This is a genomic window from Psychrobacter sp. SC65A.3 (assembly GCF_025642195.1).
GTDB classification, from domain to species: domain Bacteria; phylum Pseudomonadota; class Gammaproteobacteria; order Pseudomonadales; family Moraxellaceae; genus Psychrobacter; species Psychrobacter cryohalolentis.
The window spans coordinates 288,357-346,027 of the sequence record NZ_CP106752.1 but is presented as its reverse complement, the minus strand read 5'-3'; the positions used below and the strand labels follow the sequence as shown (position 1 = coordinate 346,027).

General features: G+C 41.8%; 52 protein-coding genes (2 of these 52 cut by a window edge). 27 read left to right on the top strand and 25 right to left on the bottom strand.

Going from position 1 to position 57,671, the window contains the following annotated elements:
• A protein-coding gene (locus OEG80_RS01500) for a YceI family protein (protein ID WP_263241410.1) crosses the window boundary here: on the top strand, window positions 1-384 show its 3' portion. It extends 240 nt beyond the left edge of the window; only the last 384 of its 624 coding nucleotides appear in the window; the start codon falls outside the window, past its left edge; it ends in the stop codon at window positions 382-384.
• Between the two features lie 121 nt (window positions 385-505).
• Here OEG80_RS01500 and OEG80_RS01495 read toward each other — a convergent pair whose 3' ends face one another.
• Window positions 506-940, bottom strand: a complete 435-nt coding sequence (locus OEG80_RS01495; protein WP_020444339.1) for a COG4315 family predicted lipoprotein — start codon at window positions 938-940, stop codon at window positions 506-508.
• A gap of 610 nt (window positions 941-1,550) precedes the next feature.
• On the opposite strand from OEG80_RS01495, the gene OEG80_RS01490 reads away from it, so the two are divergent.
• A complete protein-coding gene (locus OEG80_RS01490) occupies window positions 1,551-3,143 on the top strand; it encodes an FAD-dependent oxidoreductase (RefSeq protein WP_263241409.1) in 1,593 nt (530 codons plus the stop codon).
• Between the two features lie 94 nt (window positions 3,144-3,237).
• Here OEG80_RS01490 and OEG80_RS01485 read toward each other — a convergent pair whose 3' ends face one another.
• A complete protein-coding gene (locus OEG80_RS01485; RefSeq protein ID WP_133104836.1) occupies window positions 3,238-3,915 on the bottom strand; it encodes a TIGR00730 family Rossman fold protein in 678 nt (225 codons plus the stop codon).
• Window positions 3,916-4,259: 344 nt separating this feature from the next.
• Here OEG80_RS01485 and OEG80_RS01480 point away from each other — a divergent pair, with 344 nt between their 5' ends.
• Window positions 4,260-5,153 carry an alpha/beta hydrolase family protein gene (locus OEG80_RS01480; protein WP_263241407.1) on the top strand — a complete coding sequence of 298 codons (894 nt, stop codon included), beginning with the start codon at window positions 4,260-4,262 and terminating at the stop codon, window positions 5,151-5,153.
• A gap of 10 nt (window positions 5,154-5,163) precedes the next feature.
• Here the strand turns inward: OEG80_RS01480 and OEG80_RS01475 are convergent, their stop codons facing one another.
• Complete coding sequence (locus OEG80_RS01475; RefSeq protein ID WP_263241406.1) at window positions 5,164-5,892, bottom strand: putative quorum-sensing-regulated virulence factor; 729 nt, start codon at window positions 5,890-5,892, stop codon at window positions 5,164-5,166.
• A 341-nt stretch (window positions 5,893-6,233) separates the two neighbouring features.
• On the opposite strand from OEG80_RS01475, the gene OEG80_RS01470 reads away from it, so the two are divergent.
• The gene (locus OEG80_RS01470; RefSeq protein WP_263242448.1) at window positions 6,234-6,824 is read left to right on the top strand and encodes a M23 family metallopeptidase; all 591 of its coding nucleotides are present in this window, start codon (window positions 6,234-6,236) and stop codon (window positions 6,822-6,824) included.
• A 13-nt stretch (window positions 6,825-6,837) separates the two neighbouring features.
• Here OEG80_RS01470 and phoR read toward each other — a convergent pair whose 3' ends face one another.
• The 3 genes from phoR to dtd form a co-directional block, all read right to left on the bottom strand.
• Complete coding sequence (gene phoR / locus OEG80_RS01465) at window positions 6,838-7,908, bottom strand: phosphate regulon sensor histidine kinase PhoR (RefSeq protein ID WP_263241405.1); 1,071 nt, start codon at window positions 7,906-7,908, stop codon at window positions 6,838-6,840.
• Between the two features lie 105 nt (window positions 7,909-8,013).
• On the bottom strand, window positions 8,014-8,718 hold the full coding sequence (gene phoB, locus OEG80_RS01460) for a phosphate regulon transcriptional regulator PhoB (RefSeq protein WP_011514526.1): 705 nt from the start codon (window positions 8,716-8,718) through the stop codon (window positions 8,014-8,016).
• Between the two features lie 158 nt (window positions 8,719-8,876).
• Window positions 8,877-9,332 carry a D-aminoacyl-tRNA deacylase gene (dtd, locus tag OEG80_RS01455; RefSeq protein ID WP_263241402.1) on the bottom strand — a complete coding sequence of 152 codons (456 nt, stop codon included), beginning with the start codon at window positions 9,330-9,332 and terminating at the stop codon, window positions 8,877-8,879.
• Window positions 9,333-9,518: 186 nt separating this feature from the next.
• Between dtd and asd the strand changes: the two genes are divergently transcribed.
• From asd to phoU, 6 genes are all read left to right on the top strand, one after another.
• The gene (gene asd, locus OEG80_RS01450; protein WP_263241401.1) at window positions 9,519-10,352 is read left to right on the top strand and encodes an archaetidylserine decarboxylase; all 834 of its coding nucleotides are present in this window, start codon (window positions 9,519-9,521) and stop codon (window positions 10,350-10,352) included.
• A gap of 301 nt (window positions 10,353-10,653) precedes the next feature.
• Window positions 10,654-11,808, top strand: a complete 1,155-nt coding sequence (pstS, locus tag OEG80_RS01445; RefSeq protein ID WP_149409984.1) for a phosphate ABC transporter substrate-binding protein PstS — start codon at window positions 10,654-10,656, stop codon at window positions 11,806-11,808.
• 172 nt (window positions 11,809-11,980) lie between these two features.
• Complete coding sequence (gene pstC / locus OEG80_RS01440; protein WP_011514530.1) at window positions 11,981-12,931, top strand: phosphate ABC transporter permease subunit PstC; 951 nt, start codon at window positions 11,981-11,983, stop codon at window positions 12,929-12,931.
• A gap of 83 nt (window positions 12,932-13,014) precedes the next feature.
• Window positions 13,015-13,929 (top strand): phosphate ABC transporter permease PstA, encoded by a 915-nt coding sequence (pstA, locus tag OEG80_RS01435; RefSeq protein WP_011514531.1) that lies wholly within the window; start codon window positions 13,015-13,017, stop codon window positions 13,927-13,929.
• Between the two features lie 99 nt (window positions 13,930-14,028).
• Window positions 14,029-14,964: a phosphate ABC transporter ATP-binding protein PstB gene (gene pstB, locus OEG80_RS01430; protein ID WP_442792444.1), complete on the top strand. Its 936-nt coding sequence runs from the start codon at window positions 14,029-14,031 to the stop codon at window positions 14,962-14,964.
• Between the two features lie 215 nt (window positions 14,965-15,179).
• Window positions 15,180-15,911, top strand: a complete 732-nt coding sequence (gene phoU, locus OEG80_RS01425; protein ID WP_011514533.1) for a phosphate signaling complex protein PhoU — start codon at window positions 15,180-15,182, stop codon at window positions 15,909-15,911.
• 104 nt (window positions 15,912-16,015) lie between these two features.
• On the opposite strand, the gene OEG80_RS01420 is transcribed toward phoU, so the two are convergent.
• The 4 genes from OEG80_RS01420 to fadB form a co-directional block, all read right to left on the bottom strand.
• Window positions 16,016-16,645: an HD domain-containing protein gene (locus tag OEG80_RS01420; RefSeq protein WP_263241399.1), complete on the bottom strand. Its 630-nt coding sequence runs from the start codon at window positions 16,643-16,645 to the stop codon at window positions 16,016-16,018.
• A 185-nt stretch (window positions 16,646-16,830) separates the two neighbouring features.
• Window positions 16,831-17,406 (bottom strand): isochorismatase family protein, encoded by a 576-nt coding sequence (locus OEG80_RS01415; protein WP_011514535.1) that lies wholly within the window; start codon window positions 17,404-17,406, stop codon window positions 16,831-16,833.
• A gap of 264 nt (window positions 17,407-17,670) precedes the next feature.
• Window positions 17,671-18,843, bottom strand: a complete 1,173-nt coding sequence (gene fadA, locus OEG80_RS01410; RefSeq protein ID WP_149493219.1) for an acetyl-CoA C-acyltransferase FadA — start codon at window positions 18,841-18,843, stop codon at window positions 17,671-17,673.
• A 143-nt stretch (window positions 18,844-18,986) separates the two neighbouring features.
• Window positions 18,987-21,146: a fatty acid oxidation complex subunit alpha FadB gene (fadB, locus tag OEG80_RS01405; RefSeq protein WP_263241396.1), complete on the bottom strand. Its 2,160-nt coding sequence runs from the start codon at window positions 21,144-21,146 to the stop codon at window positions 18,987-18,989.
• A 755-nt stretch (window positions 21,147-21,901) separates the two neighbouring features.
• Between fadB and OEG80_RS01400 the strand changes: the two genes are divergently transcribed.
• The 3 genes from OEG80_RS01400 to OEG80_RS01390 all read left to right on the top strand — a co-directional run bounded on the left by OEG80_RS01400 (window position 21,902) and on the right by OEG80_RS01390 (window position 25,233).
• Window positions 21,902-22,909: a polyprenyl synthetase family protein gene (locus OEG80_RS01400; RefSeq protein ID WP_263241395.1), complete on the top strand. Its 1,008-nt coding sequence runs from the start codon at window positions 21,902-21,904 to the stop codon at window positions 22,907-22,909.
• Between the two features lie 72 nt (window positions 22,910-22,981).
• Window positions 22,982-23,800 carry a DUF72 domain-containing protein gene (locus OEG80_RS01395; RefSeq protein ID WP_263241393.1) on the top strand — a complete coding sequence of 273 codons (819 nt, stop codon included), beginning with the start codon at window positions 22,982-22,984 and terminating at the stop codon, window positions 23,798-23,800.
• Window positions 23,801-23,865: 65 nt separating this feature from the next.
• Window positions 23,866-25,233: a hypothetical protein gene (locus tag OEG80_RS01390; protein ID WP_263241391.1), complete on the top strand. Its 1,368-nt coding sequence runs from the start codon at window positions 23,866-23,868 to the stop codon at window positions 25,231-25,233.
• Window positions 25,234-25,343: 110 nt separating this feature from the next.
• Here the strand turns inward: OEG80_RS01390 and OEG80_RS01385 are convergent, their stop codons facing one another.
• Window positions 25,344-25,973, bottom strand: coding sequence for a superoxide dismutase (locus tag OEG80_RS01385; RefSeq protein WP_011514541.1), 630 nt, complete (start codon window positions 25,971-25,973; stop codon window positions 25,344-25,346).
• 459 nt (window positions 25,974-26,432) lie between these two features.
• Here OEG80_RS01385 and rdgB point away from each other — a divergent pair, with 459 nt between their 5' ends.
• The 5 genes from rdgB to OEG80_RS01360 all read left to right on the top strand — a co-directional run bounded on the left by rdgB (window position 26,433) and on the right by OEG80_RS01360 (window position 32,822).
• Window positions 26,433-27,086 (top strand): RdgB/HAM1 family non-canonical purine NTP pyrophosphatase, encoded by a 654-nt coding sequence (gene rdgB / locus OEG80_RS01380; RefSeq protein WP_263241390.1) that lies wholly within the window; start codon window positions 26,433-26,435, stop codon window positions 27,084-27,086.
• A 445-nt stretch (window positions 27,087-27,531) separates the two neighbouring features.
• A complete protein-coding gene (tig, locus tag OEG80_RS01375) occupies window positions 27,532-28,875 on the top strand; it encodes a trigger factor (RefSeq protein WP_194621088.1) in 1,344 nt (447 codons plus the stop codon).
• Window positions 28,876-29,330: 455 nt separating this feature from the next.
• Window positions 29,331-29,978 carry an ATP-dependent Clp endopeptidase proteolytic subunit ClpP gene (gene clpP, locus OEG80_RS01370; protein ID WP_188018952.1) on the top strand — a complete coding sequence of 216 codons (648 nt, stop codon included), beginning with the start codon at window positions 29,331-29,333 and terminating at the stop codon, window positions 29,976-29,978.
• A gap of 133 nt (window positions 29,979-30,111) precedes the next feature.
• A complete protein-coding gene (clpX, locus tag OEG80_RS01365) occupies window positions 30,112-31,386 on the top strand; it encodes an ATP-dependent protease ATP-binding subunit ClpX (protein ID WP_020444354.1) in 1,275 nt (424 codons plus the stop codon).
• Between the two features lie 452 nt (window positions 31,387-31,838).
• Complete coding sequence (locus tag OEG80_RS01360; RefSeq protein ID WP_263241388.1) at window positions 31,839-32,822, top strand: c-type cytochrome; 984 nt, start codon at window positions 31,839-31,841, stop codon at window positions 32,820-32,822.
• Window positions 32,823-32,950: 128 nt separating this feature from the next.
• On the opposite strand, the gene OEG80_RS01355 is transcribed toward OEG80_RS01360, so the two are convergent.
• The 3 genes from OEG80_RS01355 to argS form a co-directional block, all read right to left on the bottom strand.
• A complete protein-coding gene (locus OEG80_RS01355) occupies window positions 32,951-34,045 on the bottom strand; it encodes a PTS transporter subunit IIC (RefSeq protein ID WP_263241387.1) in 1,095 nt (364 codons plus the stop codon).
• A gap of 143 nt (window positions 34,046-34,188) precedes the next feature.
• Complete coding sequence (locus OEG80_RS01350) at window positions 34,189-34,980, bottom strand: SPOR domain-containing protein (RefSeq protein WP_263241386.1); 792 nt, start codon at window positions 34,978-34,980, stop codon at window positions 34,189-34,191.
• A 66-nt stretch (window positions 34,981-35,046) separates the two neighbouring features.
• The gene (gene argS, locus OEG80_RS01345) at window positions 35,047-36,876 is read right to left on the bottom strand and encodes an arginine--tRNA ligase (protein ID WP_263241385.1); all 1,830 of its coding nucleotides are present in this window, start codon (window positions 36,874-36,876) and stop codon (window positions 35,047-35,049) included.
• A 415-nt stretch (window positions 36,877-37,291) separates the two neighbouring features.
• Between argS and OEG80_RS01340 the strand changes: the two genes are divergently transcribed.
• Window positions 37,292-37,510, top strand: coding sequence for a DUF2788 domain-containing protein (locus tag OEG80_RS01340; protein ID WP_263241384.1), 219 nt, complete (start codon window positions 37,292-37,294; stop codon window positions 37,508-37,510).
• 44 nt (window positions 37,511-37,554) lie between these two features.
• On the opposite strand, the gene cmoB is transcribed toward OEG80_RS01340, so the two are convergent.
• The gene (cmoB, locus tag OEG80_RS01335; protein ID WP_263241383.1) at window positions 37,555-38,637 is read right to left on the bottom strand and encodes a tRNA 5-methoxyuridine(34)/uridine 5-oxyacetic acid(34) synthase CmoB; all 1,083 of its coding nucleotides are present in this window, start codon (window positions 38,635-38,637) and stop codon (window positions 37,555-37,557) included.
• Window positions 38,638-38,687: 50 nt separating this feature from the next.
• Window positions 38,688-39,476 carry a carboxy-S-adenosyl-L-methionine synthase CmoA gene (gene cmoA / locus OEG80_RS01330; RefSeq protein WP_263241381.1) on the bottom strand — a complete coding sequence of 263 codons (789 nt, stop codon included), beginning with the start codon at window positions 39,474-39,476 and terminating at the stop codon, window positions 38,688-38,690.
• Between the two features lie 232 nt (window positions 39,477-39,708).
• On the opposite strand from cmoA, the gene msrA reads away from it, so the two are divergent.
• The 4 genes from msrA to OEG80_RS01310 all read left to right on the top strand — a co-directional run bounded on the left by msrA (window position 39,709) and on the right by OEG80_RS01310 (window position 43,573).
• Complete coding sequence (gene msrA / locus OEG80_RS01325) at window positions 39,709-40,230, top strand: peptide-methionine (S)-S-oxide reductase MsrA (RefSeq protein WP_263241380.1); 522 nt, start codon at window positions 39,709-39,711, stop codon at window positions 40,228-40,230.
• 216 nt (window positions 40,231-40,446) lie between these two features.
• Window positions 40,447-41,106, top strand: a complete 660-nt coding sequence (tmpT, locus tag OEG80_RS01320; RefSeq protein ID WP_011514554.1) for a thiopurine S-methyltransferase — start codon at window positions 40,447-40,449, stop codon at window positions 41,104-41,106.
• A 12-nt stretch (window positions 41,107-41,118) separates the two neighbouring features.
• Window positions 41,119-41,832, top strand: a complete 714-nt coding sequence (locus OEG80_RS01315) for a DUF1499 domain-containing protein (protein WP_263241379.1) — start codon at window positions 41,119-41,121, stop codon at window positions 41,830-41,832.
• 268 nt (window positions 41,833-42,100) lie between these two features.
• A complete protein-coding gene (locus OEG80_RS01310) occupies window positions 42,101-43,573 on the top strand; it encodes a lytic murein transglycosylase (protein ID WP_263241377.1) in 1,473 nt (490 codons plus the stop codon).
• A 129-nt stretch (window positions 43,574-43,702) separates the two neighbouring features.
• Here the strand turns inward: OEG80_RS01310 and OEG80_RS01305 are convergent, their stop codons facing one another.
• The 4 genes from OEG80_RS01305 to OEG80_RS01290 form a co-directional block, all read right to left on the bottom strand.
• On the bottom strand, window positions 43,703-44,002 hold the full coding sequence (locus OEG80_RS01305) for a hypothetical protein (RefSeq protein WP_263241375.1): 300 nt from the start codon (window positions 44,000-44,002) through the stop codon (window positions 43,703-43,705).
• Window positions 44,003-44,207: 205 nt separating this feature from the next.
• The gene (locus tag OEG80_RS01300) at window positions 44,208-45,236 is read right to left on the bottom strand and encodes a DUF4062 domain-containing protein (protein ID WP_263241373.1); all 1,029 of its coding nucleotides are present in this window, start codon (window positions 45,234-45,236) and stop codon (window positions 44,208-44,210) included.
• 208 nt (window positions 45,237-45,444) lie between these two features.
• Window positions 45,445-46,446, bottom strand: coding sequence for a glutamate racemase (gene murI / locus OEG80_RS01295; protein ID WP_263241372.1), 1,002 nt, complete (start codon window positions 46,444-46,446; stop codon window positions 45,445-45,447).
• A gap of 171 nt (window positions 46,447-46,617) precedes the next feature.
• Window positions 46,618-47,373 carry a DUF1285 domain-containing protein gene (locus OEG80_RS01290; protein ID WP_263241371.1) on the bottom strand — a complete coding sequence of 252 codons (756 nt, stop codon included), beginning with the start codon at window positions 47,371-47,373 and terminating at the stop codon, window positions 46,618-46,620.
• 639 nt (window positions 47,374-48,012) lie between these two features.
• Between OEG80_RS01290 and OEG80_RS01285 the strand changes: the two genes are divergently transcribed.
• On the top strand, window positions 48,013-49,650 hold the full coding sequence (locus tag OEG80_RS01285) for an electron transfer flavoprotein-ubiquinone oxidoreductase (RefSeq protein WP_041772654.1): 1,638 nt from the start codon (window positions 48,013-48,015) through the stop codon (window positions 49,648-49,650).
• 120 nt (window positions 49,651-49,770) lie between these two features.
• Here the strand turns inward: OEG80_RS01285 and OEG80_RS01280 are convergent, their stop codons facing one another.
• Complete coding sequence (locus tag OEG80_RS01280; protein ID WP_263241369.1) at window positions 49,771-51,267, bottom strand: alanine/glycine:cation symporter family protein; 1,497 nt, start codon at window positions 51,265-51,267, stop codon at window positions 49,771-49,773.
• Window positions 51,268-52,339: 1,072 nt separating this feature from the next.
• On the opposite strand from OEG80_RS01280, the gene OEG80_RS01275 reads away from it, so the two are divergent.
• The 3 genes from OEG80_RS01275 (at window position 52,340) to OEG80_RS01265 (ending at window position 55,312) form a co-directional block, all read left to right on the top strand.
• Window positions 52,340-52,600: a DUF4212 domain-containing protein gene (locus OEG80_RS01275; protein WP_011514563.1), complete on the top strand. Its 261-nt coding sequence runs from the start codon at window positions 52,340-52,342 to the stop codon at window positions 52,598-52,600.
• A gap of 4 nt (window positions 52,601-52,604) precedes the next feature.
• Window positions 52,605-54,473, top strand: a complete 1,869-nt coding sequence (locus OEG80_RS01270; RefSeq protein ID WP_133104866.1) for a sodium:solute symporter family protein — start codon at window positions 52,605-52,607, stop codon at window positions 54,471-54,473.
• Window positions 54,474-54,766: 293 nt separating this feature from the next.
• Window positions 54,767-55,312: a hypothetical protein gene (locus OEG80_RS01265; protein ID WP_263241367.1), complete on the top strand. Its 546-nt coding sequence runs from the start codon at window positions 54,767-54,769 to the stop codon at window positions 55,310-55,312.
• 90 nt (window positions 55,313-55,402) lie between these two features.
• On the opposite strand, the gene OEG80_RS01260 is transcribed toward OEG80_RS01265, so the two are convergent.
• The 4 genes from OEG80_RS01260 to OEG80_RS01245 form a co-directional block, all read right to left on the bottom strand.
• Complete coding sequence (locus OEG80_RS01260) at window positions 55,403-56,008, bottom strand: rhomboid family intramembrane serine protease (protein ID WP_263241366.1); 606 nt, start codon at window positions 56,006-56,008, stop codon at window positions 55,403-55,405.
• A 36-nt stretch (window positions 56,009-56,044) separates the two neighbouring features.
• Entirely contained in the window at window positions 56,045-57,097 is a 1,053-nt protein-coding gene (locus OEG80_RS01255; RefSeq protein WP_133104869.1) for a 5'-nucleotidase, read from the bottom strand.
• Between the two features lie 166 nt (window positions 57,098-57,263).
• Window positions 57,264-57,482: a dodecin family protein gene (locus OEG80_RS01250; RefSeq protein WP_041753268.1), complete on the bottom strand. Its 219-nt coding sequence runs from the start codon at window positions 57,480-57,482 to the stop codon at window positions 57,264-57,266.
• Window positions 57,483-57,626: 144 nt separating this feature from the next.
• Window positions 57,627-57,671, bottom strand: partial view of a TRAP transporter large permease gene (locus OEG80_RS01245; RefSeq protein WP_133104870.1) — the final stretch only. The gene runs 1,245 nt beyond the window's last position; only the last 45 of its 1,290 coding nucleotides appear in the window; its start codon lies off the right edge, out of view — the gene reads right to left on this strand; it ends in the stop codon at window positions 57,627-57,629.

Genomic DNA, 57,671 nt, shown 5'->3' with positions numbered 1-57,671 from the left:
ATTGTTACTGACAGTATCGATACCAATTGGGATGCTCGCGATGCTCATTTAAAAAAAGATGAGTTTTTTAATGTGGCAAAATATCCAACCATGACTTTTAAATCGACTAACATCACCTTTAAAAATCCACAACAAGCCACAGTCACAGGTGACTTCACTCTACTGGGTCAAACCAAGCCACTGACCCTAGATGTGACTTTGAATAAAATAGCCAATAGCCCGATGACCAAAGAGCCAGTTATTGGTTTTCGTGCAACCGGTATTATTGACCGAGCTGCTTATGGCATGACCGCTTTTGCAAGTGGCATTACGACTGAAGTACCCATTCAAATAGACGGTGAGCTGATTGAGAAAAAAGCGGCGACGAAGAATAAAGCAAAATAGCTTTATACATATCAATGTTATGCTTTTATGAAGTAAGTTTGCAGTTAAAAATATCGTAATAAAAAGCAGCCACAATGATGGCTGCTTTTTTATGGTAAAACTTAGTCTTTATATTCAGACCTTACTTGGTTCTAACGATATGCCAAACACCAAGTTTATTGTCGCCATCTTTATCCCCAACATTGGTGTCATTGGCATAGAAATACAGCGGCTTGCCGTTCATGGCCCATTGATACTTGCCGTCTTCACGTTGGAAAGCAGCAAACTGCCCTGAGGCTTTGGCATTGCTAGGTGCCATAAATGCCGGCCAAACTAGCATACAAGCGCTACCACACTCTGATCTATTCATCGAATCTTTATCAAAAGTATACAAAGTCATATGGTTACGAGAATCAACCAACATGCCGTTTTTACTCATGACAGGCGCAGTATTTTTATTGGTTGCTTGCACGTCATGCATACCAGAGTCGTCATTACCGACCATATTGTTTAGCGTTGAACAACCGCTAAGAGCCAACACACCACTAAGAGCGGATAAAACTAAAATATGTTTCATAATAACTTCCTTGTCATTGTCATCATAGATTGTTAATTGTTATTAGATCGTTCTTATCACTCTAGGATTTAAGCCATAATAAATTGCAAGCAAATATCTTAAACCCATTATTGAGATTTTAAATATAGCATAGGATTTATAGCTGTTATTCTTGTCCTCATGTAAATTTACAAAAGCCCATAAACATTACAATTTCGCCAAACAAAAATACTTAATACCATCAGTAATTAGCGGTTTTAAGAGAAAGTAAATCTGCTCGTCCCTATGGTAATAATAGGATGATGATTTTAAATTGAATTAAAGATATTATCCTGATTGCGTAAGTTTATACCCAATAGAATTTTGGGTTAAACGTTGACAAAAATCATGTATGCACTTACCAATTTGCCGTTCTATTCCCCAACGTTTTTTGTAGAATAGCGCTATAGAAATTAAGCATGACTACACAATGGCGAATGTGACCATTGAGATTTATGATCACTGTTGAACTTGACTGCCTCTGCACACATATCAATATCTATAAGCCACCTCATGCCTATGCCAAGTACCCCTTTAAGTACTGATTTAAGTACCACTTGATGCAAATGCTATTAAGGATATAACCTCGACAATGACTCACTCTCTCATGAATAATCAAGTAATTGCTACTCAACGTGTCGGTATCCTCGGTGGTGGTACGGCGGGGGCAACCATTGCCATTCGATTGGCAGCGTTAGGGCTTGAAACTTACGTGTTCGAAAAAAACAAATCGCTGATTGATGGTCCGCCTATGTGCCATTTGCATGCCGGTGGCAATCTCTATCGCGAAATCCCTGACGAGGACTGCGTCGCCCTGCTTAAACAGTGCATCGATATTTTACGTCTTTATCCTTATACCATTGATGTACGTCCAACGGTATTTGCGGTGCCGACTCGTGATGACGGTTTGCCCGAAGACTTGCTACCGCGGCTTGAGATATTGACCGATGCGTATCGTGAGCTGATTGCTCAAGATGCCAATAACAAAGTACTGGGCGAACCGGAAGATTATTATCAGCTCTACAGCCATGAACAACTGATTGCATTGTCTGAGCGTGAGCAAGTGACTGTGCCAACTACCGTTGATGAATGGATGATACCGGTTGCTAAGTATTTAGATTTAAATAAAGTTAAATTTCCGCTGATTGTGGTACAAGAATATGGCTGGAATATCTTTCGCTTGGCAGCATCGGCGCAATTGGCATTAGATGGTTATGAGCATGCGCATGTCTTTACCGATACTCAAGTAAAGCAGGTCATGCCAGTTGATTGTGAAAACTGCTCAAACGCTGATCATCATGTGACCAAATGGCATATTGATTATCAGCAAGGTGCTGGTTTAGATCCTGAAGCGCAATCTAATAGCAAAATCGAGTCCATCGAAGTCGATTACCTCGTCAATGCCTGTGGTTTTCGTACAGGGGTTATTGATGATATGGTCGGTGTCAAAGTCACGCGTATGGTAGAGTTTAAATCCTCTTATATTACTCATTGGGAAGATACCGGTGGACAGATACCAGAGATTATTGTCTATGGTAATCGCGGTACACCTGAAGGGATGGCACAACTAACCCCTTATCCGGGTGGTTATTTTCAGATACATGGCATGAGTAATTTTATCACGCTGTTTAATGATGGCTTGGTGGCTTCAAGCAAAGACAGTGCCCAACCAAAATTGCCGCCGCAATATGTGCACTATATCGAAGATGGTTGGGACAAAGCACCACTACAAGCGCGTAGCCAACAAGCGATCGATTATGTGGCAGAATTTGTACCGACCTTCCATAGTGCCCGTACTGTCGGCAATGCTTTATACGGTGGGCAGCAAATTCCTGGTGAGGATGACACACTGCGGGTCGCTGATGTGAGCTTATACTCTAATATTCGCTATGCCCGTGCTGAAAACGTCAAAGCATCTTCAACTCTAATTGCAGCAGATCAAATCGTTGACGAATTGAGTGAGCTTGGTTTGATTGAACTTGATACGCCCGTGAACCGCAATCGCTATGCTCATGAGTGGGCGTATCTGGCGCACAACGACAGTCTGGCTATTGAGACAGTCGCCCGTGATTTGGCAAAAGAGCGTGGCTTTCCGCTGGCAATGGCAGGCGTCAATCGTGGTATTCGCGAGAAAGCGTTAAAGGATTTAAATATTAATAATAGTTCAGATAATTATAGAACTTAAGAAAGATATTTTTAGTTAACGGACAAAAAAAGGGAAAGAATTGCTTTTCTTAGCCATTCTCTCCCTTTTTTCATATTTGCTTATATATCTGCTTTTAGTTGCCAGCCATCTTTTCTGTATTGACAGCAGCATCTATTTTGACCATCGTCTGCAGTAAATCAATAGCATCACCAATCGTGTTACATACTACCAAGCGCTCAAGATCTTCTTGCTTCATAAAGCCTTGCTCAGTGGTATATTTTAAATGCTCAATCATACGATCATAAAAACCATTAATATTTAAAATAATCATTGGCTTTTCATGTTGATATAGCTGGCGCCATGTGGCGATTTCCATGATTTCCTCTAAAGTACCAAGCCCACCCGGTAAAGTAATAAAGGCATCAGCATATTCTGCCATCACTGTTTTACGCGTGTGCATAGTATCTGTGAGATGTAAACGGGTCAGCTGCTCATGAGCAATTTCGTGTTTGAGCATAAAGGTTGGAATCACACCGACTGCTTCTGCACCACCTCGAATCACTTCATCAGCGACTGCGCCCATCAGCCCGATACTCGCGCCGCCGTATACTAAACCCATGCCATTGTCTGCTAATGCCACACCAAGCTCTCGTGCGGCTTGCTCATATATGACATCATTACCCAAACGCGACCCACAATAGACCGCAACTAGCGGCATAGTTAACGCTGATTTATCCACGGCTTTTTCGATATTAGTAATATCTTGACTGGTAATCACTTCATACGTGTCATTGTTGATTTTCATTTGCATATAGCTTCCTTAACTTTTATATCAATTGTTTTTATTAAGAACTTGTTTGTTAAAGCGTTTTTTATCCGTGCATGCTGAATAGTCAAGATAGTTATTCAGTCCAGTCTTAATGGATCATATCATGCAAGATAAATTGAGATAGAACTTAGAAGTCATATTTGAGCGCCTTCCCTACTGAGATTTATTTTAACATAAGCAATGCTATCACGCGGTCGCAACCATTTATCACTACGCAATTACTACATTTTTAAGGCTACACATTGGCAGCTTATTGCAAATTAACACTCTATATTTACTAGCAAAGCTCATTCATAAAAACGATAACAATATAATAAGGTTCAACCATGGAAAACAGCCCTACTATTACTCAAACAGAGGCTTATTCATTAAGCATTATGACCGATCGCAATCAGGCATTGGCAGCGACTGTCTATCGTCCCAAAACGCCTGTAAAAAAAGCCGTCATGATAGCACCAGCAACAGGTATCAAACGTCAGTTTTATCATAACTTTGCCACTCACTTAGCCGAGCATGGCTTTGGCATACTGACATTCGATAATGAAGGTATCGGTGAGTCACTCTCAACTGACTTGGCAAAATGTGATGCATCTTTAATCAGCTGGGGTCGCCACGACATGCCAGCCGTCCTTGATGCCTTGCAAGATGAATTTACCGATGCCACTTATCATTTGATTGGTCATAGCGCTGGCGGTCAGCTCATTGGTTTGATGCCAAATTCCCAGTCTATTGCTTCAGTATTTAATGTCGCCTGCTCATCGGGTCGCATCAAAAACATGGACATGCCTTATAAGCTTAAGGCCATAGGTTTTATGGAGGCATTTATTCCTCTCACTAATTTGACGTTAGGCTATACGCCATCGGATAAAATCGGCATGGGCGAGCCGCTGCCGCGCGGCGTCGCTCGTCAATGGCGTGAGTGGTGTAATGGCGCAGGTTATATCAAGACTGCTTTTGGGAAAAGTATACACACGCATTTTTATGATGAGATCGATATGCCAGCATTATGGCTAGGGTTTAGTGATGATGAGATTGCCAATAGCAAAAATATGGATGATATGATTCGCGTTTTTACCAAAATGCCAGTAGAAAAACGCTTTTTAGATCCCAAAGATTTTGGTGTTAGTAGCATCGGTCATATGCGTTATTTTAGCAGCAGAACCAATGCTAAAGCGCCTAAGCTATGGCAAATGGCAGTTGATTGGTTACATAATCAATAGACTTCAGAGCCTATTTAATTACGGATTCGTCTATTGATTCTTTTGCGTTTGCTGCCGCTTCTGCCTTGATGCGTTTGGTCAATGCAGAATAAAGCGACGGCTGCATATTATGGATGTTACCAAGCATCCATTTAATATAGCTAATAGGGACGTCTTTAATAGGCATACCTTTATATTTACCAAAGGGCATTTTACTAACTGGATTGGCTTTATTGGCAATAGCATGCGCTGCTGCAAAATCAGTTGGTGCAATCGCTAAGCGCTCGCAGCAAGCCTGATACAGCAGATAACACATACGAGCATCACCGAGCGCATCATGAGCGGCAATCGTCATCCTACTAGCCTCACCCTTGCCCAATAACTGCTCGATACACTTGGACTGACCATAGGCGCTCCATTCAGGAAACGCGACGCGCGCCAGCCTAACGGTGCAAATTAGCTTAGCGGAAGGACTACCAATCACCCGCCAATCAAAGCGTACATTATGCCCAATAAGATACTCAGGTAACTCAAACTGCTCAAGCTCAAACCGCTCAAGCCCTGCTACATCGTCATCGGTAATGCCATGGACTCTAATCACAACTGGCGATATCGAGCGCCCACTATTAAAGTATTTCATCCACTCAAAGCCCGTAGCTACGTTAATCGTTGCCACTTGGATAGGACGTGGATCACGACCTTGATCGGTTTCGGTATCGATAATCAGCGCAGTATCGACCATATTAAAAGCAGCAGCCATAAAAATTTAACCATAGCAAGTTGGACATAAATGACAGACAATTTTGCTCGTTTAAAAGGAGCATTATAATTAATCTACTTTTAAAACAGCAAAACACTACTGGGGTTAATTATTCGCAGCCTCTGTCTGCGTAGGCACAGCAAGCAAGAAAAATTAACCCCAGTAGTGATTGATAACATTTGTACTTCTTTTATTCAGAACCAACTACATAATAGATGCAATTAGATTCAGTAGCTTTTCATTTATGGGGATAAAAGTCAGATATAACAATGCTATACGAAGAGCCAAAGGTAATATCTATATAATATTATTGAAAGCAATAATAAGACAAAGAGATGTCGATGCGACCAGATGGCAATCACGAACAACCAAATCCTATGTTTATCAGCCGCGCAATTAGCGTACTTATCAAGGCCGCAGTATTGCTGATGCTATTATTCGTATTTGACAGATTACTACCAAGTATCAGCCAACAAACTCAATCATTTTTCATATCAAAATGGCAGCAGCTTAGCCTATTGCAACATCCGCTACCAACAGAGAATAGCCTGCCAAATCCGCTACCCAGGCAGCATCTGACTGATACATGGGGCGCTGCTCGTAGTCAAGGTCGCTCACATGAAGGGATTGATATTTTTGCAGCGCGCGGCACGCCGATACAAGCGACGACCCAAGGTATCATCAGCAAGGTAGGCGAAAATGCGTTAGGCGGTCGCGTCGTTATGATAGTGGGACCAGGCGGCGCAGGACACTATTATGCGCATTTGGAAGACTATGCTGACATTTCTCCCAATGACTGGGTAAATGCCGGTGATACCATTGGTTACGTGGGTGATAGCGGCAATGCTAAAGGCACACCGCCGCATGTTCATTATGGAATTTATATTAATAGTAGTGCGGTAAACCCTTATCCACTTTTGCAAAAGGATTAAAGTGTATCAAGCATTAATTCATTGCGGCAGATCGTACATGGTTATTTGGAAACACGGCACTAAATGTCGAGCCAATGCCTTCTACTGACTCAATTTGCAAGCTCGCTTCGTGCTGATATAAGACATGTTTTACAATCGCCAGTCCAAGCCCCGTCCCACCTGTTGCTCGGCTGCGCCCGCTGTCAACGCGATAAAAACGCTCAGTTAAACGGGCAAGATGCTTTGGTGCGATACCGATACCATTATCTTCAACAGCAAATCGGCAGCCCTCAGCAGTCTTAGTCCAACTAATAGAGATATTGCCACCTTTTGGTGTGTATTTAATCGCGTTAATCACTAGATTGGACAGTGCGCTATTTAGGTACATCTCTGAGCCATATAGTCCGTCATAGGTATCAATATGCAAGTGAATCGTATGCTTATATTCTTGATTATACGCCTGTGCATCATCATAGACATGAGTGAGCAGCTTGGTCATATCGATTTCATTAAACGCATGGGTTTCTTCGATTTCGATACGAGACAGTAGCAATAAGTCATTGACCACCCTATTCATGCGTGCCGTTTGCTGAGTCATCAGCTCAAAACCGCGACGCCAATTCGCAGGCATATCTGGCTGATCAGAGAAATTCTCCAGATATCCCATCAAGACCGTCAATGGTGTACGTAGCTCATGCGAGACATTGGCCACAAAGTCGCGGCGCATCGCTTCTAAATGCTGCAAGCGGGTCACATCATAAATGATCAGTAGTTTTTCATCGCCAAATGGCGTCAGCTCACACTTTAGATAGCGGTTTGGGTCTTGCCAAGAGACGATATGCACACTCTCATCGGCATCGGCATCAGTATTAAGCGTCGTTGCCTCCTGATAATACTTAATAAATTCAGGCACTTGAATGAAGTCAAAAATACGCCTGCCTTTATCTGAGGATTGCAACAATAATAAATCCTGTGCCGCTTGGTTCCACCATTCAAGTCCATCATCGTCATTGAGCAAAATTACAGCATCACGTAATGCTCGTAAAGCACTTCTGATTTTTTTAAGTTGATTTGTGGCACCTTGCTCATTATCTTGGATAGGCATTTTTATTTATCCATTATTTTTTATAATTTTTCTACTATTGGCCGTTCTCGATAAAAGGCGACACTATTAAAAGGTGACACTATACAATATTCATATTGCTAGCGATTAACCTTTTTCGATACGGCTAGAAAATCTATAACCTGTACCGCGTACCGTTTGTATCAATGTATCACAATCATGTGGACGTAGTAATGTGCGCAAACGCTTTACGTGAACATCAATGGTTCTATCTTCGATGTAGACGTTACCGCCCCATACTTGATCGAGCAGCTGGGCACGAGTATAAGCGCGCTCAGGATGGCTCATAAAAAACGCCAATAAGCGATATTCTGTCGGACCCATATCGATAATATCATCACCCACCATAAAGCGTTGGCTTTTGGCATCTAAAGTTAGCCTGCCTATATTGATAGGTTTGTCGCCGCTTAGCGCGTTACTACGTCGCAATACCGCTTTGATTCTTGAGATAAGCTCACGGGTCGAGAAAGGCTTTGTCATATAATCATCAGCGCCTGCGTCAAGACCATGCACTTTACTGTCTTCTTCACTTTTGGCGGTCAACATAATAACCGGTATCTCGGCGAGCAGCGTATCGCTTTTTAGCATACGGCAAAAATCGATACCACTTTTATCACCGGGTAACATCCAGTCCAATAAAATCAGCGCTGGACGATGATCGACCACTTGTTGGTGCGCCTCTGACACATCCGCTGCCTGCAAACTATCAAAGCCCGCCATCTCTAGGGTCATGACGACCATTTCACGAATGGCATCTTCATCTTCAACAATCAAAATTTGCTCTTTAGACATAATGTATTCTTAATATATTCTTAATGTTAGAGGACAAAATAGCGTTTATAAAAGCAGTAACAAACGCAGATAAGCGTTTCTTCATTAAAGGGCTTAATTATGACAGCTTAATGACATTTACTCTTAAATTTATAATACTTAGTAGCCATGCTAATGACTTAATGCACTTCTAATAAAAAGTTTAATGGTCCATCATTGACACTCAACACTTGCATATCAGCGCCAAACTGACCCGTTGCAACCGTTAAATACTGCGTCTTTGCATAATCAACCAATTGTGCAAATAAAGCTTGAGCCATATCAGGTGCCATTGCGCTACCAAAGTCAGGGCGGCGACCTTTATCCGTCTTTGCCATCAGAGTAAATTGTGAGATCAATAATAGCCCACCACCGACTTGCTGGACATTTTTATCGAGTTTGCCGTATTTGGCTGGATCATCATCATTGTCAAAAATACGATAGGTGAGGATTTTATCAATCATCCGCTGCGCACTTTGTAGATTATCATCGTGTCCCAAGCCGATATAGGCCAGCACACCTTGCTCAATAGCACCAACCTCCTGCCCATCAACGCTGACGCTGGCATATTTGACTCGCTGAATAAGAGATCTCATTGCTTACTTCCTTTAACGATTATGGTCATACAGTCTGCTGCGGACCATGATAAAATACAATTATCTGTGTATGTACTTATGATTATGTTTATAAATAAATCTAGCTATAAAACTGCCTATCTATGATTTTTTATTACAACTTCTTATTTTAATAACTATTTTTAATCCCTAATTTGGTCATCTATTATGAATGTATTTACTACCTTACAGCAATTTGTCCCGCAGCAAAAAATCAGTAAAGTCGCTGGGCGCTTAGCTGCCAGCCGCCACCCTTGGGTTAAGCGTACGTTTATCCGCAGTTTTGCCAAAGCTTATAATGTTAGCTTAGATGAATATGAGCGTCAAAGCCTAAACGCTTATGAGAGCTTTAATGATTTCTTTACTCGTGAGCTCCAAGACAATGCCCGTATTATCGATGCCAGTATCAATGGTATTGTTAGTCCTGCGGATGGCATGATTTCGCAGCTTGGGCAGATTCATGACCATAAGCTACTGCAAGCAAAAGGTCGTGACTATGATATCGGTCAGCTCTTGGCTGATAGCGCAGATGGTGACTATTTTGCTGACGGCAGTTTTGCCACGGTTTATCTTGCCCCAAGCAACTATCACCGTGTGCATATGCCATTTGACGGTATATTAACCAAGACCCGCTATGTACCTGGTACACTATTTTCGGTCAATAACACCACGGCTGCTAATGTGCCGGATTTGTTTGCTCGTAACGAGCGCCTTGTCTGTCTGTTTGATACCGCCTATGGTAAAGCGGCAGTAGTGATGGTCGGTGCGATGATTGTCGCTGGGATTGAGACAGTAGCGACGGGTAAAATTAGCCGTACCGATGATATTCAAGAAGCAGACCATGATATGAGCTTTAAAAAAGGTGACGAGCTTGGTCGTTTTTATTTAGGTTCAACCGCAATTGTAGTACTGCCAAAAGCAGCAAAAACGGATTGGCAAGATACCATGCAGCATGGCTCAATCGTTCAAATGGGGCAACTGTTGGGTAGCGCTAAAACCTAATACCATTTATCTAAGTAAAAAACTTGTGTAATAAGTAATATTGAAAAAAAATGAGCATAGACAGTAATCAGAATACTGCCTATGCTTTTTTTGTGCCCACTCCTTTCTTATGTTTTTTTAACACTGTCTTTTTTCAGTCGTTTTTTGTGATAGTAAGGCTTTATGTCATCAAACTGTCATATTTATTTGGCACAATCTCCTTATTAACCGCAGAGCATCATTTCAGCAAACCCCAGAAAACCATTGTCATTGTTATTTATAAATGCTTGATACTCAAAATTGATTAATTTTAGGAGAAATAATGCGTTATTCATTCATGGCAGTAGCAATCGCTAGCACTTTGACATTAGCCGCTTGTAACCAAACGACTAGCAACAACGAGAGCGATAAAACCGACGAAGCAGCCACAACAGCACCATCAAACACTGCTGTGAGTAGCGACGCTAGTGCTAGCTCAGCTGAAAGTGCATCGATGAGTATTACCGGTGCTGGTGCTTCTTTTCCACAGCCTATCTATGCTAAGTGGTCAGATGCCTACAATAAAGCCACAGGTGGTCAAGTGAACTATCAGTCTATTGGCTCATCAGGTGGTATCAAACAAATCGTTGCTAAGACCGTAGATTTTGGGGCATCTGATGCGCCGATGACACCAGAAGAGTTAAACGAAGCCGGCTTGATACAGTTCCCAAGCGTCATCGGTGGCGTGGTACCTATTGTTAATATCGATGGTATTGAGCCCGGTCAGTTAAAGCTCGATGGCAAAATGCTTGCTGATATTTATCTGGGTAAAATCAGTAAATGGAACGACCCTGCAATCGCGGCTATGAATCCTGAACTTAAATTACCAGACGCTGCCATTACCACGGTGTTTCGCTCAGATGGCTCTGGTACAACCTTTAATTTCACTGATTATCTAGCCAAAGTGTCAAGCGATTGGAATGACAGTGTAGGCGTCGATAAGACCGTCAAATGGCCAACGTCGGCTACTGGTGCGGGTGGTAAAGGTAATGAAGGTGTGTCGAGCTATGTCACGCGTATGAAAAACTCTATCGGCTATGTTGAATATGCTTACGCTAAGCAAAACGGTATGGCACACGTTGCCCTGAAAAATGCTGCGGGCAATGTCGTACAACCTTCTGCCAAAACCTTTGCAGCAGCAGGTGACATCGATTGGTCACAGCAAGAAGGCTTTTATAAAGTCATTACCAACTCTGAAACAGCACAAGCTTGGCCAATCGCCGCGGCCACTTTTATCTTAGTACATAAGCAGCCACAAGATGCCAAACAAGTCGCTGGTGTATTGAAGTTCTTTGACTGGGCTTATGCGCAAGGTGATGACGACGCTATGGCGCTTGATTACGTACCGTTCTCTGATACTGCAGTCGCCTTATTCAAAGCAAAATGGAGTGAGGTCAAAGGCAGCGACGGTCAACCTGTCTATAAGCCTGCACAGTAACCTGTTTATCCTAGTGATTGCATAATCACTGTCGAGCCAACCTCTCAAACCACTATTCTCCGGTAGGGGTTTGAGAGGTTTTATCACAGAAAATTTAAAGATTTTTTTAAGTTTGTTGTGATAAAACCTCTTTTACTATTTTGACTTGATTCTATTCAACGCTGAGACACTTATGAATGATTTAAGGTCCCAACTGGCTAAACAAAAACGTTACGATGCTATCTTTGTCAATGCGACTAAAGCATTTGCAATCTTGGTGCTATTGTCACTTGGTGGCATCCTGCTCTCATTAATCGTGGGCGCTTGGCCCAGTATCACTGAATTTGGACTGGGATTTTATACCAGCAATAACTGGGATACAGTGAACGATCAATATGGGGCACTTGCACCTATTTACGGTACGATTGTCACCTCCCTTATTGCAATCGCTATTGCTGTGCCAGTGAGCTTTGGTATTGCTATCTTTTTGACCGAACTGTGCCCTAACTTCTTAAAAAAGCCATTGGGCATCGCCATTGAGCTGTTGGCAGGTATTCCTTCTATTATCTATGGCATGTGGGGTTTGTTTGTCTTTGCGCCGTATTTTAGCGAACACATTCAGCCATGGTTGATTGAAAACATCGGTCCTCTGCCTATTATCGGGCAAGTATTCACTGGTGCACCGATGGGGCTTGGTATGTTTACCGCCTCCTTGGTACTAGCAATTATGATTATTCCTTTTATTGCCGCCACCATGCGGGATGTTTTTTCTGTGGTACCTGATTTATTAAAAGAATCTGCGTATGGCATGGGTGCGACGACGTGGGAAGTGATGTTCAAAATCATCTTACCTTATACTAAAGCTGGCGTGGTCGGTGGTGTGATTTTAGGGCTTGGACGCGCATTGGGCGAGACGATGGCTGTGACTTTCTTAATCGGTAATGCCTTTAATATCAGCCCAAGTCTGTTTACCTCTGGGGTAACGATTACCTCTGCACTCGCCAATGAATTTGCCGAAGCATCAAGTGAATTGCATTTGGCATCCCTATTACATTTGGGTTTAATCCTATTTGTTATTACCTTTATTGTCTTGTCCATCTCTAAGCTAATGCTTATGCGTATCGACCAAAAAGCCGGTCACTAAGTAGCGCCAATATCTTGTTATAAAGCAAGCATGTTAATCAACCACTTAACCCAATCCTTCGACCAACAAAGGACAAACGCCTAATGACTTTAGCGACTGTCACGACTGATAACGACCAAACCAGCCAGCCGACTTCACGCTTTGAAGAACGCTACAACAAGCGTTTATATCATAAGCGTCGCCTGATCAATAGATTGGGGCTTGGTTTTGCCATCTCAGCCATCGCTTTTGGTTTGTTCTGGCTGACATGGATTTTGCTGACGCTTTTTGTTGAGGGTTTTCAAGGGTTAATCGAGATGCCGGTATTTATGGCAGATACACCACCGCCTATGGGCGACGGCGGTTTACGTAATGCTATTATTGGTTCATTGATGATCGCCTTGTTAGGTCTCGCTATTGGTACGCCGGTTGGAATGATGGCGGGCATCTATTTAGCGGAGTTCTCACAAGGCAGCTTGTTGGGTAAAGTTACTCGCTTTTTAAACGATATCTTGCTGTCAGCGCCCTCTATCGTGATTGGTCTTTTTGTTTATGCATTGATGGTGAAAGGTCAAAGCTTCTCCGGCTGGGCTGGTGCAGTTGCGCTTGCTTTGATTGTGATTCCAATTGTCGTGCGCACCACTGAGAATATGCTCAATCTGGTACCAAATACTTTACGTGAAGCGGCGTATGCACTCGGTACGCCAAAGTGGAAGCTGATCAGCACGGTCACGCTTAAAGCGGCTAAAGCAGGTCTGACTACAGGGGTGCTATTGGCATTTGCCCGTATCACTGGCGAGACCGCGCCGTTACTATTTACTGCGTTAAACAATCAGTATTTCAGCACCGATATGAGCCAACCGATGGCAAACTTACCGAACACTATTTATCAGTTTGCGATGAGCCCTTATGACAACTGGCATGCATTGGCATGGGCGGCAGCATTACTGATTACCATGACAGTACTGATAGTCAATATTCTCGCGCGCTTTATTGGCGGTAAAGATCATACAAGATAGCTGATTTAAGAATTGACTAAGCAGCCAATTTATAGCGCACGTTTAGCACTTATGTTCAGCACCTATATTGACAACATTCTAAAATAATTGGATATGATGATGACAGACTTACTAGAAAGAAAAGCGGTTAAGCAAGAGAATAAGCAAAACGTCAGCCAACGTGGTTTATTTGGTCAATCATTTTCCAATATAGATCAAGGAAGTCAGAAGCATCAAGGGCAGCAGCCTGACAGTGCCTTTTTGACTCAGCAAACAGTAGCAGATATCCCTCAGCATATGCCGCCTGCCAAGATAAGTATTCGAGATCTCAATTTCTATTATGGTGACTTTCAAGCGCTAAAAAATATTAATATTGATATTCCAGACAAAAAAGTGACTGCCTTTATCGGGCCTTCAGGTTGCGGTAAATCCACACTATTACGTACGTTTAATCGTATGTATGATCTATATCCCGGTATGCGTGCAGAAGGTAATATCAACCTCGATGGCAAAAATATCTTGGGCAAAGACATCGATGTGAACTTGCTACGCGCACAAGTCGGCATGGTCTTTCAAAAACCGACGCCATTTCCAATGTCCATCTATGACAACGTGGCATTTGGCGTACGCCTCTACGAGAAGCTAAGCAAAGCTGAGATGGATAATCGTGTCGAATGGGCACTCAAAAAGGCGGCTTTATGGCTTGAGGTAAAAGACAAACTTCGTGCATCAGGATTGTCGTTATCCGGTGGTCAACAACAACGTCTTTGTATCGCTCGCGGTGTGGCGACAAAACCTGAAGTATTGCTCCTAGATGAGCCAACCTCAGCGCTCGACCCTATCTCGACAGGCGCGATTGAAGAGCTCATTACCGATTTAAAAAACGACTATACGATTGCTATCGTTACCCACAATATGCAGCAAGCGGCACGCGTCTCTGACTATACCGCTTATATGTATCTGGGCGATATGGTAGAGATGGGTGAGACGGATCAGATATTTACCAACCCCGCTCAAAAGGCGACTGAAGACTATATTACTGGTCGCTATGGTTAAAACAGTTTGTATAAATATAGTCAGTCTTAAATACAATAAGTACAAATATTATAACGCGCTACTAGGATAAATTTTTCTTGCTTGCTGTGCCTACGCAGACAGAGGCGGCGCAAAACTTATCCCAGTAGCACTGTGTTTGATTTGTAGTGGATTGACTATAGATGTATTTTTTATGCTTATATCCTATTTAAATCTACAAGAATAAGGAAGCCGCCATGCTTATAACGCAAAAACATTTATCAAAGGGTTTTGATAATGACTTACATGATGTGATTGAGCTGTTTATGCAAATGGGTTACATGGCAGCAGAGCAAGTCATGGTTGCAACCCGCGCTTTGATAGCTGCAGATGAAGCGACCGCGAAAAAAGTGATTGCAGACGACCAGCTGATTAATCAGCTAGATATTAAAATCGATGAGCAAATCATTTTGTTAGTCACCAAGCGCCAACCCGCAGCAAATGACTTGCGTTTAGTGATGGCGGTTAGCAAAGGTATTGTTGACTTTGAACGTGTGGGTGATGAAGCCGAAAAAATCGCTCGTATGGCCTGCAAATTAATTAAAGACGGCGCTTCTCCAAGAGGATATTCAGAGGTTCAGCATTTATCCAATAAGGTGCACGTGATGCTACTTGATGCGATTGACGCCTTCTCGCATATGAATCCTCAGCAGGCATTTTCGGTATTGCAAAGTGATGTGGCGGTCAATGAAGAGTATCAATCTGCCACTCGAGCCTTGCTGACCTATATTATGGAAGACAGCCGCCACGTGTCCAGAGTGATGAATATACTTTGGGTATTGCGCGCCCTAGAACGTGTGGGCGATCATGCTAAAAACATTGCTGAGCTGGTTATTTTTTGCACCAGCGGCAAAGATGTGCGGCATACAAATTTTATGCAAGTAGAAAAAATCGTCCAGCAAACCACAGATGCTGGTAGTAATAAATAACATTTTAAATAGCATTTTCTTTATCGCACACGATGGTCCGTTTAAAACATAGTCCGTTCAAAATAAAAAAGACACGCTTTTAGTAATGCGATACTGCTATAAATTTAACCATCAATCAACCAGCCCTGCACGGTGGCAAATTCAATCTGCCGTGCCTGCCACTCATAAATACTCGGAAAGCTGTCTTTAATAAAGGCATGCGCGCCAGCTACTTGCGAGCGCGTAACATTACCCTCAAGCCACGTTTTTCCGTTGGTATTTAAATTAAGCAAAAATGGCAACAAGCGATCAACCACTTTCAGCAGCTGGGTTTCTTTGCTGCTGCCAGTTTCCTGCTCTTCCCAAATCTCATTTAAGTCTTTAATGCCATTACCACGTTCAGCTTGTAAGCGCGCAATGCCAGCGCGTTCTTCAAGATGCGCATCAGTGCGTGTATCGGCATATAAAAAAGTATCACCGGCATCAATCTCGCCTAAGTCATGTACTAGCGCCAGCTTTAGTAACTTTTCATGATTGACATCAAGTTCAAACAATTCAGCGATTGACCAACATGCCATAGCGAGATGCCAAGAATGTTCGGCAGAGTTTTCTAGACGAGTCGTACCCGTCACGTAACTGCGGCGATTTACCCGTTTAAGCGCATCAAGCTCTAACAGATAATGAGTGACATGATCTATATCAATGTTTGAGGCAAGCGTTGGGTTAGTGAATGACATGGAATTAGCTGATGACATAATTTTTCTCTTAATTTTTCTACTAAGGTATAGCGCTTCATTCTACCTTTACGTATAAGCAATTATTATACATTTTATAAACGCTATAAAAGAAGACGCTAACCTATCGTTAATTAGCGTTACCATAAAAATAAAATAGCGCTTATGTTAGTAAGCGCTATTTTATTTTAAATCGAGTAAAAAGACTATTTAATCAAGTTACTAATGGTTTTAAACGCAGGGTCTTTGCTACTACGGCAAAGCTCAAACAGAATGGTTTCAACCGTGGTAATCACCCCACCAGCACGGCGAATACGGCGAATTGCTTGCTTTTTATCATACGGAAAACGCGAACCGACGGCATCACCAATAATAACCGGCTGCATACCATTATCTAGCAAATCAAGTGCGGTTTGTAGCACGCAGACATGTGCTTCTACACCGAATAATAAAATGATGCTTCGATTCTGCTGTGCAAGATGATTCCATGAATCGTCATTGTCGCAGGCACTAAAGGTGACTTTTTCAAAACCTTTAGCATTATCGCCTTCTAATAACTCACAAATTTCAGGCAATGTCTCGCCTAAGCCCTTTTTATATTGCTCATTAAGCATAATGGGAACGTCAAGCGCTTGCAGACCTTTAATCAAAGTCGTTATTTTTTTGAGAATATTTTCATGATCATAGATATGCGGAGTCAGACGTTCTTGGACGTCGATTATCATCGCTTGGGTATTTTCACGGTCAATACGGTAGGTACGATCAGTAATCATGGTGGACATAGTACACTCCTTGTACGGCTAAAGCTGATGGCTCTAAACTGATTTAGAATGAATATCAGACTTAAAATTATAATAATTAATTACTCTCTTATTTAGTCACAGTTTAGCGAATGCGTCAATGGAGATAAGCGATAGTAACAACTTATGACCTTTTTATTCTAAGTAAACCACTATGATTCATAAATACAAAAACCCCCAGTTATGATAACTAGGGGTTCAGATTAGAGCGCTTAACTATTTTAAAATTATTGCAATACTATAGGCTTAAACACGCTCAATAATAGTGGCGATACCTTGACCAAGACCGATGCACATCGTTGCTAGACCGATTTCAGTATCTGATTGCTCCATAGCATTTAGCAAAGTAACCGTGATACGAGCACCAGAACAGCCTAGTGGATGTCCTAGCGCAATTGCGCCACCATTGATGTTGACGATGTCTTGCTTATCAGTCAGGTTCAATGCTTTTAATACTGATAAGCCTTGCGCTGCGAACGCTTCGTTTAGCTCGATGGTTTGCATATCATCAATGCTCATGCCAGCACGTTTAAGTGCTTTTTGCGTCGCAGGTACTGGACCATAACCCATGATAGCGGCATCACAACCAGCAATTGCCATGCTACGAATGCGAGCACGTGGCTTTAGACCTAGTTCTTTGGCTTTTTGCGCGCTCATAATTAGCATTGCTGACGCACCATCAGATAATGCAGATGAGGTAGCAGCAGTTACCGTACCGCCTACTGGATCAAAGGCTGGACGTAGCTTTTGCATTTGCTCCATCGTCGCATCAGGACGAATCACTTCATCGACAGTACATAGTTGCAAGCGACCTACTTCGTCATGACCTTCGATACCGATGATTTCATTGTCAAAACGACCTTCAGTGGTAGCAGCCCATGCACGGCGATGTGACTCAAGACCAAAGGCATCTTGCTCTTCACGGGTGATGTTATTCATACGACCAAGCATTTCAGCAGTCAAGCCCATCATGTTTGAGGCTTTAGCATAATGCTTTGACGCTTCAGGGTTAAGATCAACGCCATGCATCATACCGACGTGACCCATGTGCTCTACACCACCGATGATGAATACATCACCTTGGTTGGTCATGATCTGAGCCGCAGCAGTATGTAGCGCCTGCATAGATGAACCGCATAGACGGTTAACGGTTTGACCGCCAGCAGTCTTTGGAATACCAGCCAGCAGACCGATGTTACGACCGATGTTTAAACCTTGCTCTAGTGTCTGATTAACACAGCCCCAGATGATGTCTTCGACGTCACGTGGGTCAAAATCATTACGCTCAACCAATGCACGTACCAATTCAGCAGACATGCTATCAGCGCGGACATGACGGAACATACCGTTTTTGGTTTTACCCATTGCTGAGCGTACGCCATCTACGATGACCACGTCTTTTGGACTTAAAATTGTCATACTATCTTCCTTTTCAATTTTTATTGTCAGTGGCAGTACCGTAATGCTCGCCTATCTAATTTAGAAGGTTATTGATAATAAATAAATTACCAATCATCTTATCGAGCATGTGTACCGCACTTCATCCTAGTAATGACTACCTATTACGCGGTAGCGTAAAAGGTCTCGCCTGCTACTGCCATATCGCGAATCTTTTGCGGGGCTTCATAGGCTTTGCCAAGGTATGCGTATTTTTCACACAGTGCCAAGTAGTTATCTAGACCCATTTGGTCAATATAACGGCAAGGACCACCGCGGAATGGCGGGAAACCAACGCCCATAATCATCGCCATATCTGCTTCTGACGGCGTGCTGACGATATTGTCTTCTAGGCAACGTACAGTTTCATTACAGAAAGCCAGCATGGTGCGGTCGATAATCGCTTGATCTTCAAACGTTTGTTTGTCGCTATCAGTCGTGGTTTTTAATAACTCATAAGTCGCTTCATCAGCAACTTTTTTAGGCTTGCCGCGTTTGTCCATTTCATACTTATAGAAACCAACGCCGTTTTTCTGACCTAGGCGTTTGTTTTCATATAAATGCTCGATAGCGCCTTTATAATCAGGCTTCATGCGGTCAGGGAAACCTTCTGCCATCACTTCTGCGCCGTGTACGCCAGTATCCAAACCAACGACGTCGATTAGATAGGCAGGACCCATCGGCCAGCCGAATTTTTCCATGACTTTATCGACATGAGCAAAATCAGCACCTTGCTTAAGTAGCAAATCAAAGGCACCAAAGTATGGGAACAATACACGGTTTACCAAGAAACCTGGGCAGTCATTCACGACGACAGGCACTTTGCCCATTTTTGTGGCCAAAGCAACGGTCGTTGAAATAGCTTCTTCAGATGACTTCTCACCGCGAATAACTTCTACTAGCGGCATACGGTTTACTGGGTTGAAAAAATGCATACCAACGAAGTTTTCTGGACGCTCAAGCGCTTCAGCTAAGAAAGTAATAGAAATCGTTGAAGTGTTTGACGCTAGGATACAATCGTCTTTTACTAGACCTTCTACTTCTTTAAGAACCGCACGCTTCACGTTTGGATTTTCTACGACTGCTTCGATGACGATATCAGTTTCAGCAAAATCGCCATAGTTTAGCGTTGGACGGATACGACTTAACGTTTCGCCCATTTTTGCTGGGGTCATTTTGCCGCGATCGACCATTTTGCCAAGTAATTTGCTGGCTTCACCCATACCAAGGTCTAATTGCTCAGACTTGATATCTTTCATAATGATTGGCAAGCCTTTGCTGGCTGCTTGATAAGCAATACCGCCGCCCATGATACCAGCGCCCAATACAGCGGCTTCATTGATTTCATGTGCTTTTTTGCTGTGCTGTTTGGCTAACTTTTTAACCAATTGGTCGCTTAAGAATAAACCAACCAAGCTTTCTGCTTGTGGGGTTTTCGCCGCTTTTGCAAAACCTGCCGCTTCTACTTCAATCGCTTTATCACGTGGTAAGTTAACGTGTTTTTCGATAGCAGCGATAGCTAATGCTGGCGCAGGATATTGCTTAGGATTGGCTTTGGCAAAGATCATACCTTTTGCACTGTTAAATGCCATCGCTTGTTCAAGCTGATTTAGCTTAACAGGAACGAGCTTTTCTTCTCGTTTCGCTTGCCAATCAAGCTCACCTGAGATACATTTTTTGACCAAATCAATGGCAGCATCTTGCAAGTCATCAGCAGCAACAGTCGCATCAACCAAGCCTAGTTTTAGTGCATCGAGTGCTTTCTTTGGTGTACCAGTTGCAATCAGCTCAAGCGCATTATCAATACCAATCACACGCGTACTACGAACCGTACCACCAAAGCCTGGGAAGATACCCAATTGAGTTTCTGGTAAACCGATGATGGCTTTGTCGCTCATGACGCGGTATTCACAAACTAAGGTCATCTCACAACCACCGCCAAGCGCTGCGCCATTGATAGCAGCTACTTTCGGGAAAGGCAAATCTTCAAAGCGATTGAAGGCGTCATTGATATTAATAACCCAATCTTTGATTTCTTCTTCTGATTGCTTAAAAGAAGCCACAAACTCTGTGATATCCGCACCAGCAATAAAGACGCCTTTGCTTGACGTGACGATTAAGCCTTTAACGTCATCCGCTTTTTCTAACGCATTAACAACTTCAGCAAACTGCTTATTGGTCTCAGTGTCAAACTTGTTCACGCTCTCATTTTCGGCGTTGTATTGCATGTTGGCGATGCCATCCTCTAGCATTGTCACCGTAATGCGATTTCCTTGGTATACCATTTGGAACTCCTTGCTATATAACGAAAGCTACGTTTTAAAATTAAAAGTTTTAAAATTGAAGTACATAGCCAGTTATTGTTAGAAAAATGGGTAATAGCACCGTTAACCTGCCCTTTTATCATAATCAACAATGATGACGTCATCGTGATAATGGGGATAAAAGTTAGTCAGATTAAACAGTGCCGATGTCTTTATTATTCAGCGCTTATGCCTGTACCTTTATAGCTATGTACTGGTGTTCTATGTACTTATATTATATTACTACTATTGTAACTATTGACTGAGATTTGGTTTTATAGTCGTTTTTCGATTGATAAATGGTGTAAAACCTCAGTTATCAATCGCTAGACCAATTTCACGCCAATTAGTGTAGGGGATTATGCCCCCGACTGTCACAAGCTAATACCATACTCGCAAGTCACTCTTAAATCCACAGCAGCCCTTTACCTGACTAGCAATCTGCCTTAAGTGATTGTTTGTATACTGGAATTAGACCGTGGTGATTAACCTTTAAATGCAGCCTCTTATCAAAACATATTTAACCACTAAGTTAAATCGCCAATGCGTAACGAGGGCTTGTTGCATTATTTCATGCCGCTTTTCATATTAAGCTTTCTGTTTTTGATATCAAACCTTCTATTTTTAATATACAACTTTAAAAAATACATTAGGGATTATGCATGTGGCATAAGGAATATAATCTATCATGTTACACTAACGATATTTTTATTATTCACCTGATAGAAGGTTGGGTTATGTCTGTTTCTTCTACGTCGAGCGTTGCTCCTATTAGCTTTATCCCTTTTAATAGCACAGAGCAGTTTCACCATGAGGTGCGCGCGCAATTAGCCAAAGATATCGAAGTGTTATTTGATTACGCTGAGCTGCCAAGCCCGCTGCTTGACGCTTGCCGCTATGTAATGACAGGTACAGGGAAATTGGTACGTCCACTACTGGTTGCCAGCGCTTTTTCCAGCACTTATAGCCATAATGACACAATCGCCGATAAAGACAATGCCTTGGCATCTTTGTTAGAAAACGACTCAGATTATGATATGTGCCGCCGTGCAGCGTTGGCGGTGGAGCTGCTGCATACTTATTCGCTGGTGCATGATGACTTGCCATGTATGGACGATGACGAGCTGCGCCGTGGTCAGCCAACTGCTCATATTGTCTTTGAAGAATCAACCGCCCTGCTCGCAGGTGACGTATTACAGACGCTAGCCTTTGAAGTATTGACTGCGGAGCTGCCAACCTTTGCACCTTTTGATTCAGCTATCGCAAGTCAGTTATTTGCTATCTTTACCCCGCGTGCACGGCGCATGGTATCGGGTCAAATGCTCGATCTGAATGCTGAAGCCAGTAACGACATCACACAAGATGATTTAGAAGCCATTCACCGTGATAAAACCGGCGCATTAATTGAAGCGGCGATGTTGATGGGCGGTATCTGTGCTGGCGCGACGGCTCCGCAGCGCATGGCTCTACAAGAGTGTGCACAGCATATTGGTCTCGCCTTTCAGGTTCAAGACGATATTTTAGACGTAACTACCTCTACTGATACCCTTGGCAAACCTGCTGGCAGCGATGAAAAATTAGACAAATCTACCTATGTAAAATTGATGGGTGTCAATAATGCGACAAGCTATGCGCAATCACTATTTGATGACGGGCGTGCAGCCATTTCTCGTGAGCTTGACGACAGCTCAGACACTGATGCGCTGATGGCACTTATCGAATGGCTTTGGGCACGTAAGAAATAGCTAAATAAGGAATAAGCTTAGAAACAACAAGCCCAATATTTTAATCATTAAAAACAGCAAAGGGTGATCAACATGGATAGTGCCCCTACTCCGCGTATTTACCTCGGTACTGGCGGTTATAGCGATACCGATTTACTCAGTACGCTGTATCCAACGGGTACCAAAAAAACGGACTTTTTACGTGAATACGCCAAACAATACGGCGCAGTTGAGATTAATAGTACTTTTTACGCACCTATTGGACAAAAAGCCTTTGCTGGTATGGTCGATAAAGCCTATGTGCAAGCAGACAGTGAGTTGAAGTTCGCCGTCAAACTGCATCAAGACTTTACCCATGCGCGTAAAGGCACAGCCGAACACGCCCAAGCATTTCTTACTGCCCTCACGCCACTTATCGAAGCCAACGCTCTCGCGCCACTACTACTGCAATTCCCACACGGCTTTGACCGTACCCGCGAGCATCGTCTATATCTGGCAAACCTTGTCAGTTGGTTTCAAGATTATCCACTAGCCGTTGAGTTTCGCCATAATGGCTGGCATACCCCGCAAGTGGTTGATAGTTTTGTTAAACAAGGCTTGATTTGGTGTAGCGTCGATTACCCCAAAGTCAGCGGTCTACCACCGTCACGATTGATATTTACCGAGCGAACTGGCTATCTACGGATGCATGGTAACAATCTAAACTGGTGGGATGCGATGAGTGCCGCTGACCGTCATGATTATCGCTACAGGGAGGCGGAAATGCAGTATTGGGCGCAAGCAATTGCCAATCAGAGTCAGCATTTTGATACGCTATATATCTTCTTTCAAAACACCGTCAATGCGCATGCTTATTATAATATTGCGATGTTGCGTGAGGCGTTGGGTAAGTTTGGGTTTGAGGTGTTGTAGCGTTACTAGCACAACAATAAATTAATAACATATAGTTGAAACATTAGTAGAAGGAATAACGAGAAATGCCCCATTTACACGATATGGAAGAATTGATAAGTAGCATCGAAGATAATCAAGTTAAAGATTACATGAAAGAAGCTATGTCTTGTTATATGGCTAATGCATATAGAGCTTGTATTGTATTAACATATTTGGCTCTTTTTGATGATATCGTTAAAAAGCTTGGGGAACTCGGTAAAGTAAATAAGAAAGCGAAAAAGATACATGACGAGGCTCAGAACAAAATGAATGAGCAAGATGTGTATGAAAATTTTTTAATTGAACAGCTCTCTTCAAATTCATTACTTCCTACACTTGATACTAACTTCCTTGATATTATCCGACAATTAAGAAATAAATCAGCACACCCTTCTGGTCATAGCGCTTCAGCAGAAGAAGCTAGATTCGTATTCTATGAATCTATAAATCGCTTTTTATCCAAACCAATTCTCACTACTACTCAGCTTGTAGATAATATACTTGCTCGTCTAGATGATAAATATTTTTTCCCATCTACAAATATAACGAAAACATCTGCTATCGTGAAAAGAGAAATATCAAATCTTCATAATGAGACTTACCCCTACCTTATTAACAAACTTTTAGATAAATATCTGAGTAGCAGTCCGCAGGTTAAGACAAATGCTGCCTTCTTTTTGACTGGACTTGCATATTTAAAAAATAACGAATCGTCATCCTCTATAATAAAATATGTAATAGATTCAAAATGCTCAGACTCAAAATGCTCAAATCTTATACTGAGACTCATATCAGCTAATGGCTCACTTTTATTAAATTTAGAAACAACTACTTATGATAGATTAAGGTCAGTCATCTCTGAGAGAATAAAAAATGTAGATATATCATATAAAGATTCAAAATTCTCTCACCCATCCAAAGTTTTGAGCTCTATCCTACAAGCTTGTGGTGAAGATTTTATGCTTGCTAAATTTAAATCTCCATTAATAGAGTTGTTTCAAAAAAACATTTTTAGTATTAGTTTTATTGTACATATGAATAGTCATCCAGAAATAGTAAAAATCTATCTCAAAGAAGCTTGTAAAAAAGCAGGGTCATTCACTTATGATGAAGCAAATTATTTCTCAAGAAACATATACGATGTTGATGAGCACTTATCCTCATTCTTATCTGGAAGACAAGCATTTTTGATTATAGCTCATATATCCAAAGCTGCTGATAATGGAGCAAATGAAGCTAAATCATTAAGGGTATCAAACTTCTCATCAATCCCTGAACTCAAGGAAGCTGCTATCGAATATATTAAATCTAATAAAAAAGCAGCTCAATCTAATTATCAGAAAATTACAGGTAATGAGGATGGCTTCGATATTCTAGTTAAGAATTTTCTTTTAAACAACTTAGAAATTTAATTTCAATAAACTGCTTTATTACTCTCTAAAGCTAATTAACAGCTCATATAAACAAAAAAAAGGACGCCTCTCAGCGTCCTTTTTCAAATCAAATACCTAGTGGTTAAAGATTACTCTTCAACACCAGCGTCTTGACCTTTATATTTTGCGTTTGCGTAGTCCCAGTTCACTAGCTTGTCTAGGAACGTGTCAACATAGTCAGGACGACGGTTACGATAATCGATGTAGTAAGCATGTTCCCATACATCACAAGTTAATACCGCGATTTGGTCATGTGCAAGTGGCGTGTCAGCGTTAGCAGTTTTGGCGATAGACAATTTGCCACCGACTTTATCAGCCACTAACCATGCCCAACCTGAACCAAACTGAGTCAATGCTGCATTTTTGAACTCTTCACGGAACTTGTCATAGCTACCGAAATCTTCTTCGATTTTCGCTTTCAAGTCACCAGTAGGTTCGCCGCCGCCGTTTGTTGGCGTCATGCAGTTCCAATAGAACGTGTGGTTCCATACTTGGGCTGCTTGGTTAAACATACCTTGCTTGCTGTCATCTTTAGCCGTTGCTATGATGATTTCTGACAACGTTTTGTCTTCTAGACCAGAACCTGGTAGCAATTCATTAAGCTTAGTCACGTATGCATTGTGATGCTTATCATGATGGAACTCTAAAGTTTCAGCACTGATGTGCGGCTCTAAAGCATCTTTTGCATATGGTAGGTCTGGTAAAGTAATCTTTGACATAGTTATTTTATCCTTGCTGTTTTAACTGTTATTTTATGGAAACTGAATTTTACGCTATTTTTAACACGCAAAAAACCCTATAAAATAGCTGGCTAAATTGGCTGAGTTTATTGTTTAAAATGAATTTTATCGATTAATACATTGTATTGCTGAACACAGTATCACGTATTATTATGAATCCAAAATTAACTATTATTCTTTTCTTGCTCTTGGCTCAAAAGCCAAACACTTGACTTTGTCAGCCTTTATTAACCAAATATTCACAAGCTATAAGATATAATTCACTGTAGCTTGGCAGCTATTATAGCAATAGTGGCGACAAATACCAGTTACCAAATGTTATGCAAAGCGCAATCAGTATTGCTTGCGAACAGCAAACAAAAAAATTATAAAAATAGCACCTTAATATGAATCACCCTCTTTTTTATTTAGACTTAATTACATGACGGAATATCAACTATGAGTGCTACCAGTACATCGCGACCCTTGACCCAATCTACATCTTACAAGCAATGGGTACTCGCCAGCAATAATAAAGGCAAGCTTGCTGAGTTCACAAGACTATTTGCAGAAGCAGATTTGGATGTGACGATTGTCCCTCAAGGTCAGCTCGATATCGACGATGCAATTGAAGATGGCTTGAGTTTTATCGAGAATGCCATTATAAAAGCCCGTCATGCTAGCCGTATTAGTGGATTGCCTGCGATTGCCGACGATTCTGGACTTTGTGTGCCAGTACTGGGTAATGCACCCGGTATTTTTTCGGCGCGCTATGCCGGTGAGCATGGTAACGATAGTAAGAATAATGAAAAGCTTATCGCTGACTTGCAGCCTATCCGCGCAGCACAGCCTGATACTGCTATTAAGGGCATGTTCGTTTGCGTACTAGCAATGGTGCGCCATGCTGATGATCCGCTACCGATTATCGCGCAGGGTTTATGGCACGGTGAGATTTTAGAGTTGCTACATGGTGATGGTGGCTTTGGTTATGATCCACTGTTCTGGTTACCAGAGCTGCACGCGACGGCGGCAAGCCTCAGCGCTGCGGATAAAAATAGCATCAGCCATCGCGGTCAGGCGATTAAGCAGTTATTGGCGCAATTGCCTTCATAAGACGTTTATCTCTTGTAGTTATCCAATTTGATGCCATTTAATCCTCGACCAGTCAATCAGGCGCAGACATATAAGACGTACTTTAAATGAGATCACTGATATAGTAAATTGATACCGCGTAGACGACAAAACAGATAATTTTTACTTTAATAAACAGATAGATTATACTGTTCTACTTTTAAAATTTTGTTGAAAGCCGTTAATTGTCTGTATTATTCGCCAAAAAGCGTTATTATGCGACCTATTGACGGTTTATTATTGATATTTGATAGTATCGACTAAGATTAAATATGTCGTTTTTCAGAGCCAGCAGCGATTGCTAAAGGCATTGATTTGAGAATGACTTGCTATCACTATCCCCTATTTATTCCAACGGCAACCAGTCGTAAACGCCCGTATTTTGAGGCATGGTTGTCTATTATTTAATCCTAAAGGTGTAATGATCATGGCTACAGATTTACAAGTCACAACCAACAAGCTATCTAACAAAGAAACTCAGTTAACGGTTAAAGTACCCGTTGAAAAGATTCAAAACAAAGTTGAAGGCCGTATTCGCCAAGTAGCGAAAACTGCCAAGATTGACGGTTTCCGTAAAGGTAACGTCCCTATGTCACACATCCGCTCTCAGTACGGTGCTGGCATTCAACAAGAAGTTATCAACGATGTGATCCGTGATACTGTTTTTGAAGCGATCAAATCTGAAGACATCCGCGCTGTTGGCATGCCTAACATCGACGACGTAAAACTTGAAGATGATTTCTTGGTTTATCAAGCGACTGTTGAAATCTTCCCAGAAGTAGACGTACAAGGTATTGATGAGATCGAAGTTGAGCGTCATACTGCCAAGGTTGATGAAGCTGACGTTGACACCATGATCGAAAACCTACAAAAGCAACGTGAAGAATTCGTTGAGAAAAAAGGCATGGCTGCGAAAGACAACCAAGTGACTTTTGACTTTGAAGGTTCTATCGACGGCGAAAAATTCGAAGGCGGCTCTGCTGAAGACTTCAAATTGGTTATCGGTAGCAACCAAATGATTCCTGGCTTTGAAGCGGGTATCAAAGGCATGAAAGCTGGCGAAGAAAAAATCATCGAAGTGACTTTCCCAGAAGATTACCAAGCTGAAAACCTAGCGGGTAAAGAAGCTCAGTTCAAAATCAACGTAAAACTGGTTGAAAAATCTAAGCTACCTGAAATCGACGATGCGTTCCTAGAGCTATTCGGCGTAAAAGAAGGCGGCGTTGAAAAACTAAAAGACGACGTACGCAAAAATATGGAACGCGAAATCAAAAACGCTGCGCGTAGCCAAGTTAAGCAAGCGACTTTTGACGCATTGCTAGAAAAGAATGAGTTTGACGTACCAAACGCTATGCTAGAGCAAGAAATCGAGCGTCAACGCAACATGATGATGCAACGTTTTTCTCAGCAGTTCGGCTCTAATGCTGAAAGCTTCGATAAAGACATGCTACCAAATGAGCTATTTGAAGAGCAAGCGCTACGTGCTGCCCGTCTTGGCATCATCGTTGCTCGTGTTATCGATACCAAAGGCTTAGAAGTAGATCAAGCACGCGTTGAGACATTCATCAAAGAAGCGGCTGAAAACTACGAAGATCCAAGCGAGGTAATCGAGTATTACACCACTGATAAGCAGCAGCGCGCTAACATTGAGTCTGTGGTACTAGAAGACCAAGTGGTTGATTATCTAATCGAGCAAGGTAAAGTAACTGATAAAGAAGTGAGCTACCAAGACTTGCTAGCTGCTCAGCAACAACAGCAGCAAGCGATGTAATCTAGCTAGCTCTTTGCCATTAACTGGTACTGACTGCTAAGATTGCTCTAAAAATGCCCTGACAAATTTGTTAGGGCATTTTTATTGGGGGCTTATATGCTATCTTTATGGATAGATTATAGACAGCACCCTTGATAAGTGGGCACAAACGCCCTATTAATAGGAAGTCATTTATCATTTGTCACATTAAAAAGTTACTATTACTCTGATAAAAAAGTTACCATTGGCTCAATTATTTTAAGCTAATAGCCTTTATTACCGCTATTTATCAACTATTGATGCGATACCCGTCTCATTTAGCGTAATAGGTTTTATTATAAACCGACAATGTTTACAATGATAAACACCAATAAAAATTTAACGATTTTCTACTTTTTATCTTCTATCTTTATAAACAGGATATTTTTATGACAGATTATGATCGCATCACTGCCAACCCGCATTTTGATATGCTGATGAGCGCACACACTACTGCCCAGAGCGCACAGTATAGTCAAAGCGCAACCCAAGCAGCATTAGTTCCTATGGTAGTTGAGCAATCAGCTCGCGGCGAACGCTCGTTTGATATTTTCTCGCGTCTACTACGTGAGCGCGTTATCTTTTTGACCGGTCAAGTCGAAGACCATATGGCCAATCTTATTGTGGCGCAGCTGCTATTTTTGGAAGCCGAAAACCCTGATAAAGACATTCATTTATATATCAACTCACCAGGCGGCTCGGTCAGTGCTGGTTTGGCCATTTTTGATACGATGAACTTTATCAAACCTGAAGTATCAACCATCTGTATGGGCGGTGCGTATAGCATGGGCTCATTCCTGCTGGCTGCTGGTGAAAAAGGCAAACGCTATGCCCTAGCCAATGCTCGCGTCATGATTCATCAACCTTCAGGCGGCGCGCAAGGACAAGCAACAGATATCGAAATCAATGCACGTGAAATCCTAAAAACTCGTGCGCGCTTAAACGAGATTTTGGCTGAGCGTACGGGTCAGCCAGTAGACAAAATTGAAAAAGACGTCGAGCGTGATTATTGGTTAGATGCTAAAGAAGCCAAAGAATATGGTCTGATCGATGAAGTATTAGAGCGTCGTCCTGCTTCTTTATAATAGCCAGTCTATGAGCAGCTGTATCGATGTAGCTAGTAGCGCGGCTTATGCTTAAGTGCTCTATATTAGGTACTTAAGCGTTGATACACACATCAGAATATTTATAAGTATAAAATTTTAGGAGTGCCTGTATATGGCAGAAGATAACACCCCGCAGTGCTCGTTTTGCGGCAAAGAAAAAAGTGAAGTGAAGCAGCTGATTGCCGCTGACGATGCCAATATTTGTAATGAATGTATTGAGCTATGTACAGACCTTATCGCCGACAGTGACGAACATGGTGATGACGATAGCGATATTGATACCTCTTGGGTCAATAAAAAACTGCCAACACCAAAAGAATTGCGCGCCAAGCTTGATGAATACGTCATCGGTCAGGATGCTGCTAAGAAAGCTTTGGCTGTTGCCGTTTATAACCATTATAAGCGTCTAAAAGTTAGCCAAACTTTAGCCAATGATAGCAAAAAAGCTAAAATTGGCGCTGATGATGCAATGGTAGAATTGGCAAAGAGTAATATTTTGCTGATTGGTCCAACAGGTTCTGGTAAGACTTTACTTGCGCAAACGCTAGCACGTCTACTTGATGTTCCTTTTGCGATGGCGGATGCCACGACTTTGACCGAAGCCGGTTATGTTGGTGAAGACGTTGAAAACATCGTACAAAAGCTATTACAAGCATCAGATTATGATGTTAGTAAAGCGGAGCAAGGCATCATCTATATTGATGAGATTGATAAAATCAGCAAAAAAGGTGATAACCCTTCTATCACGCGTGATGTATCGGGTGAAGGCGTACAGCAAGCATTGCTAAAACTTATCGAAGGTACGGTCGCGGCTATTCCGCCACATGGTGGTCGTAAGCATCCGCAGCAAGAGTTGATCCAAGTCGATACCAGCAATATTTTGATTATCGTTGGTGGTGCGTTTGCCGGTCTTGATAAAGTCATTCAGCAGCGTACTGAAAAAACAGGCATTGGCTTCAATGCTGATGTCAGCTCAAAAGATGATAGTCGTCGTAGCTCAGAACTACTGCAACAAGTAGAGCCTGAAGATTTGATCAAGTTTGGACTTATTCCGGAGCTTATCGGTCGTCTTCCAGTACTTGCTGCGCTTACAGAGCTAGACGAAGATGCATTGGTTCAGATTTTGACGGAACCTAAGAACGCCTTGGTTAAGCAGTATAAGTATCTGTTTGATATGGAAGGCGCTGACATTACGTTTACCAAAGAAGCGCTTGATGCGATTGCTAAAAAAGCGATGGCACGCAAAACCGGTGCTCGTGGACTGCGCTCTATCGTTGAAAATGCTTTGTTAGAGACGATGTATGAGCTGCCTTCTATGAAGGATGCTAAGACCGTACTCGTTGATGAGCAAGTGATTAACGAAGGCAAGACGCCTGAAATTGCTTAACTGTTAACTTGCTACATCACTCGTTTTAATTAGCGAGCAGTTACGTTAAAATTTAAAAAAAGCGCTCAAACATGATTTATGTTTGAGCGCTTTTTTATGCTAAATACAAGGACTTCAGTTTAAAAGAAGCAACGAAACACTGATGTTATGGCTTCTGTTTTCAATTTTAAAACACTTTACGTATTTGTATTTGATACACTAATGTTACTAGCAACTTACCGCTTCATTCTTTGTTATATTTCAAGCGCTAGAGTTAAGCTGCTGAGCAACTAAGATTGCCTCAAAGACTCGATATTACGTGTTATTTTTATGCTGTTCTAAAGATTATCCTTATTTTTACTGCTCTTAGCCTTTTACTGACACAAAATATCGAGTTGGTTTTACCATTATGGCACCTAAACTAGCATATAAATTTAAATTTCTATATTACTTTTTAAAATAAGGATATTCCTATGAAAACGCTCCCATATCCTAAGCGCTCCGTTTTGATAGCCACTATGTTTGCCATTAGTGCTGTCGGTATTACTGGTTGTAGCGATCACACTGAAACCAAAGCCGTTGACCGTGTCGAAGAAGCAGCAGCATTGGCACGAGTAAAAGATCTCGAAGCACGCGCTGAAGCGATCAAAAGTAACATGCCAGCTGCCAATGACATAACTGCGACCGCAGGTGGCACTGATACGGCAAGTGGCAAGCCTACTATTAAGATGCCAGATGAATCTACGATTCCAGATGATGAGTTTGGTGCCGCTGTGCGTCGCGGCTTACAAATTGCCAATCACACTTATAAAGAGATGCCAAATAACGTTGGTAATCAGCTGAACTGTACCAGCTGTCACCTTGGCAATGGTTCAGAGGCTTATGCCGCGCCTTGGAACAATATGCCCAGTGTCTATCCTATCTATCGTACGCGCGCAGGTCGTGTCAATACGATACAAGAACGTATTAACGGCTGTTTTGAGCGTTCGATGAACGGTAAGGCACTTGATCTTGGTTCAGATGATATGAACGCGATGGTGGCTTACATGAGCTGGTTGTCGCAAGACATGCCATTTGGCGTATCGCCTGAAGGTCGCGGTTTTGTCAAAGTGGATAAAAACCTCGAGCCAAACACTGACAATGGCAAAAAGCTATTTGCAGAGAAGTGTAGCGTTTGTCATGGTGCAACTGGTGAAGGTCAGTATAACGACGATGGCACTTACGTTTATCCTGCTGTCGCTGGTGAAAAGTCATTCAATGATGGTGCTGGTATGGCACGTACCTATACGGCTGCGGCATTTATCAAAGGCAAAATGCCCTTTGGTCAAGGTAATACGTTAACTGACCAAGAAGCCGTCGATATTGCTGCTTACTTTACTCACTTGCCACGTCCGGTAAAAGCCAATAAAGACAAAGATTGGCCAAAAGGCGACGCCCCTAAAGATGTACGTCGCTAATTTAAAAATGTTATAAATGCTAGAAGAACGAAAAGCCCAGTTATCTTAAATAACTGGGCTTTTTGATTTTCCTGAGTTCTTCCTTAAATCTTAGTTTTTAAGGAATGCTGCTTATTTTTCAATGGATACTAAGGCAGTTTCATATCGCCATCGACCAACCAGCCAAATCGACGCATCATATAAGCCACAACGCCAGCAATCACAGCAGGCAATATAAACATCAATAAAATAATCGCCGTCCATAATTGACCAGTACTCATAATATCTTTTGACGCTTCAATCACGCCAAATACGCCAACCAGTCCTGCAGTTCCCATACCTGCGCCTGTAGCCGTACATGCTAGCTCAAAGCCGACGGTCGCTATCGGACCAACGATAGCACTTGCTATAACAGCCGGTAATAAAATAATGGGTTTTCTGAGCACATTAGGGATTTGTAGCATACTAGTGCCTAAACCCTGAGACACAACCCCACTTATGCCGTTGTCCTTAAAACTGGCGACGGCAAAGCCAATCATATGTGCCGCGCAGCCTACCACTGCCGCCCCACCTGCAACTCCGCCAAGTCCAATAGCAATACAAATCGCCGCACTCGATGTCGGCATCGTTAGCAATATGCCAACGACGACAGCAATCACGATTCCCATTAATAACGGTTGTAATGTGGTTGCCGCTTGAATCCCTTGACCAATGGCATTGACCGCAGCAACAACAGGAGGATTGAGCAGCGCACATACCGCTAATGCCACCGCGCAGACCAGTAAAGGTACCAGTAGAATATCGAGCTTGGTCTTGCCTGCAACCCATGTACCAGCGCGATAGGCAAAAACTGACGCCAAATATGCACCGATTGGATTACCCGGTAGCGCAGCAAAGGTTGCCGGACCTGCTTCTTGAGCAATAAATAGATTACCTGCCATTAATGCTTCAGAGTGAGCGCCCAACATACCAGCGACCAAGCAGCTAAGCATTACCAAAGTTGGCGCTTTTAGATAATAAGCAATGCCGACACCGATGCCCGCGCCCATTAACACAGATGCCAATTTTCCGACGGCAATCAGTGTTGGAAGATTTAGCCAGCCACCGATTTGCGAGATGATAAGACCCGCTATTAAGGTGACAAAAAGCCCCAAAGCCATACCAGTAAATGCATCAATAAAGTATTTTTGAAAAAATGCTTTAAAAGGACTTTGCGTGGTTACTGCTGAATTAGATACCGTCATAGCGATACTCTCGGTTAGTGTGGCAATAAAAAATTTCAATATAGTGGGTTAAGCTTAGAAAAAATACGCCGCTATTAGCAAAAAAAACGTATAAAAAAAGCGCCACTGTGACGCTTTTTTTAAACAATCAAATCAATCTAAAACTACCGACGTTGTTCAACGATAATAGAATCAATTCCGTTATTTTGCAGGCGCTGCTGAGCAGTAGCAACGGCTTGACGACTATTCATCGGGCGTGAAATCACCTGATAGATAGGCAAGCCATTACCAGTCGTGTTTTTAACGACTTTCGCATCAACACCTGCCATCAGTACTTGCGCACGGCGACGGTCGGCTTCATCAGCATCACCAAAACTGTTAATTTGTAAGATATACGTAGCAGCAGGCTTAGCAGCTTGAATACTTGCATTGCCAGCATTGGGTTTGTTTGCATTAGTACCCGGATTGCTTGTCGCTGGCGTGCCGTCGTAGGTCGCATCTTCTTCAATAATAACGATATCATCATTACCAGTAGCTGCGCCAGCATTTGGCGCACTGGTTGTACCTTCAGAAATATTACCCGTATCATCATTAGCACTAGGCACATTACTGTCATTTTGATTGACTATCACATCCGGTTCAAATTCTATGATTTCACCCAGCTGGTCATTGTCGGTCTTATCAAATTCTTCATCAGGGACGGTTGCCATTTCTTGATTGGGTAAAATATCATAGAATTCATAATCACCATTGTCTGCATCAGGATCCACTCGTTGCTGTATTTGCTTATTAGGATCTCCAGCCGTATCAGCGGGACTAAAATTAAACCATGGTGACAGATATAAGAATACCCCGATCATCAGTGTCAACACTGCGCCAACAAACATCCATAATAAGCCTGACGCACTACTTGTTTTGCGCTTTTCAGTGGCACCTCTTGGTTTTTTGGCTAACATGGATCGCATTCTCCCTACTGAATCTATCTGTCATTATTGAATTATTACTGTCAGTTGCCAGCTTTATTACATGCTAGACGGTGCAGACAGCCCTAATAGACCAAGCCCGTTACTGATAACTTGGCGTACTGCTTTAGATAAACGTAAACGAGCTTGCATCATCGCCATCTCATCGGCGCTTGGTGTCTCACCTGAAGTCAGGCTCACAGGCAAAATACGATTGCTATCGTACCAACCATGGAATAACGCTGCCAACTCTTTAAGGTAATTAGTCAAGATGTGCGGCTCATAACCTGTCGCTGAGCGCATTAAGGTAGCAGGATAAGCGGCAAGCAGCTTAATCAACTCTTCTTCACTTGGTGCAACAAGTAATTCTTGCTGCGCCGCACCTATCGCATCATCCACACTTAAACCGCTGGCTTGTAGTTTTTCTAACACACGGCAAACGCGGGCATGTGCATATTGAATGTAATAAACTAAGTTGTCTTTACTTTGCGATTTCGCAAGCTCTAAGTCAAAATCAACGTGTACTTCAGGCTTACGCGCGACGTAATAAAAACGCGCTGCATCGTTGCCAACTTCGTGACGTAGCTCACGTAAGGTCACGAATTTGCCAGAGCGTGATGACATTTGTACTTTTTCATCACCGCGCCATAATGCGACAAACTGCACTAATACCACATCTAAACGGTCGGCATCGATACCAAGCGCCAATAAAGCCGCTTTTACGCGCGGTACATAGCCATGGTGGTCTGCACCCCAAACGTTCACGACTTTGTCAAAACCGCGATCGAATTTATTTTTATGATAGGCGATATCAGAGGCAAAGTAGGTGCTTTGCCCATTAGCGCGGCGTACGACACGGTCTTTTTCATCGCCAAAATCCGTCGATTTAAACCAGATATTGCCGTCTTTTTCGTAGAGATAGCCTTTGTCTTCTAAAATCTGTAAGACTGGCTCAATCTCGCTATCAATTGATCTTTCGCTAAACCAGCATTCATAACTCACACCGAAGTCATTTAGATCGTCTTTGATATCAGCCAAAATACTGCTTAATGCTGCATTTAGAAACAGCTCATAACCATTACCAAGTAAAGCTTTACTATTGGCAATTAGACCATCGATATGGGCTTCTTTATCACCTGATAGCAGTACTTTTTCGCCATCGGCATTTATTTCGAACTGCGCATCTTCTGGCACGTTCTCGGCAATATCTGCGAAACGATGTACGTAAGTATCAGCATGCTGCGTCTTTAATGTCTGAGCAATATCACTGACATAGTCGCCTTGATAGCCGTTGACGGGGAAGGTGACAGTCTCACCATTGGTTTCTAGATAGCGCAAATAAGTACTGGTCGCTAAGATATCCATCTGGCGACCGGCATCATTGACATAGTACTCACGCGTGACATCATAGCCAATCGCCTCAAGCAAGTTTGATACGCTCATACCAAATGCAGCGCCGCGACCGTGACCAACGTGTAAGCTAGAAGTTGGGTTAGCAGAGACAAATTCGACCTGTATTTTTTGTCCGTCAAACTGCTTGCTTAAGCCAAAGCCATTTTGCAAATTGAAGATATCATCTAACACTGCAAACTTGGCTTCAGTATTCAAAAACACATTGATAAACCCTGGACCCGCGATTTCTATTTGGCGGATATCTTGATTCTCAGGCAATGCATTAACGATTTTTTCAGCCACTTGACGCGGATTGGCTTTGGCAGCTTTGGCAGCAGTCAGGGCAATATTGCTGGCAAAATCACCATGGCTGGTATCCTTAGTACGCGTAATTTGGCTATTATTTTGCCAATCAGCTGGTAATTCGCCGTCATTTTTTAGGACTGCAATCGCACTGTCAAACAGTGAGGTAAGCGTATCGATTTGGGCTTGTGACATAGGACTATAAACTCGGATAAATAAACAATAAAAGTGGTGGTATATCAAATATGATAAAAAGATAAGTAACCTGCAAATATAACAACCTTTACCTACTATTGCACTATTTGGACCAAAAATAGCGATAAAATGCTATTTACAGCAAGGTGCTAGGGTTTATTTGACGTTTAAGGGTTATTATAATTGGCAGATGGCTCATAGGTCAGAGTTATTGTAGCGTTCCTGTTTCCCAAGGTTGATGAAACATTCATACCTAGCCTATTCCACGTTATAATAACGCCATTTATTGGCTACTTTCTCTAGATATCGTGACGCTTAAATATTTATTCAACTATTTGTAAATATTTCATTAATAAGCAATAAAATAACGAACAGAGAACGTGGTACTTTATGACTTTATATATAGGATAAAATTATGTTTGCCATTGCTGCCAGTACCGTTACCAGTTGGGGGCTTTACATCTTATTGCCCATTTTTATTGCCTTTTTATTCTTTATCATTTGGGACTTATCAAAACAGTCTGGTGCTGGTCGCGCTGGTACATTCTGGATGTTTTTGGCACTTGGTGCTGGTTTTATCGGTTTTATCTTAAAAGTATTGTTAGAAATGGCATTTACACGGTGGTTTATCTAAAAAGCATTGAAGATTTACTGCTTTAGCAATCATTTTTTTTGCGATTATTTCTTGGCAATTAGAGTAGCACGCATCGGCGCAGGATAGCCTTCAAGAGTTTTGCTAGAATCATTAGGATCTAAAAAATCTGCTAACGAATGATAAGTCATCCATTCAGTTTTGCGCTGTTCATCGACTGAAGTTACTGCCACATCGACGCAGCGTACTTCAGTAAAACCAGCTTTCTCTAACCAGCCTATTAATGCGGCAACCGAAGGTAAAAAGTACACATTATTCATTTGAGCATAGCGGTCATGCGGTACCAGTACCGTATTGGAATCGCCTTCTATTACCAAAGTTTCAAGTACCAGCTCACCGCCTTTGACCAACTGCCCTTTAAGCTGTTGCAAGTGCTCAAAAGGTGACTGACGGTGGTACAGCACACCCATGCCAAACACGGTATCAAACAGCTGGCTATTATCCGGTAATGCTTCAAGCGGCACTGGAATATAATGAGTTCGATAACGCTCTGTACCATGAGTATGAGCATCTGCGCTATCTACAAAATGCCGAATCGCCATAAACTGATGGTAAAACAAGCACGACGGATCAATGATGATGACCGTATCGGCGCCTGCTCCTGCCATACGCCAACCATGATAACCAGAACCACCACCAACATCTAAGACGCGGCGACCTTTTAAAGGACTCAAATGCGGTGCGACTCGTTGCCACTTCCAATCACTGTGCCATTCGGTATCAATCAATATTGGCGCGGCTTGTTCATCTTCATTCTGACCACTATCAATTTGATTTTCGAACTGACCACCAATTTGAAAAGGCCCTTTGCGCCACGGCATCAGTTGCTTTAATAATGCTATTATTTGTTTGCGCTGAGACTCACTAAGATTTGCCTCAATCGTCAGGACATCACTGTTCAGATCGACATGATTGACTGTTATATTCGGTAAACGCGCAACCGATGCTTGATAGGCAGGCGCATGCGCGTAATTGGCTTTGTCCTTGATATCATTTAACCATCTAGGTAATTGTGTGAGCCATTCATAAGCATTTGGCTGCTGTTGCGCTAGTTCTAGCAGGGTTAAATACAGTTCACGTTCGGCGTGGGCAATAGTGTCGTTAAGCATAAAAGCAGGTTACCGTATTGATCAAAAAACAACTGTGTTAAAAATAAGAATTATTTAAACGCCACAATAGAGACAAAGTTTAAAAATTGAAACCACGTGAGATGACGCTGAAAGCCAACATCACTCAATCGTGCGTGATGTTCATCTAAAGTATCCGTAATAAGAACGTTTTCTAGTGCATTTCGTTTGCCGCTGATTTCCATCTCGGTATAGCCGTTGGCACGTTTAAAATCGTAATAACGTTCAACCAACCACGCATCATACTGCTCATCAAAAGCATGAGTCTTTTCGGTCAATACCAATATACCGCCTTCGCTGAGTGCCGCATAAATCTTTTCTAACACCGCCACTCTATCGGCAGCCGGTAAAAACTGTAAGGTTAAATTTAAAATCACCATATCACATGGCTCAAGCTCAATATCGCGAATATCCGCAGTGATAACCTCTATGTCATGCTCAGGATAATTATCATTCAGTAAAGTAGTCGCTTCAGTGGTCATCGCAGGTGAAATATCAATCGCTTTAATTTGCAAATCTTGCGGCTCAAACTCGCCAGCCAAGGTCATACTTGCAGCACCCAGTGAGCAACCCAAATCATAAATACGGCTCACACGCTGCCCACTACCACTCTGTTGGCGATATTTACAATGACGACGAGCAAATATGGGTAACATCGCCAATACCTGACCATAACCGGGAACACTGCGACGAATCATATCCGGAAAACAAGCCACCACTTGCTCATCAAATGAAAAGCGAGCTGCTTTATCTAGTGGCGTGGTGAATAAGGTGTCATGTTTAACAGTGGTAGGCTGAGATTGGCTCATAATGTGACTCATTCTTTGGTAATTAAACTAAACTTTAACGTGTGTAATCATCTTGACTGACGCTATCAATAATAAGCAGCTGATAATAACGAGCTTTTTAACGTAGCAAAAGCCCATTATAACATTACTATTTGTTACTTATCGCAGGCAACTGCACTGTTAAGCTAAATGTATATCGCCAAGCAAAATAAATTTGTAAAACATGCTTGGCTCATATTTTATAATGATAAGAATAGGAAGAATTATGCAAACCATTATATTAGGCGGTGGCTGTTTTTGGTGCACCGAATCAGTATTTTTATCCGTAAAAGGCGTACAGACTGTAATATCAGGTTATATGGGCGGCGATGCGGTATCAGCCAACTATGAAGCAGTCTGCGGTGGGGATACTGGTCACGTTGAAGTGATTAAAGTCGAATTTGACGAATCGATTGTCCCATTAGAGGTGATACTTGATGTCTTCTTTGCCACTCATGATCCCACCACGATGGATCGTCAGGGTAATGATGTAGGTAGCCAATATCGTAGCGTCGTGTTCTACACTGATGAAACGCAAAAACCGACCATCGATCGTACCATTAACAAGCTGCGTGACATGGGTATAAATGTGGTGACCGAAGTACATCCTGCGGTTGAATTTTATCAAGCAGAAGAGACACATCAAGACTTTTTTAATCGCAACCCAGGACAAGCTTATTGCAACTTTGCCATACCACCAAAACTTGCCAAACTGCGTAAAGAGTTCAGTCAATATATGGTGAGCTAAGCATCACATTGCCTAACAATTTATTCGTTTCAGACATGTCTTAATTTATTATTTGATAAAAGCCAAATGCTTATAATATAAGTATTTGGCTTTTTTAATTCTTGATAATTTTATTGGAGTTAATGACTTTGACAATATCAAGCGACAAGTTATGATAATGCATCGACTGTGAAAAATAACTGATAATAGAAATTCTTATAACTGAAGGCTAAAGCAATGAATCCAGAATTTTGGCAGGCTCGCTGGAAGGAAAAACGCATCGGCTTTAATCAGCCTAAAGTGAATCCTTTGTTGATTAAATACTTTTCAGATTTAAAGATGGCCACCGGAAGCCGTATATTCATCCCTTTATGCGGCAAATCTATTGATATGATTTGGCTAGCCAATCAAGGTTTTGATATGGTCGGCGTTGAATTGGTTGAGTCAGCGGTACAGGAATTTTTTGCTGAAAATAATATCTCTTATACGATAAAAGCGCATGATAAAAATTCAAATATTAAATGCTATCAAGGGCAGTTATCAGGACAAACAATAGCGTTATGGGTTGCAGATATATTTATGCTACGTACTAATGATGTTGGTCGCGTTGATGCGGTCTACGATCGAGCAGCATTAATTGCGATGCCAGCAGAGTTGCGCCCGCAATATAGCCAGCAAGTCATCGACCTCAGTCAAAACGCTCATCAGTTATTACTGACACTCAATTACGACCAAAATGAGCGAGCAGGACCGCCCTTTTCAATCAGTCATGAGCAAATCCAGCAGTACTATAGCGCTCACTATCAAATTCAAGAGCTTGAGGGCAAACCATCGACTTTAAACGCCGCACCTGAGATGACGGTGACAGAGAATGTTTGGTTGTTGAATAAACCATAAGCGAGAAATCTAATGAAAATTTTAGTGAGTTTCGTAAGTCTCATTGCTTTCTTATTAGTCGTATTGACAGGCCCTCTTTATAAGTATGACATCATTGAATTAGGTACGGTGTTTACAGGATTTAAATATGGCATATTGACCGCTGTTGCAGCCCTTGTATTGCTCGTATTACAAGTTATATTTAAGCGAAATACACTAACGCTTGCCAATGTGGTAGTCACCATTGCGTTATCGGCCGTTGCTCTCGGATTACCACTTAGTATGCTGAGTAAGGGCAAAAGCGTAGCGCCTATTCATGATATTTCAACTGACTTAATCAACCCACCTGAGTTTGTCGCTATTGCTCCGCTACGGGCTGACGCACCCAATCCAGTCGCTTATGCTGGTGAAGCAACTGCCGAGCAACAACGTCAAAGCTATCCGGAACTAAAAACGCTAGTCTATTCACAATCAAAAGCTGAATTGGTAAACGCTGCCGAACAAGTTGCCAAAAATTTAGGTTGGGAGCTTGTCAATATCGATGCTAATAAAGGTATTGTTGAAGCAACAGATACTACGGCGTGGTTTGGTTTTAAAGATGATGTCGTTGTACGTATCAATGATAATGGTAGCGTGCGTCTGGTTGATATCCGTAGTAAATCGCGAGTTGGCGGTAGCGATTTGGGTAAAAACGCAGCACGTATTCATGATTTTATTGAGAAGTTGGATATCATTTTAGCGGAATAGCTTTGTAAAACACCTGTAAAATTAATCATCCACATTAAAACCAAAAACTTTACTAAAATTATGTAATGCTATATTTTTCTAAAACCCTATCCTAACCTCACGCCAACGTCAGCTTATAGTAACCGAGTGCTACGATACCTTTTCTTTACTATTGAGATTGGTTACTCTAAGTAAAATCGACTTTTCATCGCTTTGTTTTACTTTCTAATAAATAATTTCTAGTAACTGTTTTTTTTAACAGCTACTTCGACGCTTATAGGATATTTTTATGCGCTTGAATCACTTATCCACCTTATCTTTATTGACGGCAGCGATTGGCTTAAGTCTTGTCAGCACCGCTCAAGCTGCCAAGCCAGACGCACCAAATTTGTCTAATGCTCAGTTTCAGCAGTGTCTAGATGGTCTAAAAAACTCTAGCAAATTTCGTGATGTTGATAGCTATACCTTTAATAACTATCGTCCCAGTGAGCCTGACCCTAGTGTTATTCAATCGCTAAACTATCAACCTGAATTCCAAAAAGACGTTTGGGATTATTTGTCATCACTTGTTGATACCGAACGCGTAGAAGATGGTATCCGTGCCAAGCGTCAATGGGCGGATACGTTACGTAAAATTGAATCGCGCTATGGCGTTAAAGCCGAGCACGTATTAGGCGTTTGGGGTGTGGAGTCTAACTTTGGGCAGACATTGGGAAAAAAACCTTTGTTTGAATCTTTAGCGACCCTATCTTGCTTTGATCGCCGCCAAAGCTATTTCCAAGGCGAATATGCCAATGCACTAAAAATCGTCCAAAACGGTGATATTGCGCCAAGCGATATGACAGGTTCATGGGCAGGCGCGTTTGGTCAGACGCAGTTTATGCCAAGTACATTTTTAGAGTTGGCAGTCGACTTCGATGGCGATGGTCGCCGCGACTTGGTCAATAGCGTCCCCGATGCCCTTGCCTCTACGGCAAACTTCTTAGATAAACGTGGCTACCGTTCAGGCGAAGCATGGGGTTATGAGGTAAAACTGCCAAGTGGATTTTGGGCAGCGTCCAACCGTAAAGATAAAAAGTCGATGAGCCACTGGCGCAATCAAGGTTTAACCCTTGCTAACGGCAGCCCACTGCCTTCTGACTTGAGTAGTGCTGGATTATTATTACCAGCAGGTCCTGACGGCCCTGCATTCTTAGTCGGTAAAAACTTTGATACGTTCTATTCTTATAACGCCTCAGAAAGCTATGCACTGGCGATTGCCCATTTATCAGATTTGATTACTCGCGAAAGTAGCAGTAAAACTGACTTTATCACAGCATGGCCAACTGACGATCCTGGTATTGGTCGCCAAGAATCCAGAGCGATTCAGCAAGCATTATTAAATGCAGGATATGATATCGGCGCCGTCGATGGCATTATCGGTGACAATACTCGTACTGCTATCCAGCAGTACCAGTCTAGCCGTGGCATTTTTCCAGCTGATGGACGTGCAGGGCAGAAATTCTATCGTGCCATCGTTGGTAATACGGCGCCTAATACTTCGCAATACGGCAATCAGTATAACCAGCCAACAAACAGTCGTCCTTTAAACCCCGCGTCTGCTGATCGTATGGGACAATTGATTCAACAGCAAAATACTACACCTAATAGCTACTCGCAGCCTACAGCGATCAGCCCATCAAACTCAAGCACAACGCGATATCGCCGTGTAACGGGTGCTGATGGTACTATAAAACTGGTACGTATTGATGAAGGCTCTTGATTAGGTAATGTCTTTTAAGTATTAATAAAAATAAAAAGCCACGCTAATTAGCGTGGCTTTTTGATCATGTCAGTTCTGACACTCTTTATGACTTGACACAGTTTATATGATATATCTAATTTTCAAACATTAAACGATAGGTGGTGGATTCGGCTTACCATTGTCACCATCCCAATTTTCACGAGCTTTATCATCTAAATCTGCTGGCGTCTTAGGCTCCCATTTGCCATTTTCTTTCCACGTGGCATCACCCCAATCTGCATCCTCTTCCTTTCTATCCAATTCCTTATAGACTTTGGTCGGATCGATACCGCGGCGCTTCATATCTGCTACTTGCTCTTCTAACGTATGAAACTGACTTGCCTCATGCATGGTTTGCTCTAAGCTATCCAACTCACTTTTTAACGCGTCATTTTTAGTATTACTCATTATTGGCTCTCCTTAATTGCTCAGTATTATTATGTGTTCATCCTGATCATTATTACGAGTATCAAAGGGATTCACAACGAGTACCACGTATACTTTGTATTACAAAACGTAGCCATCAGCAAAAAATGTGTTAGTGAATCATGATTTGTATGAGGTTCTAAGATTGGTAGCAACGATAATGACTGATAATAGCGAAGGCGATAATTTAGCTAATGGCGGTTGATATAGCAGGATTTTCTATCGATGGCTTTTTTGCATCAAGTAAACTTTTTGCATAAAAAGTCAGCTTCCAAAGCTCCTGTGTGACCCGTGTTCCATAGGTAGTTAGCTGTATCCAATTAGCAGCAACCAATTGCCGCTGTAGATGATTGAGATCGTCTTGAGAGATTTGACAACGTGCCACAGCATGGACATTTGGCATCTCGCGCTTGATATCGATCTCAGCTCGCACAGCGATTAAGCGGTTGATACCACTTTGTAAACCATAACTTGAAAAAGTAGCTGGCATCTTTATCAGAGTAATTAATACGTCTTGCCATGACAATACCATTGGTCTTGTCACATCGGTTAAATTACCTCCCTCATAAGCTTGGGCTTTATAGTGAATCTCAAAGGTCTCTGTCAATACGATTGGCTTACTGACATTATCGTCCATACTCTGACTAGGGACGACAGTAGTCTCTTGCCCTGTCACTCTATTATTTGTCAAAGTAGCCGCTAGAGTCTCAGATGCTGAAGGTTTATTAGTCTTCATCGCCTCTTCATCAACCCTGATCCATCCCGCAGCTATATTATGGCTAGCAACCATTTTGTAATAGGCTTGGATAAGCAATTGCTCGATGTCGTTTTCTGTCTCGTAATAATAAATCTTATCCGTTTTTGACGTTACTGCACTGGTAAATTCTTGCAACTGTCTACTGATATTGGCGCCGTTATGATGTTTCTTTATTAGTATCAATAAAGGTTTGAGCTTCGCTTTAGCATTGAGATAGCTCAAATGCATTTGACTAACACCATTATTTTGCGTCGTACCGTAGCTATCGCCAATGACCATTAAAGCATAATCACAAGCATCAATACACTGACGCCCATATAACGAAGCTTTGGGTAATCTACTAGAAGCATCATAGGTTAAAAAGGCACGGCCTTGAAAAAATATCGCAATACTATCCAATACCAATAACTGGTCGTTATCAGCACATACAATATGAATATGGTAGCGACGGTTTGGCACAATCACCTCTATCTCTATTAGCTGGTCGAAAAAGATACGTTCTCAGAGTTCTCAGAAAAATTATAATAATAAGCAATTAAAATATTCTGTTTGGCAAATACAAGCCTAGCATAATATTGCTAGAATGCGTTTACTTTATTTCCAATTCCATTAATATACTACGGAATTATAACAGCTGTATCGAGATTAATCCTAGGCGCCTCTAAGGCTAATACCCAAAATGAGGATGGTATTGTAAATGCGTTTGCTCGCCAAGTAAGCGTGATAGCAGCAAATCCATCTGCTTATCGTATTTGGTCGCATAGAATATCAACGGTGGCTTAATCTGATTGTCACTCAAACTGGTATCTAAAACACCATTTCTATCTAATCCATCTATAGGCAATGCTGACAAATTATTGGCGATCAACAATTGCTTAACGCGCTCCGCAATTGCTTGACCTGAATCAACCACTTGCATTGATAGTCTTTGCGCTTCAATTGCTTGCATCACAAAATCTTTAAAGAATGGATAATGTGTACAGCCTAATACCAGCTGGTCTACCCCATCCTTTGCGAACACTTGCAATTGCTGACGAAGATTTTGCGCCGTTTCACTGTTTTCCGGCATACCTGATTCTACCCAAGGCACAAGTTGCGGGTCAAAATATTTGGTCACTCTGGTTGCACTTGGACTGGCTATCGTAGCAATGACATCGTTCAGGAGTTTACCGTTTAGAGTCGCTTTGGTTGCTAGTACCGCCACATGACCACTTTTACTGGCCAATACCGCAGGTTTCAATGCTGGTACCAAACCCACAATGGGTAGCTGCGGATAATGGCACCTTGCTGTCTGCAACGCATAGGCTGAAGCACTATTACACGCAATGACAATAAGCTTGCAGCCTTGCTGATATAGCCACTCTACTGCCGTCAATGTGAATGTTTTAATCTCATCACTACCTCGATTGCCATAGGGCACATTCAGGGTATCAGCATAGTAAATATAACGTTCATTGGGCAGTTGCTGGGCTAAATGTAGATAAACAGACAAGCCACCAATACCGGAATCAAATAAGCCAATGGGCGCGCTACGGTCTGGATCTGCCTTTATCCCTTTATTATGATTGTATATCACACTATCGACCATCGCTTCTTCAGCAGTGTCATTATCAGAAATTATTGAGTAAGTATTAACTGTGTTAGTAACAGCACTTGCGGCAACTTTCATATTATTTCACCGCCATTTTGATAAAAATACTGTCATACCGACCCTACTAGTAAATTTAACCAATATTACTTTCAATAATAGTCCCATAAATAAAAAGGGCTATAAGATAGATAACAAGATTTGCTCAAGATAAATAGCAATCACTGGCTAATTATAGCTCATTATTGACCGTTAAATAGATGTCATCGTCAATGTATAAGCATGACCGCCACTTTGCAGGGTTAGCGTGGTTTTATCATCTTGCTCTGTCAATTCGCCAATCTCGGTTAGATGATAAAATACATTGCGACCAATAAGTGCCGTCAATCCATTTCGAACCAGCATATAAGGACGCATTTGTACCTCAGATGTTAATTGTTGGTTTTCCTCTCCGTGACTATTATGAACAGCATCCATATCATTAGAGTGATCATTTCTATTTTCATTACCCTCTACATTAACAGAGTCATAGGGACGTAAAAAAATAGGATGCTCATCATCTAAGCGTACGACATCACCCGTTGTCGTGGTAAATTCAAGCCAACTATTAGTGTCTTCGTTGACGATACCGACATCATTGATTAATAGTGGCGCATCTTCCACTTGGATACGCAATTTCTGTACGGGCGTCTTTAGAAAATACTCAGTCACGCCTTCTTTTTCTTCTTTCCATAAGATAGTGGCAAACAGACTGACTAATGACTCTCGGGTCATGTGTCCGCCTTCATGCCACCACTCGCCATTGGCTTTGATGACCAAATCCATATCATCGATTTGTTCAGGATGCCAATTTTCTAGTGGCGGTATTGCACGTCCTTCACGTGTTCCTGCCGCAGACTTTAAATATTGGCTCAAATTGTCTATAGTATTTAGCTCAGACAGCTTGTCATTAGAGGTTTTAGCAGCTTTTAAAGTCGTGGCATCGATATCTTTATTATTATCTGTCATCGTACAATCCTTCACGTAGTAATCAAAGTTTGGCAAATCTGTTATTACTATAAATTTTAGTTTCGGGTATGATAAGACAATATCGTCATTGTCCCCCCACCGTCTTAATCTTACTTTAACACTGATGTTGTGAAATGCGTATCGTGTTTGTGGGACTTTTCTTTTATAATAAGTAACGATTTTTTATTTGAACTAGTCTGGTGGGCGTTGTACTAACGACACATTTTACGTTATGTTTTGAAGGTTTTTAAAAACACTTTCATCGTAACGTTGTCAACTGATACCGTAAAGACCCTTTTTATCGGGCAGCCATATGTCTGAGTAAAGTTAGCGCCACAAGCCTTATTATTCAATTGTTAAGCTAATGATGCCCTGAGATAAGCCACTACAAGTTTAGGAGTAGGTATGCAAGAGCAAGACAATCAATCGCCAGTTATTGATGGTGATACTGTAAATATCGACACGCCAATCGTGACAGACACAGCAAATCCAGAGCCAGCAGTGGTAACACCAGAAGTGCTCGCTGAAGAAACGCCCGTTATTGTAGATACGCAAGCCGTTGAGCCAGTTGCTGAAACGATCGTTGTCGACAAAGCGCCAGAACCTGTTGCAGCAGAACCTGAAGTAGAACGTGAGTCAATGGAATTTGATGTCATTATCGTTGGTGGTGGACCTGCCGGACTTTCAGCTGCCATCCGTCTACGTCAGCTTGCCATCGCAGCAGGTAACGATGAGTTCATGGTTTGTGTGGTCGAAAAAGGCTCAGAGTTTGGCGCTCATACTCTCTCTGGTGCGGTCATGGAAACACGCGCTTTGGATGAGTTGATTCCAGATTGGAAAGAAAAAGGCGCACCGCTAAACGTTCCTGCAATTGAAGATCGCGTCTATATGCTGGGTTCAGCGACCAAATCTATCAAATTAATGGATTCGGTCATTCCTGCCAGCATGCATAACCAAGGCAACTATATTGTCTCATTAGGCAACGTCGTTCGTTGGTTGGCTCAACAAGCTGAAGAGCTAGAAGTCATGATGTTCCCAGGCTTCCCCGCTGATGAAATCTTATATAATGATGATGGTTCAGTTAAAGGCGTATTGACAGGCGACATGGGTGTGGCTGCCAGTGGCGAAGCGAAACATAGCTTTGAGCCAGGTTATGAGCTGCTTGCTAAATATACTATATTTACCGAAGGTAGCCGTGGTCACTTAGGCAAGCGCTTGATCAGTCGTTTTAATCTTGATAAAGACTGTGACCCACAACACTATGGTATTGGTCTAAAAGAGCTATGGGATATTGATCCTGCTAAGCATGAAGAAGGTGTGGTCATGCATGGTTCAGGTTGGCCTTTGACTGACACTGGCTCAACTGGAGGCTGGTGGTTGTATTTCGCTGAAAACAATCAAGTAAGCTTTGGTCTTGTTATTGATCTCTCCTATTCTAATCCATATATGTCGCCATTTGATGAGATGCAGCGTCTAAAACTACATCCGCTTATCCGTAATGTTCTAGAAGGCGGTAAACGTATCTCTTACGGCGCACGCTCGTTAACTAAAGGCGGTTTAAACTCCTTGCCAAAATTCACCTTCCCAGGTGGTGTATTAGCTGGTGATGACGCAGGTTTCTTAAATCCTGCCAAAATCAAAGGTACCCATACTTCAATGAAGTCAGGGATGCTAGCGGCTGAGGCAATTTTCGAAGCCTTGCAAGAAGGTCGTCAACATGATGAAGTGCTGGCTTATACTACGATGTTTGAAGAGTCTTGGTTGTATAAAGACAACTATGAAGCACGTAACTTTGCTCCTGCTATGCACCGTATGGGTCAATGGATGGGCGGCGCGTTTACTTTTTTAGAGCAAAATCTGATGGGCGGCAAGATGCCTTTGACCATTCATGACAATAAAAAAGATTATGATCAGCTTGAGCGTGCGGCTCATGCCTATCAGCCAACCTATGCAAAACCGGACGGCAAATTGGTATTTGATAAATTATCGTCAGTATTTATCTCAAATACCAATCATACTGAAGATCAACCAGTACATTTAAAATTAACTGATCCAACAGTGCCTGTTACTATTAACTTACCACTCTATGCTGAGCCAGCGCGTTTATACTGCCCAGCTGGTGTTTATGAGATTGTAAAAGACGCAGAAGGTGCTAAATTTGTCATCAATGCGCAAAACTGTGTCCATTGCAAAACTTGTGATATTAAGGACCCTTCACAGAACATCACGTGGGTAACGCCAGAAGGCGGTGGCGGTCCTAACTATCCAAACATGTAAATTGTTATTTATATATTGTTTAGATGGTTATTATTTAAAATAAGCTGCAAAAAAATCGCCCTCAAAAGGGCGATTTTTTGTTATAGGTATATTTAATCGCTGTATATCTAGGATTTCAGCTTAATCTGTCCACGCATCACGATTGGCTTCATCTTTTAATTTCACAAAATCATCAGGATTAAACTTGATTTGATCAGCAGTTTTGCCCTCTTTAATCTGACGCTCATAGTCACGTAATATTCTAAGTGCTACTGGCGACAAGATGATAATAGCCACTAAGTTGACCAATGCCATCAGACCCATGGATAAATCGGCAAAGTTCCAAATAGCTGGCAGGCTGGCGACAGCGCCAATAAATACCATGCCCAAGACCATAAAGCGGAATATCATAATCATCACTTTGGCATTTTTCTCACCAGAGATAAATTCAAGATTCGATTCACCATAGCTATAGTTTGCAATGATAGAGGTGAATGAGAAAAAGAAGATGGCAATCGCGACGAAAATTACACCCATATCACCTACATATTGCGACAATGCTAGCTGTGTTAATTGAATACCTTCTTGCTCAACACTAGGATCAACCACGCCAGAGAGAATAATAATTGAAGCTGTCGCTGTACAGATAACTAATGTGTCCAAAAACACACCCAACATTTGCATAAAACCTTGCACTGCCGGATGATCAGGATGGCTTTTTGCAGTCGCTGCGGCATTAGGTGCTGAACCCATACCTGCTTCGTTCGAAAATAGACCACGCTTAATACCATTAATCATCGCTTGCGCAATACCATAACCAATCACACCACCTGCTGCTTGTTCAAAGCCAAATGCTGACTTTACAATCAAAGCAATCGCCGCTGGAAATTCGCTAAAATTGGTCAAGATGACATAGAGTGCCAAGAGAATATAAAGAATCGCCATCACTGGTACAACTTTGCCAGCAATACGGGCAACAGATCGTAGTCCACCAAATACTACTGGTGCGACTAGCACTACTAATATCAAGCCGGTCATCCAAGTTGGAATACCAAACGCCTCATTAGTCGCCTGTGCAATGGTATTGGATTGCACACCATTGAACGCCAAGCCAAAAGCGACCAGCAAACATAGTGAGAAAAATACGGCAAGCCAGCGTTTACCCAAACCCTTTTCGATATAGTAAGCCGGTCCACCGCGATAAACATTATCGTTATGCGGTACTTTGTATGCTTGCGCAAGGGTTGACTCGATAAAGCTGGTTGACATACCCACAATCGCTGTCATCCACATCCAAAATACAGCACCCGGTCCACCCAAATAGATGGCAATTGCCACCCCTGCTAGATTCCCCGTCCCTACTCGCGCAGCAAGTGATGTCATCAGTGCTTCAAATGAGCTGATACCACCATCTTTACGCCCTTGATTTGATACTCGTAATAACTGCCACATATGACCAAAATGACGAAACTGGATAAAGCGGGTCGCCACGGTAAAATATAGACCTGCACCAATTAAGACGAACATCAGCAGTCCATACCATGGATTGCTGGCAATCAACCAATCATTATTACCCCAAATGATACTCACACCATAGTTTACGATGCTATTAAACCAACCTGCTACGCCTTCGCTCATACTATATCCCCTTCACTAACATTCTATACTTTTAGCATATGTTATAAATTGATGTAACTAATGGCTTTTTATGATGTTTCGTTCTCTCTTTGCTTATTGATCATCATTACCTATTTGAGCAATAAAATGACAAGGAAATCACGTATATCATATGGCGGTATTTTAACTGACTATAGACAATTTAGCTGTTTTTATGCTTTTTTTAATTATTGATTATTTATAAACTTTTGCTTAGTAATAAGCTAATAGGAATAAAATAATAATTATTATTTATAGTTTATGAAAAAATTTTATACCTAATCAATAGTTATGATATTGAAATTATATTGATGTCATACTTATTCATAATAAAAATAGTTATTTATATAACCGTTATTTTTAAAATAAATGCCGTTTTTTGGTTTTATCAATTAATCTAACGAATATAACAAATCCTTAATACAAATAAGGTCTTAGTATACTATTGTCTCAGAGTTATGATATCTATTGGCTTCTATTAACATAAGTTAGTTATAGTTTCTACAAGACACATATTTAGTTACATAAAGTAAATAAAATTTATTTATTGTTAAATAAGTCAATATTGTATATATTCCTAATAAGTTTATAAAAGCTGCTTGCAATACTTATCGGCATGAATGTATTTCTCATTGTTAAAATAATGTCATCGGGAAGATGATAATAATAAGACAGAGGATTGTCAGCGAGTACCGACCCCTCCTCTTTAAACATCATTATTTCCATATAATAATGTTTAATCGACTCTCTCAATATCTATTGTTAAATGATTAGATTTTGAGCGACTAACCTCGACTCTTATCCTTTAACTTTTATAACAGTCATATCGAGTAATTTATCCTCGGTGTCTGTATCGTTTACACTGGAAAAGTTGGTTCATATTTTGATAATGTTGGGTTACTTATCTTGATTGATCGCTCTGCTTTAGTCTTTCATCTATCGTTTTTATGGTTGTAAGACACTGTTTTCACAATAAGATAAACACTAAAGCACAGGGACTTGTCAGACTCAGATCAGTGACCTTGTTTTTATGTTAGGCAAAAGGAGTTGTCCTATGGAGAACCACAACGATTCATCAGGTTATTGGCGCGCCAATCTCCGTCTCATTAAAGTCAGCCTCGTCATTTGGGCTTTAGTCTCTTATGGTTTTGGCATCTTGCTACGTCCATTATTGTCAGGTATTAGAATAGGTGGTACTGATATAAGCTTTTGGTTTGCACAACAAGGTGCTCTTATCGTATTTATCGCCCTCATCTTTTTCTATGCATGGCGCATGAATAAACTAGATAAACAATATGGTGTAGACGAGGAATAGCCCTATGAGTCAATTTACGATTAATATCATTTTTGTAGGTCTGTCCTTCGCTTTATACTTCGGTATCGCTTGGTGGGCACGTGCAGGTTCGACCAGTGAGTTCTATGTTGCTGGCGGCGGTGTACATCCTGTTGTTAACGGTATGGCAACCGCCGCTGACTGGATGAGTGCGGCGTCATTCATCTCGATGGCTGGTATTATCGCCACTGGCGGTTATGCTGCATCAACTTATTTAATGGGTTGGACGGGTGGTTATGTTCTACTCGCCATGCTCTTAGCACCTTACCTACGTAAATTCGGTAAATTCACAGTTCCTGATTTTATCGGTGACCGCTTTTACTCTAAAACCGCTGCTATGATTGCAGTCGTCTGTTTGATTATTGCATCAACCACTTATGTTATCGGTCAGATGACCGGTGCTGGTGTGGCATTCTCACGCTTCTTAGAAGTTGACAGTACCACTGGTCTGATTATTGCGGCTGTTGTTGTATTCTTCTACGCCGTACTTGGTGGTATGAAAGGGATTACCTACACGCAGGTTGCGCAGTATGTGGTTCTTATGATTGCCTATACGATTCCTGCCGTCTTTATCTCACTTGAGTTGACGGGTAACCCAATTCCAGGTCTTGGTTTGTTCTCAAACCATGTTGAATCAGGCATTCCTATCCTAACCAAGCTTGACCAAATCGTCGTCGACTTAGGCTTTACCGCTTATACCGCTGACGTACCGAACAAGCTGAATATGGTGCTATTTACTTTATCACTGATGATTGGTACCGCGGGTCTACCTCACGTTATTATTCGCTTTTTCACGGTTCCTAAAGTTGCAGATGCGCGTTGGACAGCTGGTTGGACGTTGGTATTTATCGCGCTCCTATACTTCACTGCCCCAGCAGTAGGTGCAATGGCGCGTCTAAATCTAATCAATACTGTTTATCCACAAGGTGTTGACGCTCCTGCTATCGAATATGATCAACGTCCAGATTGGATGAGAACATGGGAAGAAACTGGTCTTATTAAATATAACGATCTCAATAACGACGGTCGTATCCAGTTGTATAGTGATAGTGGACTTGGTGCAGCAGAGCTAGCATTGGCTGCCGCTACTACTGATGGCGGCGATGTTGCTGCTGCAACGACTACCGTTGAAAAAGCAAAAGCTGAACATGCTTTAGAGCGTGATGGTGTGTTTGTTGATAGAGGTTGGGCAGGTAATGAGCTTGATGTCAACGCTGATATCTTAGTATTGGCTAACCCAGAAATCGCACAGCTACCAGGTTGGGTTATTGGTCTTATCGCCGCAGGTGGTTTGGCAGCAGCGCTATCTACAGCAGCTGGTCTACTCCTCGCCATCTCATCAGCGATCAGTCATGATTTGATTAAACGTAACCTTAATCCAAATATCACTGATGCAGGCGAGCTAAAAGTCGCACGTATCACGATGGCTGTTGCGCTTGTGGTTGCTACCTACTTAGGTATTAATCCACCAGGATTTGCTGCACAGGTCGTTGCATTGGCCTTTGGTATTGCTGGTGCCTCACTTTTCCCTGCATTGATGATGGGTATTTTCTCTAAACGTATTAACAACTTGGGCGCCATCGCTGGTATGCTCACAGGTTTGATTAGTATCTTAGTTTATATCTTCATCTTTAAAGGCTGGTTCTTCGTTACAGGTACAGCAAACTTCCCTGATACTGAAGAGTACTGGTTGTTTGGTATCTCACCATTATCATTTGGTGTGATTGGTGCCTTGCTTAACTTTATCGTCGCATTTGCCGTTTCTTATGCGACTGCGCCACCACCAGCCCATATCCAAGAGTTGGTTGAAAGTGTACGTTCTCCACGTGGCGCTGGCGGCGCAATCGACCACTAAGCTTCGATATAAGCTAGCAAATGAAGTGCAAATGACGTATGCTTTTTTACAATAACATATCACTCACAGGCAGCAGCTGCTTGTGAGTGATTTTTTTATCCCAATCTGATCATGGGATATTTTTTACATACTATTCTTCCAATCATGATAATTTTACTCACCCCTCTTAAAAGTAAAAATAATGAGAAAGTTAAGCATAAACGCAATAACAAATGTGCTTAAAAAGGCTGAACACATGATTTTATTTTTAATAATTGATATGAAATGCGCTGATTGCGTTAAGGAAAAGTCTTATGCTCTTTGAGTTTATCGCAACCATAGCGGCTGGGTTTGGTCTAGCTGGGATAGCACTAGTTATCACTCACCTCAGCAAACTTGCAGGTAAGAAAGCGCCAAGATGGCTTATTCCATTATTTGGTGCGATAGGTATCTTTGGCTTCCAAATAAGTCAAGAATATAGCTGGTTTGGTCAACAGCTTGCACAGCTTCCTGAAGGCGTTCATGTCGTCAAAAAAGTTGAAGAAGGTACGTGGTTTCGTCCGTGGTCATACGTTAAACCACAGACGTTACGCTTTATAGCGGCTGATAGCGGACACGCTCGTGCTAACGCCGATAACCCAGAGGTGTACTTGGTCAATTTGTATTTGTTTGAGAGACGTAGAAGTGTACAGCAAGTACCGCAAGTGATCGACTGTGCCGCCCCTGCTCGTGCAGACTATGTATTACAAGAAAAAGGCAGTAAGTTAAGTATTGATGAGCATGTGAAACAAACGACTGCTTGGCGTCCATTAGAAAAAAATGATCCGCTATATATCCATGTTTGTATTAATAAAAAATAACTCAATCATTGAAGCCACTGTTAGCTGACTTATCGTTATCTTTATGAATTATTAAAAAGTCTGTCTAAATATATTTGCCGAAAAATAAGGCTAATAACGATTATTCACTTTCGTATAAGCATGTTTAGAATTGGCACCCAACAACAATCCGGCGCATAGACCACCAAAATGCGCCGCAAATGAGATACCTTGCTGCGGTATCAAACCTTGTTTGATAGTCAGCCAATAACCCGTACCCATCACAATACAAGCAAGTAAATAGCCCCAACGCCTAGCGAACACTGCCCCACCTATCATAAATCCAAGCATCGCAAAACACAGCCCTGAAGCGCCAATATGTATCGATAATGGTGAACCAATCACCCATGTCACAAGTCCTGCAGCAACTATCAACTTAACAACGGTACGATAAGCGTTATTTTCAAATAAACCAAATAAGAACAAAATCTGCATCAGTGTCAGCGAATTTCCCACTAGATGTGAGAAATTACCATGCATCGTCCATGAGGCAAATACCCCTATCATACTGCCAATATCCAATGCTCGCGGCACAATACCAAAAATATTCCATAGACCAAAAAATACAGCGTCATTAAGAAAAAACATCACCCACATTGGTATCAGCACAAAAGCGTATAGACCGAATACTTGCTTAATGCGTACGATTACAAGCGTCGCCAATTGCTGCCAATTCATCTACTGTTTTATCCTTTTTGTCTCGTTAAACGCATGTTACTGACTGGTAGATAAAATCGTCGTTTCTACGGGTTTAAAAGATAGCGATGACGCATCTTTATTGGCAGTTAATATACTACTGGCGTGTAATAGCGAGGTTGAATGATAAGGCACTAGCGCCGTTGGTACAAAGCTACGAGCCGCATCGATATGCTTAACTGAATCATCAAAGAAAATATGCGGCGCAAATGTTTTAAGTACTGAAGTCTTTTCAAGTCCTCCCAAAAAAAACGCCATATCAATATCTACGCCCCAATTACGCAATGTTTTTATCGCTCGTAAGTCAGCTGGGGCATTGCGAGCCGTCACCAAGGCTATTTTCATCGGACAAGAATGCAGGCTTGCTGGCAGACGCTCTTGCATTTTGGACAGCTTAATTAATAACTCTGCATAAGGACCTTTTTCTATCGGTAAATCGCGCATTTTGGCTTCACGGTCATGAAACGCTTGTAACCCTTTTTGCTTATAAAGCAGCTCGCCTGAATCATCAAATAACACTGCATCACCATCGAAGGCAATACGCAACTGCTTGGTATCCAACTCATAAGTATTGACTGGCGTGGCATCTAATATCGCACAAGCACAGATATCAGCATCTGCAACCTGCTGCGCATCTTCAAGATTGGTCGTCAAAAACAAATCCACATTAAAATCTTTGATATAAGGTGCAATAGGGCTGCCAGATATAAATGCTGAGCGCGAAATGGTTAACCCATGTTCACGTATTGCATTTAGGACTTGAATACCTGTATCAGGGCTACTTTTTGAGACAATGACCACTTCTACCAAGGGTGCATTGACACCGTCATTCTTATTATCACAATCATGACAATAATGATTTAAATTCAATAGTGCTTTAATCAGCGGATAACCTGCGCCAATGGTCAACGGGTCATTTTCACGCTCAGTCATATAGTTGCGGAACTCTTTAACGGCATCGTGGGGACGCTGCTGTAAAAGCGATATGAGATGATTTTCAGACTCTGACAAATCAAATAAAGCGGTTGCAGAAATCGCGACTATGAGCGTGTTACTAAAATCGACAGCCATAAATGTTTACTTCTATTCTAAATATTCAAAATGGTAGCGTTTTATTTTACTACATATTTAGGCAAGCCGTGTGGCTACTCCTGCTAATCACAACAATCCTCAATATATTTTTTTTATGACAAAAAAAAGACTGCAATCGCAGTCTTTTTTAGGTTTCAATCAACACTTAGCTAATATCAGTACCATCATTAATAACAAAGCTTACAATCATAATGACATGATATTTACTGATTTTTCCATCAGTAACCCCTACTTTTTGCTCTTTTATCCAAGCGCCTTCAACATTGTTGACGGTCTTAGAAATCCGCTCAATACCTTGTTGAATAGCATCTTCAAAACTGCTTTCAGAGGTACTACTGATCTCGATATTCTTAGCAATAGTCATAGTATTTCTCGCATCCATGTGATTCTAAAATGAGTGTTTTAAGACAAGCTTATCGTAGAGATGCTACTTCAAAACGATGTCTCTCAATTATTCTAGCGTTATACATAGTACGCAACAATGCTCCAGTGTTATTTTATGTAGGAATTAACTTAGTAGCACTAAAGATATCGCTGGGAACGCGACCAAAAT

Bases quoted from the DNA above. Each gene is read 5' to 3' on its own strand.
- OEG80_RS01495 (WP_020444339.1), bottom strand. From the start codon at position 940: ATGAAACATATTTTAGTTTTATCCGCTCTTAGTGGTGTGTTGGCTCTT.
- OEG80_RS01490 (WP_263241409.1), top strand. From the start codon at position 1,551: ATGACTCACTCTCTCATGAATAATCAAGTAATTGCTACTCAACGTGTC.
- OEG80_RS01485 (WP_133104836.1), bottom strand. From the start codon at position 3,915: ATGCAAATGAAAATCAACAATGACACGTATGAAGTGATTACCAGTCAA.
- OEG80_RS01480 (WP_263241407.1), top strand. From the start codon at position 4,260: ATGGAAAACAGCCCTACTATTACTCAAACAGAGGCTTATTCATTAAGC.
- OEG80_RS01475 (WP_263241406.1), bottom strand. From the start codon at position 5,892: ATGGCTGCTGCTTTTAATATGGTCGATACTGCGCTGATTATCGATACC.
- OEG80_RS01470 (WP_263242448.1), top strand. From the start codon at position 6,234: ATGCGACCAGATGGCAATCACGAACAACCAAATCCTATGTTTATCAGC.
- phoR (WP_263241405.1), bottom strand. From the start codon at position 7,908: ATGCCTATCCAAGATAATGAGCAAGGTGCCACAAATCAACTTAAAAAA.
- phoB (WP_011514526.1), bottom strand. From the start codon at position 8,718: ATGTCTAAAGAGCAAATTTTGATTGTTGAAGATGAAGATGCCATTCGT.
- dtd (WP_263241402.1), bottom strand. From the start codon at position 9,332: ATGAGATCTCTTATTCAGCGAGTCAAATATGCCAGCGTCAGCGTTGAT.
- asd (WP_263241401.1), top strand. From the start codon at position 9,519: ATGAATGTATTTACTACCTTACAGCAATTTGTCCCGCAGCAAAAAATC.
- pstS (WP_149409984.1), top strand. From the start codon at position 10,654: ATGCGTTATTCATTCATGGCAGTAGCAATCGCTAGCACTTTGACATTA.
- pstC (WP_011514530.1), top strand. From the start codon at position 11,981: ATGAATGATTTAAGGTCCCAACTGGCTAAACAAAAACGTTACGATGCT.
- pstA (WP_011514531.1), top strand. From the start codon at position 13,015: ATGACTTTAGCGACTGTCACGACTGATAACGACCAAACCAGCCAGCCG.
- pstB (WP_442792444.1), top strand. From the start codon at position 14,029: ATGACAGACTTACTAGAAAGAAAAGCGGTTAAGCAAGAGAATAAGCAA.
- phoU (WP_011514533.1), top strand. From the start codon at position 15,180: ATGCTTATAACGCAAAAACATTTATCAAAGGGTTTTGATAATGACTTA.
- OEG80_RS01420 (WP_263241399.1), bottom strand. From the start codon at position 16,645: ATGTCATCAGCTAATTCCATGTCATTCACTAACCCAACGCTTGCCTCA.
- OEG80_RS01415 (WP_011514535.1), bottom strand. From the start codon at position 17,406: ATGTCCACCATGATTACTGATCGTACCTACCGTATTGACCGTGAAAAT.
- fadA (WP_149493219.1), bottom strand. From the start codon at position 18,843: ATGACAATTTTAAGTCCAAAAGACGTGGTCATCGTAGATGGCGTACGC.
- fadB (WP_263241396.1), bottom strand. From the start codon at position 21,146: ATGGTATACCAAGGAAATCGCATTACGGTGACAATGCTAGAGGATGGC.
- OEG80_RS01400 (WP_263241395.1), top strand. From the start codon at position 21,902: ATGTCTGTTTCTTCTACGTCGAGCGTTGCTCCTATTAGCTTTATCCCT.
- OEG80_RS01395 (WP_263241393.1), top strand. From the start codon at position 22,982: ATGGATAGTGCCCCTACTCCGCGTATTTACCTCGGTACTGGCGGTTAT.
- OEG80_RS01390 (WP_263241391.1), top strand. From the start codon at position 23,866: ATGCCCCATTTACACGATATGGAAGAATTGATAAGTAGCATCGAAGAT.
- OEG80_RS01385 (WP_011514541.1), bottom strand. From the start codon at position 25,973: ATGTCAAAGATTACTTTACCAGACCTACCATATGCAAAAGATGCTTTA.
- rdgB (WP_263241390.1), top strand. From the start codon at position 26,433: ATGAGTGCTACCAGTACATCGCGACCCTTGACCCAATCTACATCTTAC.
- tig (WP_194621088.1), top strand. From the start codon at position 27,532: ATGGCTACAGATTTACAAGTCACAACCAACAAGCTATCTAACAAAGAA.
- clpP (WP_188018952.1), top strand. From the start codon at position 29,331: ATGAGCGCACACACTACTGCCCAGAGCGCACAGTATAGTCAAAGCGCA.
- clpX (WP_020444354.1), top strand. From the start codon at position 30,112: ATGGCAGAAGATAACACCCCGCAGTGCTCGTTTTGCGGCAAAGAAAAA.
- OEG80_RS01360 (WP_263241388.1), top strand. From the start codon at position 31,839: ATGAAAACGCTCCCATATCCTAAGCGCTCCGTTTTGATAGCCACTATG.
- OEG80_RS01355 (WP_263241387.1), bottom strand. From the start codon at position 34,045: ATGACGGTATCTAATTCAGCAGTAACCACGCAAAGTCCTTTTAAAGCA.
- OEG80_RS01350 (WP_263241386.1), bottom strand. From the start codon at position 34,980: ATGTTAGCCAAAAAACCAAGAGGTGCCACTGAAAAGCGCAAAACAAGT.
- argS (WP_263241385.1), bottom strand. From the start codon at position 36,876: ATGTCACAAGCCCAAATCGATACGCTTACCTCACTGTTTGACAGTGCG.
- OEG80_RS01340 (WP_263241384.1), top strand. From the start codon at position 37,292: ATGTTTGCCATTGCTGCCAGTACCGTTACCAGTTGGGGGCTTTACATC.
- cmoB (WP_263241383.1), bottom strand. From the start codon at position 38,637: ATGCTTAACGACACTATTGCCCACGCCGAACGTGAACTGTATTTAACC.
- cmoA (WP_263241381.1), bottom strand. From the start codon at position 39,476: ATGAGTCACATTATGAGCCAATCTCAGCCTACCACTGTTAAACATGAC.
- msrA (WP_263241380.1), top strand. From the start codon at position 39,709: ATGCAAACCATTATATTAGGCGGTGGCTGTTTTTGGTGCACCGAATCA.
- tmpT (WP_011514554.1), top strand. From the start codon at position 40,447: ATGAATCCAGAATTTTGGCAGGCTCGCTGGAAGGAAAAACGCATCGGC.
- OEG80_RS01315 (WP_263241379.1), top strand. From the start codon at position 41,119: ATGAAAATTTTAGTGAGTTTCGTAAGTCTCATTGCTTTCTTATTAGTC.
- OEG80_RS01310 (WP_263241377.1), top strand. From the start codon at position 42,101: ATGCGCTTGAATCACTTATCCACCTTATCTTTATTGACGGCAGCGATT.
- OEG80_RS01305 (WP_263241375.1), bottom strand. From the start codon at position 44,002: ATGAGTAATACTAAAAATGACGCGTTAAAAAGTGAGTTGGATAGCTTA.
- murI (WP_263241372.1), bottom strand. From the start codon at position 46,446: ATGAAAGTTGCCGCAAGTGCTGTTACTAACACAGTTAATACTTACTCA.
- OEG80_RS01290 (WP_263241371.1), bottom strand. From the start codon at position 47,373: ATGACAGATAATAATAAAGATATCGATGCCACGACTTTAAAAGCTGCT.
- OEG80_RS01285 (WP_041772654.1), top strand. From the start codon at position 48,013: ATGGAATTTGATGTCATTATCGTTGGTGGTGGACCTGCCGGACTTTCA.
- OEG80_RS01280 (WP_263241369.1), bottom strand. From the start codon at position 51,267: ATGAGCGAAGGCGTAGCAGGTTGGTTTAATAGCATCGTAAACTATGGT.
- OEG80_RS01275 (WP_011514563.1), top strand. From the start codon at position 52,340: ATGGAGAACCACAACGATTCATCAGGTTATTGGCGCGCCAATCTCCGT.
- OEG80_RS01270 (WP_133104866.1), top strand. From the start codon at position 52,605: ATGAGTCAATTTACGATTAATATCATTTTTGTAGGTCTGTCCTTCGCT.
- OEG80_RS01265 (WP_263241367.1), top strand. From the start codon at position 54,767: ATGCTCTTTGAGTTTATCGCAACCATAGCGGCTGGGTTTGGTCTAGCT.
- OEG80_RS01260 (WP_263241366.1), bottom strand. From the start codon at position 56,008: ATGAATTGGCAGCAATTGGCGACGCTTGTAATCGTACGCATTAAGCAA.
- OEG80_RS01255 (WP_133104869.1), bottom strand. From the start codon at position 57,097: ATGGCTGTCGATTTTAGTAACACGCTCATAGTCGCGATTTCTGCAACC.
- OEG80_RS01250 (WP_041753268.1), bottom strand. From the start codon at position 57,482: ATGACTATTGCTAAGAATATCGAGATCAGTAGTACCTCTGAAAGCAGT.